Here is a 56,292-nt window from a genome sequence, read left to right as displayed (position 1 = left end):
ATGTCTGGTCGCACAAGCAACTGCTCAATGTCGTCAGCCACACGCCGGTCGAGACCGAAAACTTCGAAGCGATGCGGCTCGCCGGCAATTGGATCGACCTGATGCGGCTCAACATACCATCAGAACAGAAGCTCTACACCTGGTGGAGCTATCGCGCGCAGGACTGGGAAGCGTCGAACCGGGGCCGGCGGCTCGACCATGTCTGGTCGTCGCCGAACCTGGTGCCAAGTTTCACCGGCTACGAAATCCTACGCCTGGCGCGCGGTTGGGAACGCCCATCGGACCACGTGCCGGTGATTGCGCGGTTCGACCTGGAGTAGCTCACTCCGAAAAGCGTGGCGCCAGTTTCTCGATGCGGCGGATCATCGCCTGGAATTCCTCGGATATGCGCTCATGCAACTTCACCGCGACTTCCGGATATTCCTCCAGGATGCGGCGGAACATCTTGCGGCTGAGGCGGATCACTTCCGAGTCGATCTCGGCCGACGCGCTGGTCAGCCGGTTGGTGTCGGCGATCAATGCAAGTTCACTCAGGATGGTGCCGGGGCCGGCCGTACCGATCGGGATGCGCGCGCCATTCTGCTCGCGGTAGAGCACGATGCGCCCGCTGACCACGATATAGGCTGAATCGGCCTCGTCGTCCTCGCGGTAAAGCTTGTGGTTGGCTTGCAGCACGGTGTTCTCGGCGCCGAAGGCGAGCAGGCGCAACTGTTCCTGCGTGAAGCCCTCGAAGAGCCTCACGGCGGACAGGATGCGGATGTCGTCATCCAACGCCATCTCTAGCTGCGTCCCCGAACGGTCAGTCCAATCCCTCCTTCACGAGCCGACCTGAATCCCCTCCGACAGGATCGCACCCGAAAGCGGTCCCGCCCAGACCGCTCATTGGATAATGAAATGTTTAAGGAACCAGCTTGTAGCCACCGCTTTCTGTCACAAGAATTTCCGCATTGGAAGGATCGCGCTCGATCTTCTGGCGCAACCGGTAGACATGGGTTTCCAACGTGTGCGTGGTGACGCCGGAATTGTAGCCCCAGACCTCCTCGAGCAGCACGTCGCGCGTCACCACCTTCTGGTCGGCGCGATAGAGATATTTGATGATCGAGGCTTCCTTTTCCGTCAGCCGCACCTTGGCGCCGCGCGGGTCGATAAGCAGCTTCTGGCTGGGTTTGAAGGTGTAGGGGCCGACCGAGAAGGTGGCGTCCTCGCTCTGCTCATGCTGGCGCAGCTGCGCGCGGATGCGTGCCAGAAGCACCGCGAAGCGGAACGGCTTCGTCACATAGTCGTTGGCGCCGGCCTCGAGACCGAGAATCGTGTCCGAATCGGTGTCGTGGCCGGTCAGCATGATGATGGGCGCCTTGTAGCCGCCCTTGCGCAGGATCTTCACCGCCTCGCGGCCGTCCATGTCGGGGAGGCCGACATCCATGATGAGCAGATCGATGAGGCCGCCGCGCGCCGTGTTGACGCCTTTTGCCGCAGTCGCTTCCTGCAGCACGTCGAATTCCTCGTAGAGGGACAATTGCTCGACCAGTGTGCCGCGCAGGTCGTCATCGTCGTCGACGATCAGGATGGTGCGTGAAGTCATGGATCAATCCGTTGTTTTGAAAAGTGAATTCAGTTGACCGCTGCGTATTTATGCGGAAGCTGGCCGGCACAACAGCCGATCACAGTGATTTGTTCCGTGGCACGATCATACAAGAAAAAACGCGATCGCAATGCAGCCGGCGCAATTTTGGTAAAATGGCTGCGTGTGCTGACCGTGCGGGCGAGGCCCGGGCATCCAACCCAGGGCCTGCTGCAGGCCGGAAACACGGTGTTTGCCTGCGCGCTGGGGCGTAGCGGCATCTCGGCCGACAAGCGTGAGGGCGATGGCGCCACGCCGCTCGGCTCGATGCGGGTGCTGTCAGGCTATTTCCGGGGGGATCAGTTTGCCGGCGCGCGCCGCACCCGGCTGGCGATGACGCCGATCGGGCCCGATCTCGGCTGGTGCGAGGTGCCTGATGACCGCAACTACAACCGTCCGGTCAAGATTCCCTATGGCGCCAGCCACGAGCGCATGCGGCGCGACGACCGGCTCTATGACGCCTGCCTGGTGCTCGACTGGAACATCGCGCCGCGCCGCCGCGGGCGTGGCAGCGCGATCTTCTTCCACCTGGCGCGGCCAGGCTTCACGCCGACGCAAGGCTGCGTCGCGGTGACGGCGCGGACCATGGCGCGGCTTCTGCCACTGCTGTCGGACAGGACGGTGGTCAGGGTGGTGAGGTAGGCAGTAGGCAGTAGGCAGTAGGCAGTAGGCAGTAGGCAGTAGGCAGTAGGCAGTAGGCAGTAGGCAGTAGGCAGTAGGCAGTAGGGTTACGTGTCGATGCCGTCTAATTTCCCTACTCCCTACTCCCTACTCCCTACTCCCTACTCCCTACTCCCTACTCCCTTCGCCTAGGCTGTTGCCAGCCGATGTCGAGAAGGCCCAGCCGGCCCATCTCGCGGTCCATTGCCCGGGCGATGTCCTTGCGACCGGCGCCGATATCGCGCAGTTGGCGATCGGACAGGTCCTCGACGTTCTGGTGCGGAAGATTGATCGCGACCGTGGCTTGACGCAGCCAGGCACGGATCGCCGCCAGCCGGGCCGGGCGGCCGGCATATGCAGGATGAAAAGCGGTGTGAGACATGATGGCATCCGTTCGTCCGGACATCAAATCCGGTTTGATGGTGTTTCGATGTTCACATCATGCCCGATTGAAATCTTGGGAGGAAACGAGTAGTTTTTTCTCAATCATCAAGTTTTGTTTGAGGATTGAGAGCGCCATGGACCGCTTCGCCGAGATCCCACGCTGATGGCGACCCTGCTGCCGGGAACGCGGGCGCTGAGGACGCTGGAGGCGGCGGCCAGGCACCTCAATTTCACCCGTGCCGCCGACGAGCTTGGCCTGACGCCGGCCGCGGTCAGCCACCAGATCAAGGAAATCGAGGATCAGCTCGGCATCGTGCTTTTCACGCGCACCAGCCGCACGATCCGGCTGACGGAGGCGGGCACGGTGCTGTTCGAGGCTGCGACCGATGCGCTCGACCTGCTTGGCCGGGCCGCCATGCGGGCGCGCAAGATGGCGCGCGGGACGGAATTTCTGAAGGTGACGCTGGACGCCCAGTTCGCGACAAAATGGCTGATGCGGCGGGTCGAGGATTTTCGCAAGCAGCGGCCGGGCATCGAGCTTCGGTTCGACATCGCCTACGGGCTGCGCGATTTCGATCTCGACGATGTCGATGTCGGCATCCGTTTCGGCGCCGGCAAATATCCGGGTCTGTGCGCGCACCGCCTGTTCGACAACGTCATCATTCCAGTGTGCAGCCCGGGCCTTTTGGCGTCCGGGCCGCCCTTGCGCGAGCCGCGCGATCTCTTCCACCACACGCTTGCCCATATCGAGTGGGCGCGTCAGGGCGTGACATGGCCGAACTGGCGCATGTGGATGGCGGCGGCCGGTGTCGACGATTTCGACAACAGCCGGACAATCGTCTTCGTCAATTCCTCGGATGCCATCCAGGCGGCGATCGACGGCAACGCCGTCGCCCTCGCCGATTTCGCCATGGTGGCCAACGATCTGTCCGAGGGTCGGCTGGTGCGGCCTTTCGAGCTCGGCATCAAGGTCGCGCCCGAATTCGCCTATTTCCTGGTCTATCCCCAGGCCATGGCCGACGAGCCGCGCATCGTCGCCTTCCGCGACTGGATCCTGGAGGAAGTGGCCAGGACGCGCACGACGGACAGGGTATAGGCCGTCAACTCCCGCTCACGACCGGGCGTTGTGGCCGAAGATCATGCGGGTGTATTTCTTCCACTTCCATTTCACGCTTTTGTACAGGCGCGGATAGTTTTTCCCCGAAATGGACGTCTGAAAAGCTCCGTTCTCGCTGCCTTGTTCGACAATCGGCCGTTCGAACCACAGCATTTCAATGCCGAGTTGGTCATCCATCCGTTCGACCTGGTGATCGATCGACGTGGATATCTTGTTTTGGTTGATCCAGGCACAGCGGGCTTCGGCGACCGGGCGGGTGATGAGATAGGAATCGGTGCATCTGGCATGCAGCGCGGGGTAGAGCCTTCGGCCCTTCCGCAGGTTCCAGCTCGGTGTGTAGTAGTTGCTGCCATTGCCGAGATAGATGACGGCCTTGCGGTCGGGGCTGCCGAGTTCGGCCAGTCCCTGGCGGAACTTGGCGACAAAGTCGCGAGCGAGGAAAACGTCGTCCTCGAACACCAGGCAATAGGGCAGGTCGGTCTCGAGGAAATCGCGCCAGATGCCGACATGCTTCAGCGCCAGCGAGACGGCAGGCGGGTGGACAAAGCCGGGCGCGACCAATTCGGCGCGGATCTCCGGGGTGACGTCCGGGCGGTCCCATTCGGTGTAGAAGTAGACCGGCACGCCGCGCCGTTCGAACTCGCGCACGATGTGCCGGCGCCGGTCGTCATAGCCTTGCTTGACGTGACAGACGCGGGTGAACACCAGGTCGCGCGGAAATCCGGACTCATCCGCCATCGTCAACCCGCCGTCTCAGCTTGCCACGGCGCCGAACCAGCCGATCACCGCCCCGATGATCAGCAAGACACCCAGCCAATGGCCGCCGTCGATGAGGGTCAGGTCCCAGCCGAAATTCTCGTAGCGATGGTTGACCGAGAGTGTCGTCGCCACGAACCCCAGCCAAAGCACGAAGCCGAAGACAAGGCCGGCAAGCCATGTCGGCTCACCACCGGTCATCGCGCCGACGACCAGCGCCATGATGGTGGCCATGACCAGTTCGGCGATGAAGCTGACGACGAAGGGCAGCGGCGATTTCTTAATCGTCGCCGGATCGAGCTTGGCGGCTTTGAGCCACGGCTTGCTCAACGTCATGTACCATGCCGCGCCGAACAACCAGGCGACGATGGCGGCGACGATCACCGCCAGCCAGTTCACTGCTGAAAAATCCATCAGCTTCCCCCTCCAGGGCGTTTCACCGTTTCATGGAAACGGCGAACCGCTCCAACTCTCTACTTTGACGCAATTCCAGACGGAAAACCGCTCACACTTTTCCTGGAATTGCTCCAGATACAAATTTATGGAAACGCCTGTTCGGCGACGGCGTCAAGCAGTCGCCAGACAGTGGTGCGCTTTACCTCGGAATCCTCGAGTGCCCGTGTCACCGGGACCTCGTAGAACGCCAACGGCTCCAGCCCCGATCGCGGCAAATAGGAGCGGCCGGGATCGCCGATCAGGATATCGGCCCCGCGCCGTTTGAGAGCCGAGAACCAAGGCATCAGCCGGTCAGCGAAAGGCTTGTCGTAAAAGACATCGCCGGCCAGGACCACGTCCCAGCCCGCATCGGTGCCGACGCAATCCATGCCGAGGAATTGGACCTGGACATCATTGGCCTCGCTGTTGAGACGGATCGCCGTGGCGCAGAACGGATCGATGTCGGCGGCCATCACCTCGGCTGCGCCCGCTTTGGTGGCGGCGATGGCGACGAGGCCGGAGCCCGAGGCAAAGTCGAGCACGCGCTTGCCCCGCACGGTACCGGGATTGTCGATGACATGGCGGGCGAGGCCTTGGCCGCCGGCCCAGGCAAATGCCCAGAAGGGCGGCGGCAGGCCGATCTCGACCAGTTCGTCCTCGGTCCGCTGCCAGAGGTCGTGCGCCTCGTCGGCGAGGTGCAGAAGAACCTCCGGCACATGCGGCGGCGCCATCAGTGCCGTGTTGTCGAGGATGAATTTTTGCGCGCTGTTTGGCGTGAGTACCGTCACGGAGCAGGCGTCAGGCCGCCCATGCGGCAGACTTCCTTCCATTCCGCCGGGGTCACCGGCTGCACGGAAAGCCGTCCGAGCCGCACCAGCGCCATGTCGGCGAGTTTGGGATTGGCCTTGATCTCTCCCAGCGTCGGCGGGTTGGGCACCTCCTTGAAGGCGCGGATGTCGACGCACTCCCAGCGCGGGTCGTCGGTGGTGCTGTCGGGATGGGCGAGCGCGCAGACCTCGGCGATGCCGACCACGTTCAACCCCTCATTGGAGTGGTAGAAGAAGCCGAGATCGCCGATCTGCATGGCCTTCATGTTGTTGCGCGCGGCGTAGTTGCGCACGCCGTCCCATTGCGTGCCGGCCTTGCCCTTGGCCTTCAAGGCCTCGAAGGAGAAAACCGAGGGTTCGGATTTGAACAGCCAGTAGTTCATTCTTTTGCTCCCTCCTTGCGCACCAGCGAGCAGGATTAACTAACCGCCGGCTTGTTGAACGTCCAGTTCCACTGGCGGATTTCGACGCTTTCGAACAGGCCGGCCTTGGCGTAGGGATCGGCTGCCGACAAAGCCTGAGCGGCCGCGATATCCGGAGCCTCGATTACGGCGAGAGTGCCGTTCGGCTTGCCGTCGGCGTCAAGAAAAGGACCGGCGAAGGCGAGCTTCCCTGCACCGTTCAGGCCTTCGATGAAGACGACGTGGGCGGGCCGCGTGTCAAGGCGCACCTGCAGGCTGCCGGGCTTGTCCTTGCAAATCAACGCAAACAGCATGGTTTTCTCCTGGTTTCGGGATCAAGGTTGGGGATCAATCGTTGGTTTCGGTCTTTAGCGGCCGGGTCATCAGCGCCGTTACGGCTTGCCGCACGGTGATGGTGCCGTCCAGTATGGCGGCGACGGCGGCGATAATCGGCGCATCGATGTTGCGCTCGGCGGCGATGCGCGCGGCGATGGCCGCCGTAGGCACGCCCTCGGCCAGCGGCAGTCCGGAAAGTTCCTTGCCGTGCCCGAGCGCCAGCCCATAGGCGAAGTTGCGCGACTGGGCGGACGCGCAGGTGAGCAGCAGGTCGCCAAGGCCCGAAAGCCCCATCAAGGTCTCCGGCCGGGCGCCGAAGGCGGCACCGATGCGGCGCAGTTCGACAAAGCCGCGCGTCACCATGGCGGCCTGGGCGCTGGCGCCGAGCCCTGCCCCGGTAACGGCACCGGCGGCGATGGCAAAGACATTCTTCAAGGCGCCGCCGATCTCGACGCCAATCAGGTCATCGTTCGAATAGCAGCGCAGGTTCTCGGCCGAGAACCGGGCGGCAAGGTCGGCCGCCAGCGCTTCGTCGCGGGCCGCCACCACCACCGCCGTCGGCAGGCCGCGGGCAACGTCGGTGGCGAAGCTCGGGCCCGACAGAGCCGCGACGGGGTTTCCAGGGAGGATTTCCTCGACAATCGCCGACAGCAAGGCGCCGGTGTCGCGTTCGATGCCCTTGGCGCAGAGAACAAGCGGAATGCCGGCCGGCATGTGCGGCCTGGCGGCTGTCAGCATGGCACGAAGCGCTTGCGCTGGCGTCACCGCCAGCACGCAATCGGCACCGTCGAGCGCCGCTTGTATGTTGCTCGTCGCCACGATGCCGGGCTGGAGCGCGATGCCCGGCAGATAGCGTGGATTTTCGCCACGATCGATCGCGGCGACGGTCTCCGGGTCGCGTGCATAGAGGCGGACGAAATGGCCGGCGCGCAGCATGGCCAGCGCCAAAGCGGTGCCCCAGGCCCCGCCGCCGAGCACGGCAACGCGCCAGCCACTTGGCACAGGGTCGCCGCCGCTCACGCCCCTCTCGGTTAGGTCCGCCTCGATCATGCCCTCCTTGATCATGCTTTGGCTCCCCGCCGGCCGGAGCCGACCATCGGCGCCGAGATGCTGTCCAGCGGCCAGCGCGAACGGGGCACGAAATCGAAGCCGTTCTCCTGCGCCATGCCTTCGCGCAGCCGCTCGATACCGGCCCAGGCGATCATCGCCGCATTGTCGGTGCAAAGCTTCAGCGGCGGCGCGACGAAGGTGAAACCGGCCTGAGAGCACAGCCGTTCCAGCGTCGCCTTGATGGTGCGGTTGGCGGCGACGCCGCCGGCGACCACCAGCGCGGGCGTGTTCGTGCCCGGAAATGTCTCGCTGAACCGTGCCAGCGCGCGCGAAACGCGGTCGGCGAGCGCATCGGCGACCGCGGCCTGGAACGAGGCGCAGATGTCGGCCACGTCCTGGTCGCTCAGCGGCTCGATGGCGGTCGCCGCCTGGCGCACGGCGGTCTTGAGGCCGGAGAAGGAGAAATCAGGCTGCGCCGAGCCCTTCATCGGACGGGGAAAGGCAAAGCGGGCCGCATTGCCGGCCTGCGCCGCCTTCTCGACGTTCGGGCCGCCGGGATAGGGCAGGCCGAGCATCTTGGCGGTCTTGTCGAAGGCTTCGCCGAGCGCATCGTCGATGGTGGTCGCCCAACGCTGATAATCGCCAACGCCCCGCACGGCCAGGATCTGCGTATGTCCGCCGGAAACCAGCAGCAGCAGATAGGGAAAATCGAGCCCGTCTGTCAGCCGCGCCGTCAAGGCATGGCCTTCGAGGTGGTTGACGGCGATCAGCGGCTTGCCCGCCGCCGCGGCGATCGCCTTGGCCGTCATCAAGCCGACGATCAGGCCGCCGACGAGACCGGGACCGGCGGTGGCGGCGATGGCGTCGATATCGGCCAGCGCCACACCCGAATCGGCAAGGGCGGCCTCGACGATGCCGTCCAGCGCCTCGACATGGGCGCGCGCGGCGATCTCGGGCACGACACCGCCGAAGGCGGCATGCTCCTCGATCTGGCTGAGCACGATGTTGGACAGGATTTTCGGCGCGTCATAGCCTTCAAGCGCCACGACGCTGGCGGCGGTCTCATCGCAACTCGTCTCAATGCCCAGAACGCGGATCAATTCGTCGCTGTCTCCTAAGATTGTATCGTGAAGCTTTCCCCGTTAGGAGAAAGCCGAAAGGCCTCGGTTATTCCAACTGCATTTCCGCGATGCCAAGTGGCTCCACTTGGCTGCAAAATGCTCTGGCCGGGGGTTATCACGGACCGCGCGCCATGCAAACAACCTTGAAAATCGGAACACGCGGCAGCCCGCTGGCGCTGGCCCAGGCCCATGAAACGCAGGCGCGGCTGATGGCCGCGCATGGCTTGCCGGCGGAAGCGTTCGAGGTGGTTGTCATCTCGACCAGCGGCGACCGCATCCAGGACCGGCCGCTATCGGAGGCCGGCGGCAAGGGCCTGTTCACCAAGGAGATCGAGGAGGCGCTGCTGGCGGGCGCCATCGACATCGCCGTGCATTCGTCGAAGGACATGCCGACGCAACTGCCCGACGGCCTTGAACTCTCGGCCTTCCTGCCGCGCGAGGACGCGCGCGACGCCTATGTCGGCAAGGCGGCGAAGACGATCGCCGACCTGCCGCGCGGCGCAAAAGTCGGCTCGTCGTCGCTCAGGCGGCAGGCGCTGATCCGCCGCATGCGGCCGGATCTCGACGTGGTGATGTTCCGCGGCAATGTGCAGACGCGGCTGCGCAAGCTGGACGAAGGGGCCGCCGCCGGCACCATCCTTGCCTATGCCGGGCTGAAGCGGCTCGGGCTCGACCATGTCGTCACCGACCTGATCCCGCTCGACGTCTTTCCGCCGGCGCCGGGCCAGGGCGCGATCGGCATCGAGACCCGCATCGGCGATCGCGCTGTCGAAAAGATGCTGGTGGCGATCCATGACGTGCCGACCGGACAGGCGCTCGCCTGCGAGCGCGCCTTCCTGGCGGCGCTCGACGGTTCCTGCCGCACGCCGATCGCCGGCTACGCGGCGATCGAGGGTGGGACACTTAATTTCGCCGGCCTGATCATCTCGCCCGACGGCACGCAGTCGCACACGATCGAGCTGCAGGGGCCAGCGCAGGATGCCGCCCGCATCGGCAGGGAAGCCGCCGGGACGGTGCGGGCCAAGGCCGGTGAACAGTTCTTCGATGGCTGGCTCTGAAAATGCCGGGCGTCCTGGTGACCAGGCCGGAACCGGGGGCTTCGCGTACGGCGCGGCGGGTCCTGGAGGCGGGTTTCCAGCCGATTCTCCTGCCTTTGACCGAAACGGCGGCTTTGCCTACCGATGCCGGTCAGGTTCCGGCTGATGCTGTCGCCGTTGCCGTCACCAGCGCCAACGCCGTGCGCCATGCTTCGGAAGAAATCATCGCGGCGCTCGCGGCCTTGCCTTGCCATGCCGTTGGAAAGCGGACAGCCGAAGCCGCGCGCGACGCAGGGTTCCTGTCGGTGCGCCAGGGTCCGGGCGATGCCGAGGCGCTGGCCGAAAACATGGGCGATACCTTTTCCGGCAAGACGATCGTCTATCTCTGCGGACGCGTGCGGTTCCCGGTATTCGAACAGCGGCTGGAAGGCGCTGGCGTCCAGGTCCACCCCGTCGAGACCTACGACACTTCAGCGGTGCGTTGTTCCGACAAGGACGTTCTTGCGCTGACGTCGGGCCAACCGGTCGATGCGGTGCTGCTCTATTCGGCCAAGGCGGCTGCCGCGATGCAGGTTTTGGCCGCAAGGCCCGCCTTGAAATTACTCTTTGAAAAAACACGGTTTTTGGCACTTTCCCAGCGCATCGCCGCTGCTCTTGACTATGGCGCCGGCAAAGCAATCGAGATTGCCGCGACGCCCGACGAAGACGCGCTGCTGGCACTTTTGCCGGCGCCCCGCTGACCCGCGTCATCACACCGCCCCTTTTCACCGCTTGGTGATGTGCTAGACCCTTTCTGAACCATCACGCGCCGCCAGGCGTTGAGACGAAGCGAATTTTGCGGAGCCCAGGCATGGTCAAGACGCCGAAGATGCGACACTCGAAAGGCCGCCGCGACCCGGTGACCATCGATCTCGATCCGGGTGCGGTCTCGCGCATCGTCGACGAGGATGCTGGCAAGAATGCAGCAGCGGGGGACGCAGCAGCTGGGAATGCGGCCCAGACCGATGAGGCGAAGGCGGAGGAGGCCGCGAACGCCTCGCAGCCGGAGGCTCCCGAAGAGCCGGTGCATGCCGACCAGGTCGATCTCGAACCCTGGGAACATGCCGATGCCGCCGCGGGACAGTCCGGGGCGGATACGGCGGCAAGGGCCAAGGCCGCCGAGCCGGAAATGCCTTATCCTGGCTCGGACACGCCATCCGACCGCGCGAAGCCTTCTTCCGACTACAACTTTGAGGACGCAACCACCAAGACTGGTGAAACCAAGGCAGGTGAAACCAACGCAGGCGTGGGAAAAACCGACGCAAGGAGCGGACCGAGGGCAGCGCAGCCGAAGCGCGGCGGCCTCAACGGCCTCGCCGCCGGCATCATCGGCGGTGTCATCGCGCTGGTCGGCGCCGGCAGCCTGCAATTCGCCGGCCTGCTCGGCGCGCCGGGTTCCGGCGCCGGCGTCTCGCTCGATGGCGTCAACAGCGACATCGCCTCGCTGAAGAGCGAAATCACCCGCCTGAAGGAGGCCGGCGGCAACAACGATGCAGCGGCCAAGCTGGTTGGGCTTTCTTCGGGCCTGGAGCAGGTTAAGGCCGATGTCGCGGCGCTGAAATCGGCGGTTGAATCCGGCGGCGCCGGCGACAATGCCGGGCTCGCCGCACTCGGCGACAAGGTCAAGCAGATCGAAACCGCGGTCGCGGCTCTCGGCAAAGCCGGCAGCACGGCGCCGGTCGATCTCGGCCCGCTCAACGAAAAACTGGCGGATCTCGATGCGCTGGTGAAATCGACAGGCGAGGCGGCGAAGGCCCAGGACGGACGGCTCGCCGCGCTCGAACAGTCGGTGTCGCAGCTCTCCGGCAAGGTCGACGCCCAGGCTTCGCAGCCGAAGATCGCGCTCGCTATCGCCGCCTCGGCGCTGAAGGCGGCGCTCGACCGTGGCGCGCCGTTCTCGGCCGAACTCGATACGCTGGCCGCGATTTCGCCCAACGCGCCTGAACTCGCGACCTTGCGGCCCTATGCCGAAAAGGGCGTCCCAACCCGTGCCGAGATTGCATCGCAGATGGATGCCGCGGCCAATGCCATGGTCGCCGCCGCAACGCCGGTCGATCAGAATGCCGGCTTCCTCGACAATTTGATGTCGAGCGCCGAATCGCTGGTCAAGGTCCGGCCGATCGGCGCCGTGGAAGGGGCCGGCGCGCCGGAAACGGTCGCGCGCATGGAGGTGGCGGTCAACCAGGGCGACTACGCCAAGGCACTCAGCGAATACGACACGCTGCCGGCAGCGGTGAAGACCGCCGGCGCTGACTTTGCCGGCAAACTGAAGGCCCGCGTCGAGGTCGAAACCCAGGTCGACGCGCTGATCTCCAGCGCGATGAAGGCATGAGGGCAACACAATGATCCGCCTGCTCGCCTTCCTCGTCGTCGTCTTCGCGCTAGGGCTGGGCTTTGCCTGGCTGGCCGACCGGCCGGGCGACATGGTCATCACCTTCAACGGCTACCAGTACCAGGTCAGCCTGATGGTCGCGGCGGTGGCCGTCGTGGCGGTCGTGGCCGCGGTGATGATCGCGTGGTGGCTCGTCAAGTCGCTGTGGAACAGCCCCTACACCATCTCGCGCTATTTCCGCGTGCGCCGCCGCGACCGCGGCTATCAGGCACTGTCGACCGGCATGATCGCCGCCGGCGCCGGCGACGGTGCGCTGGCGCGCAAGAAGACCAAGGAAGCGGCCAAGCTGATCCGCTCCGACCAGGAACCGCTGATCCATCTCCTGGAGGCGCAAGCGTCGCTGCTCGAAGGCGACCATGAAGGCGCGCGGCAGAAATTCGAGAGCATGCTGGACGATCCCGAGATGCGGCTGCTTGGCCTGCGTGGCCTCTATCTGGAAGCCGAACGCCTGGGCGACCGCAACGCGGCGCGCCATTATGCCGGTCGTGCCGCGGTGATGGCGCCGCAGCTCGCCTGGGCTGCCGAATCGACGCTGGAGGAGTTGACCGCGCGCGGCGACTGGGACGGCGCCCTGAAGTTGGTCGATGCGCAGAAGTCGACACGGCAGATCGAACGCGACGCCGCCAACCGCCGCCGTGCCGTGCTGCTGACCGCCAAGGCGCAGTCGCTCGCCGACAGCGACCCCAACACGGCAAGGACAGCGGCGCTCGAGGCCAACAAGCTGCGGCCGGACTTTGCCCCCGCCGCCGTCGCCGCCGCCGCGGCGCTGTTCAAGCAGAACGACGTGCGCAAGGGCTCGAAGATCCTGGAGACGGCATGGAAGGCCGAGCCGCATCCGGAGGTCGCCGAGCTCTATACCCATGCAAGGCCGGGCGACGCCGTGCTCGACCGCCTCAACCGGGCGAAGAAGCTGCAGGAGATGAAGAAGAACCACGCCGAATCGTCGATGACGGTGGCGCGCGCCGCGCTCGACGCGCAGGATTTTTCGACCGCCCGCCGCGAGGCCGAGGCGGCGATCCGGATGGACCGCCGCGAGGGCGCGTATCTGCTGCTCGCCGACATCGAGGAGGCCGAGACCGGCGACCAGGGCAAGGTCAGGCAACTGCTCTCCAAGGCGGTACGGGCGCCGCGCGATCCGGTCTGGGTCGCCGACGGCGTGGTTTCGGAACGCTGGGCGCCGGTATCGCCGGTCACCGGCCGGCTCGATGCCTTCGAGTGGCGTGCGCCGATGGAGCGGCTTGGCCAGCTCATAGATAGCCGTGATGAGGCTCCGGACACCGTGCCGGTCATCGAGGCCCTGTCCAAGCCGGTCAGCGAAACGTCGGCCGGCGCGATCGAACATGCCACCACGGGCGGCGAGGCGACGGACAAGGCGGCCGAAAGCCGCGAAGACCACGTCACGCCGGTTACGGCCGCGGCGTTCGCGGCGGTGCCGGCCGATGCCGAGGGCGTGGAGCCGGCGGAAGAATTGACGCGCTTGCCGGACGATCCCGGCGTCGATCCGGACGACGAGGCGGAGAAGTCGCCGCGCCGCTTCCGGCTGTTTTGATTTGGCCATCGGGCGGTTGGGAATGAATTGATGTTCGAACGTGTTCTGTCGTTTCTCAGGGACTTGCCGGCCAGTTCCGGCACGCATGCCAGCACGGACGATCCGCGCGTCGCCGCCTCGGCGCTGCTCTACCATGTGATGAATGCCGACGGCGTGCGGCAGGATGTCGAATGGGAACGGTTCAAGGCGGTGCTGGCGCAGAGCTACTCGATCAGCGGCGCCGAACTCGAGGCGCTCGCCGCCGCCGGCGAGCGTGCCGACAACGAGGCGATCGACCTCTATGCCTTCACCAGCGTTCTCAAGCGCCACCTCGACGCGGACGGGCGCAAGGCCTTCATCGGCCTGATGTGGGAGATCGTCTATGCCGATGGCGAGCTGCATGAACTCGAGGACAACACGGTGTGGCGCGTCGCCGAACTGATCGGCGTCGAGCGCCACGACCGGGTCGAGGCGCGCCGCAAGGCGGCGGCGCAAGCGCCCGGCGCGCGCGGAACCTCCAGCGACGAATAGACGGGATCCCGCCTGCCGATGCCGCGCCAAACGAGCCCGAAGCCAAAAATCCTGATCGTCCTGCATCAGGAGAATTCGAGCCCCGGACGCGTCGGCCACATGCTCATCGAAGAGGGTTTCGATCTCGACATCCGCCGTCCGCCGCTTGGCGACGCGTTGCCGGAAACGCTCGATGGCCACGCCGGCGCCGTGGTGTTCGGCGGACCGATGAGCGCCAATGACGAGGACGAGTTCGTCCGCCGCGAGACCAGCTGGCTGGACATTCCGCTCAAGGAAAACCGGCCGCTGCTCGGCATCTGCCTTGGCGCGCAGATGCTGGTCAATCATCTCGGCGGCAAGGTCGAGGGTCACGGCGAAGGGCTGGTCGAGATCGGCTGGTATCCGCTCAAGGCGACCGAAGCCGGCAAGAAGCTGATGCACTGGCCCGAAATGGTCTACCAGTTTCATCGCGAAGGCTTTTCGCTGCCGAGCGACGCGATCTTGCTGGCGACGGCGGAGACCTATCCCAACCAGGCCTTCCGCTATGGCGATAATGCCTGGGGCATCCAGTTCCACGGCGAACTGACCAGGGTGATGATGCAGCGCTGGGTGGTGCGCGGCGCGCATCGCTTCGAGCTGCCCGGCGCGCAGCCGGGCCGCGATCATTTGGGGGGCCGGCTGATCTGGGATTTACATCTGAAGCGCTGGCTGGACGAGTTCCTGCGCATGGTGTTCGGCAGGCCAGCGGTACGGTAGCTCGGTTTTCTTGCAATTCCGGACGAGGACGGTTTTCGCGTTTTCCGAAACATCCACTTTTCTAGGCTTCGAGCACAGGCCGCATGAAGCTGCGCTCATAGCTGAGAATGCTGCGATTGCGTTTTTCCGTTTCGAACACTTCCTGGCATTCCGGGTCGGCAGCCATCCGTTTGCGGTAGTCCTCGTAGTCGGCAAGGCTCGGAAAGCTGAACATGGCATAGGCGATATTGCTCGCCCCTTCGCTTGGAAGGAAATAGCCGTGATGGTTTCCACCGAGACGATTGACCAGACCGATCCAGCGACGGCCATATTCTTCAAACTCGGCAAGCTTGTAAGGATCGATGACATATTTCAGGTAACAAGTGATCATGGGAGTTCCTGTGACAGGGTGACGAATCTTGCCGACGGTTAGCGCGCGTCAGTTTCGCCCGTTGAGGTGGCGAACCCTGCGCAATTGCGGGAACAGATACGCCCACAGGCCGGCAACGGCGATGGCGCCGACGCCGCCGATCACCACCGCCGGAACGGTGCCGATCAATGCCGCCATGGTGCCCGCACGGAATTCGCCGACCTCGTTGGAGGCGCCGACGAAGACCTGGTTGACGGCGTTGACGCGGCCGCGCACTTCGTCCGGCGTCCACAACTGGATCAGCGTTTCCCTGATGTAGACACTGAACATGTCGGTGGCGCCCAGCAAGGCAAGGGCGACGATGGACAGCCAGGTGATGGTCGACAGGCCGAACAGCACGGTGCAGGCGCCGAATGCGGCGACGAAGCCGAGCATGATCTTGCCGGCATTGTCGCGAAGCGGGTGCCCGGCCAGCCAGACCGCAACGCAGATGGCGCCGATGCCGGGCGCCGAGCGCAACAGGCCGAGGCCCCAGGGGCCGAGTTCAAGGATATCGCGCGCATAGACCGGCAGCAGCGCCGAGGCGCCGGACAGGAGCACGGCGAAGAGGTCGAGCGAGATGGCGCCGAGCACGATCTTCTCGCTCCAGATGTAGCGGAAGCCGGCAAACAGCGTTTCCATCGTCGGCTTGTCGGTTGCGGTCTGCTGGGCGGGCTTGGGAATGGTGAAGATCAGCAGGCCCGCCACCAGCATCAGCGCGGAGGCGACGGCGTAGGCGGCTTCCGGCGAGACGCCATAGAGCAGGCCGCCGGCGATCGGGCCGACGATCGTCGCCGTCTGCCAGGCGGACGAGTTCCACGCAATCGCGTTGCCGAAATCTTCCGGCGGCACCAGATTGGCGAACAGCGACGAGGAGGCCGGTCCGTAAAAGGCGCGCGCCATGCCGAACAGCGCCAGAACGACGAAGATCGGCAGCGGACTGACAAGGCCGCGCAGCGTGAAGTACAGGAGAACGAGCGCACAGCTTGCCTCGACCACCGTTGCCAAGGCCATGATCAGGCGGCGGCCGAAGCGATCCGCGACGACGCCGGTGACCAGCACCAAAAGCAGCGACGGCAGGAACTGGACGATACCGACAATGCCGAGATCGAAGGGATCGCGCGTCAAATCATAGATCTGCCAGCCGACGGCGACGGACACGATCATGGTGGCGAAGGTGGTGAGGAAGCGCGCCGTCCAATAGCTGAGGAAGGCTTTGTGCCGGAACGCGGCGTAACGCTGCTCCGGGGAAGTTTGTAGGGATGTCATCGAGTGAGGCCCCGTTGCTATGACATTGACCGGCGGGGCACTTCCCGGATGGGCGCTGTTCCGATCAATGAAACTTATCAAAGTTCGGCGGGCATATGCGTTAAAATCACGCCTGGATCAAGGGACTTTCACCTTGGTCGATCCATCGCACAAGGAAGTTACCGTCGCAGCGCGGCCGAAATGGCATCGAGTCCACCCCTCAACTCGGCCTCGGTCGGCCAGCCGAAACCGACCCGGAAGAAGCGCTTCGGCATCTCGAACCAGTGACCGGGTCCGACATAGGTGCCGTGGTTTTCCAGCAGGTTCACATAGAACCGGTCGAGGTCGAAGCCGGGTTCGACATTGAGGCGCGGGAAGCCGACGACACCGCCTTCGGGCCGCACCCAGTCGATCAGCGGCTCGTGGTCGATCCAGGCCTGGACGATGTCGCGTCGCCCTGCCATTTCGGGCAGCAGCGTCGCCAGGAAGGCGTCCCGGCGCTCCAGCATGCCGCGTGCGATACCTTCGTCGATGACGCTGCCGCAGATGCCGATCTGCTCCTTGGCGGCAAGGAACATCTCCTGAAGGGCCGCATCCCTGGTGATCAGCCAGCCGATACGGATGCCGGGAATGCCGAAGGCTTTCGACAGCGACGAGACACTGATGGCCTTCCGGCTCAGCGAGGCCGCCGACGGCAGCCGCCTGCCATAGGAGAGATCGCGATAGGTCTCGTCGACCAGCAAATGGCAGTTGCCGGCTTCGGCCAAAGCCACCAGTGCGTCGAGTTCGGCGCGGCTCATCATCGTGCCGGTCGGATTGTGCGGGCAGGTGACGCTGATCAGCTTCGTGTTTGGCCGCATCGCCGCCTTGACGGCCTCGACATCGATGGCAAAGCCGTCGTCGAAGGCGAGGTCGACAAAGCCGATGGCGCAGCCGATCGCCCTGGGGGTTTCGATGTTGGTGGCGTAATTTGGTCTGACGACGACGAGGTGATCGTCGGCCGACAGAAGCGCGGTCGAGATGATGAACAGCGCGCCGGCGGCGCCGGCGGTGACCAGCACATCATCGGGCGAAACGCCGGCATCCTGAGCCGCGATCAGCGCACGCAAGTCCCTATCGCCGCGATGCTCGCCATAGAAAAGCGTCAGGTCGGGCAGCGACAGGCCGATTTCGGAGAGCTTCTGGTCGGCGATCGAACTTTCGGAGAGATTATAGCGGATACGGTCGTAGCCGTACTCTTCCGGCGCCTCTTTCTCGATCACCATCCTAGTGTAGTTCATGGCATCCCCCAGATCACCCTGTCTGGCCTATCCAAGCCACAAAAACATGAAGCCTGCCAAGGCGAATTCGCCGGCAGGCTTCTGTTCCAGTCGTCCTAACGATTGGCTCAGCTTTGAATGGTCAGGCCGAAACCTTGGCCTTCCGGGCCTTGCCCTTGACGGGCGCCACTACGGCCGCCTTGCGGCCAAGGCCGATCGACTTCGCCAGCAGCGAACGCGAGGCGGCGTAGTTGGGGGCGACCATCGGGTAGTCCGACGGCAGACCCCATTTGGCGCGATAGGCGTCCGGGCTCAGGCCGAAATGCACGCCGAGATGGCGCTTCAGCGATTTGAACTTCTTGCCGTCCTCGAGGCAGATGATGAAATCCGGCATCACCGACTTCTTGGGGTTGACCGCGGGGACCAGGGGTGCCGCCACCGGAACGGCCGGCTTGCCGAGGCTGCTGATCGAGGTGGCGACGCTGGCAATGAGGTCGGCCAGGCCGGAGGCGGGCAAGCGGTTCTTCTCGACGTAGGCGGACACAATATGAGCGGTCAGCTCGAGAAGGTCGATGTCTTTGCGAGCGTCGTTGCTATCGTCGGTCAATCTTTCCTCCGTCTATGGCGCGCAGCCTCGAAAATCGGGCTCGTTTTCGAAAGGACAGTGCGCGAACCCTAAGTGCTGAAGCGACTTTCGTGGACCCTTCGGTCGCGCCGCAGTGTAGTTCGGCGAAACTCCTAGTCGGCAAATCTGCTTAATGCAATGACTGACGTGGCGTCACACGTGATTTTGAACAACTATACTAAAACGTAATAATATCAGACGATCAAGGCCTCGTCTCGCCACAGACGAAACCCGCCTTCGAAAGCGCGTGTGTTGTCGCCGCGCCTGCTGTCGGTGGGCAGCTCGTCGAGCTTGTCGACATTGCCGCCGCCGATGACGATATAGTCGGGCTGCAAGGCGGCGCGGAGCCGGCCGACGACGTCGAACACATATTTGCGCCACTTCTTCTTGCCGTGCATTTTCAGGCCGCGTTCGCCGACATAGTCCTCGAAGCTCCTGCCTTTCCTGTAAGGAAGATGGGCGAGTTCCATCGGCTGGCCGACATTGTCGAGGACCATCGCCGCGCCGAGGCCGGTGCCGAGGCCCAGGAAAAGCATGCGCCCGCCTTCATAGCTGCCGATGGCCTGCATGAGCGCATCATTGACCACCTTGACCGGCTTGCCGAACTGCGTGGCGAAATCGAAGCCGGCCCAACCCTTGCCGAGGTTCATGGGGTCGAGCACCGGCTTGTTGTGACGCACCGGGCCTGGATAGCCCATCGAGATGACGTCGTAGGACAGGCCCTCGGCGAGCTTTTTCACCACGTCGATCATCTGTCGTGGTGTCAGGTCCGGGCCCGAATCGGCCAGACGTTCCGCTCCGCCGGCGCTGGTCAGGATCTTGACGTGCGAGCCTCCGATATCGATCGAAAGCACGATCTTGCCGGTGTCCGCAGCCTTCTGCTTTGCCGCCTTGGCCATCGCTTCCCCTCCGCTCATGCTATCGGGTCGATCCAGCCATTTGGCGGACCGAAGTCGGCCATGGCGTCCGCCGGTCCCCATGTCCTGGGCTCGTAAAGGTGCGGCGGGGTGGTGTCGCCGAGCACCGGGCCGACGATGCGCCAGGCAAGCTCGGCCGCGTCCTGGCGCGTGAAGAGCTGGCCATTGCCGTTCATGGCGTCGCCGATCAGCCTTTCATAAGGCGGCATGTCGCCCTTGCTGTCGTCGAGCGCGGTGAGTTCCACCTGCTCGCCGACCATGTCGTCGCCGGGCGCCTTGCGCTGCGCGCCGATGGCGATCACCACCTGCGGGTCGATGCGGAAGCGCACGTAGTTCTGGTCGGCGGGCTTGATCGGGTCGAAGACGTCGAGCGGCGGCCGCTTCAGCCGCACCACCACCTCGGTGACATGCACCGGCATGTTCTTGCCGGCGCGGATGAAGAACGGCACGTCCTGCCAGCGCCATGTGTCGACGAAGAAACGCACTGCCGCGAAGGTCTCGACCGGCGAGTTCGGCGCCACGCCGGGCTCCGCCAGATAGCCGGTGAACTGGCCGCGCACGACATCGTCCTTCGTCAGCGTCCTGATCGCCCGCAGCACCTGCACCTTTTCGTCGATCAGGTCGTCGGCCGAGCGGCCGACGGGCGGCTCCATGGCCAGCAGCAAGAGAATGTTGAGCAGATGGTTCTCGATGACGTCCCTGATGCAGCCGACGTCGTCATAGAAGCGGCCGCGCCCTTCGACGCCGAAATCCTCGGCCATGGTGATCTGCACGCTTTCGACGTAGTTGCGGTTCCAGATCGGCTCGAGCAGCGAATTGGCGAAGCGGAAATAGAGCAGGTTCTGGATCGCTTCCTTGCCGAGATAGTGGTCGATGCGGAAGATCGACTGTTCGTCGAACACCAGGTGCAGCACCCGGTTCAGCCAGCGCGCCGACTGCAAATCGTGCCCGAAGGGCTTTTCCACCATCAGCCGCGCGCCGTGTGCCGTGCCCGACTGCTCCAGCCCTTGCACGACGGTCTCGAACATGGTCGGCGGCACCGCCATGTAGTGCAGCGGCCGCTGGGCGCTGCCGAGTGCGCTCTTCAGTTTTTCGAAGGTCGCGCCGTCGCGGTAGTCGCCGCTGACATAGCGCAGCAAATTGGCGAATTTGGCGAAGATCTTTTCGTCGATCTTGCCGAGCGCGTTGATGATGCCGTCGCGGACGCGGGCCTGCAACTGCTTCAAATCCCAAGCGTCGAAGGCCACGCCGATCACCGGTTCGGTGAGCGTGCCCTTGGCGACCATCTGGTAAAGCGCCGGAAATATCTTCTTGTGGGCGAGGTCGCCTGTCGCCCCGAAGAGCACCAGCGTGTCGGACCGTTCCTGGCTCATGCCTGCGTCTCCCCTGCCGCCGTCACTTGCCGGCCTTCGGCTTCTCGACATGGCCGCCGAAGGCATAGCGCATGGCGGACAACAGCTTGTCGGAGAACTCGGATTCGCCTTGCGAGGAGAAGCGGTCGAACAGCGCCGAGGACAGCACCGGCGCCGGCACGCCGGTGTCGATCGCCGCCTTCAGCGTCCAGCGGCCCTCGCCGGAATCCGAGACCCGGCCGCCGAACTGCGCCAGGCCCGGATCGCTCTTCAGCGCGCCGGCGGTGAGATCGAGCAGCCAGGAGCCGATGACGCTGCCATGGCGCCAGACCTCGGCGACCTGGGGAAGGTCGATGTCGAACTGGTAGTATTGCGGGTTTTCCAGCGGGCTGGTCTCGGCGTCGGCGGTGCGCTGCCGCTTGCCGGCATTGGCCGATTTCAGGATGTTCATGCCTTCGGCATAAGCGGCCATGACGCCATATTCGATGCCATTGTGCACCATCTTGACGAAGTGGCCCGCGCCGCTCGGCCCGCAATGCAGGTAACCGAACGGTGCCGTGCCGGCAGCCTTGTCGGGGGCAGGCGTGCCGGCATCGGCGCCCGGTGCCAGCGTGGCGAAGACCGAATCGAGGTGCTGCACCGCGACGTCGGGGCCGCCGATCATCAGGCAGTAGCCGCGCTCCAGGCCCCAGACACCGCCGCTGGTGCCGACATCGACGAGATGGATACCCTTGGCGGCCAGTTTGGCGGCCTGGTCGACGGCGTCGTGATAGTAGGAATTGCCGCCGTCGATGACGATGTCGCCGGGCTCCATCAGGGCCGCGACCTGATCGATGATCTTGCCGGTGATGACGGCCGGCAGCATCAGCCAGACGCAGCGCGGCTTGGCGAGCTTGCCGACGAATTCCGCCATCGAGGCGGCCCCAAGGGCGCCGTCGCCGACCAGGGCCGCGACGCTGGCGGGGTTGATGTCGTAGACGACGCATTCATGGCCGTCGCGCATCAGGCGGCGGACCATGTTGGCGCCCATCCGGCCCAGTCCCATCATTCCGATCTGCATGGTTTCGTCCCTGTTTGCTGGAGATTTGGGGTTTGTCGAGGAAGGATTTTAGCGACTATCCTGCTCGCCTGATGTGACGGAGAAGTCGACATTCTCCCAATCGCCGGTCCCGGGCCAGAAAAAAGTGAAGGTCAGCGTGCTTCCGCTGGGCAGGGCGACAGGCAGATCGACAACATGGATGCCGAAAGCATTCTCTTCGGTCTTGCTGTCCTGGGCGGTCGTCCAGTTGTCGATGCTCCAATGCACCGTGGCCGGAGCCAGCAGCTCGACACGCAACGTCTTGCCCCCAGGCAGCGTGCGGATCTTGTTGTTGAAGCGCCATGTCCTGAACGGCGATACGGTCCTGTCCTCGATGTAGCGCTTCACGCCTTGCGGCGGCATGTCGAAGACCGCGCCGCGGCATGGCGCTGCCCGATGGCCTGCCGCGCAGCAGTTCGCGCTCGGGCATGTCGGGGCCGTCCCAGACCTGTTCCGGCAACAGGCCACCCGTTCCGGCGGATCGTTCCAGCGTGTCGAGCAGGCCGGCGGCCTTGTCCTTGCGGCCCGCCGCCAGCTCGTAGTGAGCGCGCTCGCCGGCGAGCAGCGGCCACGGCCGGCCCTGGCCGGTGCCGTCGAAGGGCGAGCCATCTTCGTGCTCGCCATAGCCGTCGCCATTGTAGCGGTACCAGAGCGGCCCTTGCGGCAATGCGCAGCGCAATTGCGCGTCGATGACCTTGACGGTGTCGACGATGCGCGGATCGTCGGCTGCCCGGAGGCCAAAGCGGACCAGCGCCAGCGCATCCGGGCTGACGATCTCTTGCGCCGGCCGATCGGTATCGCCAGGTGGCCGGTTCTTGATCGGGACAAAGCCGTCCTTCGGCGAGCCGGCCTCGGCGCTGTCAGGTGGCGCGATGCGGACATAGTAGCCGTCGACGCCGGCCACCTCGCAGGTGGCCGTGGCGGTGACATAGGTCCAGCGCTCGACCTGGTCATTCCAGACGTCCGCGGTCTCGCGCAGATAGGTTGCCGCGTCCGCCTTGCCGCAGGCGTCAAGCAGATCGGCGGCGGCAAGCAATGCGGCGATCTCGACGGCGAGCGTGAACGGGCTGTAGCCGGCGTCTTCTTCCCAGCGGTCCTCGCCGGTGACGGGTCCGTTGCGCACGACATAGGTTGCGGCGCGCTCGATCATCGGCTGGAAGGCGGCGAGCCTGGTACGTGGCAGGTGCCCGGCACGGTGCAAGGCATCGGCCAGCAGCAGCGGAAAGGCGCATTCGTCCATCTGGATGCCGGGCCAATAGGCGGATCCGTCGAGCCAGGCGTTCTGCGGCCAATGACCGTCCGGCTGCTGGATGGAGCTGAGATAGTCGAGGATCTGCAGCGCCGAGGCGGCATCGCCTGCCGCGAGAAATCCGCCCGCCGTCTCGACCAGGTCGCGCGGCCAGACCAGATGGTAGCCGCCGAGGTCGTCGTCACCCTTGTCGAAGCCCCAGGGGATGGACAGGCTGGCGACCGTCGCGCCCGGCGCCGCGATCGAGCGGTGCGTCGCCAGGACAGCGGTGCTGGTTCGATAGCTGTTGACCCCGGACGCCGCTCGCCGGTCCAGAGGCAGCAGCCCGGCCTGCCATTTGCGCCAGTTCTGGACGCAGGACTTTGCTGCCGGCTCAAAACCTCGCTTCAGGCTGGCGAAGGCGTTTTCCGCGGCCTCATCCGGTGTCGCGCCAAAACCCAGCGCCAGCACGGCCTTTGTCCTGGCCGATGTGAAGCCGATCTCGCCGGTCAGCGCGACATTGCCGTTCTCGGCGCGCTGGCAGGCTGGATCGAGCTTGCCGGCATGGGTCAGTTGCTGCCAGCCGTCGGAGAAGCCGACATAGCCAGCCGAACAGTCTCGCCAGGGCAGCGACGAAGCCAATGCCAGACAAGAGCCGCGCCCCGAGGCGAACAGCATGGATTTTCCGTCGTGGGCGCCGATCCAGGCGGTGTTGCCCATGCCGGCATTGACCAGATGCGGCGCCAGCAAGGCGTAGATGCGGTAGTCGCCAGCCGAGCCCTTGAGCGGCGTGAAGGTAATTTCCTGTAGCAGTGCGGCGCGGGCCGGGTCGGCAAGGATGCGCTTTTCGATGCGGTAGGCGCCATCGTTGGCGGTGTTGACCAGCCTGTAGGCCGGCACGCCGTCCTCGAACGGCTCGATGGCGTGCGCGGCATCGCGCTTTTCCTCCGAGAAATAGCCGTCGGGACCGGTGACGAGCAGGCCGAGGTCGCGGGTGCAGGCGCTGTCGAGCCGCGGATAGTAGATTTCGTTGAGGGTGCCGTGGCTGATGGTGAACCAGATCTGGCCGGCCGGCGAAAGCGAAGTGCCGACGCCACTCTTGGCGCTTGACGTCCAGCGCGCCGGAATTCCCGGGGCGCCCTGGGCAATTTTTGGCGTCACTTGCATTCTGTTTCGGTCTCCTGACCCACTCCCTAGACAGGACCCGGAGCCATTTCAATCATTGCACCGCAAGTTGATCGGCACGCCCCGCTGATTGCAGTTGACAGCCCGCCGGCCTTCTGCACTTTTGTCTGACAATAGATAAAAAACAGGTACGCAAGCGCGATAGTCACCAACAGCCCTCAAGACCAGCAACTCTCGGGAGGAGTACGACATGAAGAAGCTATTTGTCCTCGGCACGCTCGCAGCGGTGCTCACCGTCGGCACGGCACTTGCCGACACCAGCGGCAAGAAGATCGCATTCTCCAACAATTACGCCGGCAATTCATGGCGGCAGGCGATGCTCGACAGCTATGGCATCGTCACCAAGAAGGCGGTCGACGACAAGGTCGTCGGCGCCGCCGACATCTTCACCACCGCCGACAAGGAAGTGCCGACGCAGGCAGCCCAGGTGCAGAACCTGATCCTGCAGGGCTACGACGCCATCGTCATCAACGCGGCTTCGCCCGACGCGCTCAACGGCGCCATCAAGCAGGCCTGCGACGCCGGCATCGTCGTCGTCTCCTTTGACGGCATCGTCACCGAGCCTTGCGCCTACCGCGTCGTGGTCGACTTCAAGGACATGGGCAAGCAGGAAGTCGAGCAGATGGCCAAGTTCCAGCCCAAGGGCGGGAACCTGCTGGAAATACGCGGCCTGGCCGGCACGTCGATCGACGATGCCATCCATGCCGGCATCCTCGAAGGCGTCGCCGCCCATCCCGAGTTCAAGATCGTCGGTTCGGTGACCGGCGACTGGGATCAGACCACTGCGCAGAAGGCGGTGGCGACCATCCTGCCGTCGCTGCCGGATGTCGTCGGCATCGTCGACCAGGGCGGTGACGGCTATGGCGCCGCGCAAGCCTTCGCCGCCGCCAACAAGCCGCGCCCGACCATCATCATGGGTAACCGGCAGGACGAGCTGAAGTGGTGGAAGGAACAGAAGGAGAAGGACGGCTACCAGACCTGGTCGGCCTCGATCGCGCCAGGTGTGTCGACGCTCGCTTTCTGGGTGGCGCAGCAGGTGCTCGACGGCCGCAAGGATATTCCGCACGATCTCCTGGTGCCCTATCTGGCCTTCACCCAGGACGATTTCGAGGCAGCCCTGCCGAAGATCAAGGAGGGCGGCGTCGCCACCCACGAATACACGCAGGAAGAAGCGGCGGCGGCCATCAAAGCCAACATCAAGTGAATGCGGCGTTGGCGTCCATACTGGCGAGCGGATATTGTTGAGCATGCCTGAAGGGAACGCCGACATCATCAGACTGAACGGCGCCGAAAAACAATTCGGCGCCGTTCGCGCGCTGGGCGGGGTGGATTTCCATGTCGGGCCCGGCGAGTGCGTCGGCCTGGTCGGCCACAATGGCGCCGGCAAATCGACGCTCATGCACATGGTGGCGGGCACGTTGACGCCCGACAGCGGCAAGATCGGCGTGCATGGCGCCGTCGAGGACAGCTACTCGGTGTCGCGCGCGCAGCAGCTCGGCATACGCTGCGTGTTCCAGGAACTGTCGCTGTGCCCCAATCTCAGCGTCGCCGAGAACACGCGCATCAACCACGCTTCGCTCACCGGCTTCGGCTGGCGGCGCAAGGCGGCCGAGCTGATCTCGGCCAAGCTCGACGAGATTTTTCCCGGCCACAGCATTTCGGCATCGGATATCGTTGCCGACCTGTCGATCGGCCGGCGCCAGATGGTCGAGGTCGCCCGTGCCTTCACGGTCACGCAAGACCGGCTCGACCTCGTCATCCTCGACGAACCGACATCCTCGCTCGACGCGCATACGGCCGGCCAGCTGCTCGCCTTCGTGCGCCGTTTCGTGGCGGGCGGCAAAAGCTGCATCCTGATCTCGCATGTTCTGGGCGAGGTGCTGCGCAATGCCGACCGCATCGTGGTGATGCGCGACGGCAAGGTGGTGGCGTCGGACGCGGCGGATGCCTTCGATCGCGACCGGCTGGTGACGGTGATGGGCGGGGCGGAGGCGCGCCGCAAGATCGCGGCGCAAGCCGCTGCCGCAAAGCCCGAAGCCAGTCCGCTGCGGGTGCAGGCGCGGCCCGCCGCGCAGAAGGACGGCACCGACCTTGTCGCCCGTGCCGGCGAAATCATCGGCCTTGCCGGGCTGGCCGGACACGGGCAGACCGACCTGCTGCTGTCGATCTTCAGTGCGGCCTCACGCGCCAAGAAGGGTATCGAAGTGACGGCGCCGGTGGCGCTGGTGGCCGGCGACCGCCAGTCGGACGGCATCTTTCCGCAATGGTCAATCGCTGAGAATATCGGCATCGGTTCGCTTGCACGCCTGCGCAACGGGCTTTTGATTTCGCCGCAACGCGAGGCCGAACTGGCGCGGTCCTGGCAAAAGAAGATCGGCATTCGTACGCCGGACATGAACAACAACATCTTTTCGCTGTCGGGCGGCAACCAGCAGAAGGCGCTGTTTGCCCGCGCCCTCGGCTCGGATGCACAGATCGTGCTGATGGACGACCCGATGCGCGGCGTCGACATCGGCACCAAGCTCGAAGTCTACGACCTCGTGCGCGAAGAGGCCGGCCGCGGCCGCACTTTCCTCTGGTACACGACCGAAACCGAAGAGCTCGACAATTGCGATCACATCTACGTCTTCAAGAACGGCCGCATCGTCGCCAATCTGCGCCGCGACGAGCTGACCGAAGAGAAGATCATCCAGTCCTCCTTCGGCGATGCGGCCTGAGATGACGGCGGCGACACTCGAAAACGGTCTCAAGGCGTCCGCGGCGCGCGGCAGCGCGGCACGCGCGCGCCTGCTGCGCGGGTTGCTGCCGGCGCTGTCGCTGGCGCTGGTGCTCATCGCCATCGCCTGGCTCAACCCGCGCGCCATCAGCTATTTCGGCTTCAGCCTGATGCTGAACCTGGCGATCCCGATCGCGCTGGCGACGATCGCGCAGATGTTCGTCATCGCGGGCAACGAGCTCGACCTGTCGATCGGCACCTTCGTCGGTTTCGTCGGCTGCGTCACCGCGACCTGGCTGAAGGATGCTCCGCTGATCGGCGTCGCCATACTGCTCGGCTCGATCGGCATCTATGCGCTGCTCGGGGCGCTGATCCATCTGCGCAATTTGCCGTCGATCGTGGTGACGCTCGGCATGAGCTTCGTCTGGCAGGGGCTGGCCATTCTCGTGCTGCCCAAGCCGGGCGGCAAGGCGCCGGACTGGCTGCTGGCGATCATGTCCTTCAAGCCGCCCTTCGTGCCGTTTCCGATCATCGCGGCACTGCTGATCGGGCTCATCGTCCATTTCGGCCTGATGCGGACCTCCTATGGCGTGATCCTGCGCGGCTCCGGCGGCAATCCGGCTGCGCTCAAGCGCGCCGGCTGGTCGCTGCTCAAGACCAAGATCGTGCTGTTCGCGCTGGCCGGCCTGTTCGGCGTGCTGTCCGGCATGGCGCTGATCGGCATCGCCACCTCGGCCGATGCCAATATCGGCAATGGCTACACGCTGCTGGCGATCGCCGGCGTCATCCTCGGCGGCGGCGAGTTCGTCGGCGGCCGGGTGTCGCCGATCGGCGCGGTGATCGGCGCGCTGACGCTGGCGCTGGCCGCTTCGCCGCTGCTCACCTTCATGCACATTCCGCCCGACTGGCAGGTGGCCGCCAACGGCGCCATCCTGATCATCGTGCTGGCGGCGCGGGTGCTGATCAGCCGCAGGGAGAGGTAAGCGATGGCATTGGTGAAATCGCTGGCCGGCAAACCCTGGATCTGGTCGTTCGTCGGCGCGCTCGTGGTGTGGCTGGCGACGATCGCCTTCACCGGCGGCTATGGCGGTGGCGGCATGGTCACGGCGGCGCTGTCGCTCGCCGTGTTCACGGTCATCGTCGGTGTCGGCCAGATGTTCGTCATCACGCTCGGCCCGGGCAATGTCGACCTGTCGCTGCCGGCCAATATCGGTCTTGCCAGCGCGGTCGCCATGAAGGTGATGGGCGGCAGCGATTCCATGATCGTGGTCGGCCTGCTGGCGGCGCTCGCCTGCGGGGCGGCGATCGGCGCGGCCAACTATCTGCTGATCTGGGCGCTGCGCATCCCACCGATCATCGCCACGCTGTCGGCAAGCTTTATCATCCAGTCGATCGACATCAGCTATGGGCGCGGGCTGCAGATCAAGCCGCCGCCGGGCTTCGCCAATTTCGCCAACTGGCAGATCCTGGGCGTTCCGGTGCTGGCGATCCTCACCGTGCTGTTCACCATCGGTGCGGCCATTGCGCTGCAGCGCATGATCTATGGCCGCTCGGTGCTGGCGATCGGCCAGAACATCCGCGCCGCCTGGCTCGCCGGCGTCAATGTCGGCCGCATCCGTTTCCTCACCTACACGCTGTCGGGCACGCTCGGCGGCATCGACGGCGCGCTGCTCGCCGGCTATTTCCGCGGCGCCAATGTCGATATCGGCAACGAATATCTGCTGGCCTCGATTGCCGTGGTGGTCATCGGCGGCACGTCGGTCGCCGGCGGCAAGGCCAATGTGCCGGGCGTCTGGGGCGCGGCGCTGTTTTTGGTACTTCTGCTGACCATGCTCAACACCTTTGGGGTCAGTGCCGGCGTGCGGCTGCTGCTGACGGGGCTGATTATCGTTGGCGTGATCACGGCGGCGGGTGGGGAGAGGGCGGTTCGGTAGTATTTCGCGCCTTCGCCGCCCTACAGCCCTTCCGTACAAGCATTGTGCCAGTGCGACGCGCGGTTCCCATTCGCGGCGCGGCCTAGTAAACCCTCCCGATCGCAGCCGGTCTCGGGAGGTTCAGCTTGTCCAGTTTTGTCAGCGTCACCAGGGACAATGATGTCGCCGTCGTCACCATCGACAATCCACCGGTCAACGCGCTGAGTTTTCACGTCCGCGAACCGCTGATGCAGGCGCTGGTTGCCCTGCGCGACGATGTTTCGGTCGCGGCAATCGTCATCGCCTGCGCCGGCCGGACGTTCGTCGCCGGCGCCGACATCACGGAGTTCGGCAAGCCGATGCAGCCGCCGGAGTTGCGCGCTATCGTCGCCATGCTGGAAACCATCGCCAAGCCGACCGTTGCCGCCATCCACGGCACCGCGCTCGGCGGTGGCCTGGAACTGGCGCTCGGCTGCCATTTCCGTGTGGCCGATGCGCACGCCAGGCTTGGCCTTCCCGAAGTGAAGCTAGGCCTCTTGCCGGGTGGCGGTGGCACAGTGCGGCTGCCGCGCCTGGTCGGCCCGGTGAAGGCATTGAAGATGATCGTCTCGGGCACGCCGATCGGCGCGGAGGAGNGGAGGAGGCGCATGCTGCCGGTCTCGTCGATGCCGTCTTCGAAGGCGATCTAGCTACACATGCCGTGAACTTTGCCCGGGAGTTGGCCCGCAAGGGTGGTCCCTTCACGCCGGTGCGTGATCGCGATGACCGCCTCAAGGAAACCGACCTGGCGGCCTTCGATGCCGAAGTGGCCGATCTTGCCAGGAAGGCGCGGGGCCTCGAGGCGCCGATCGCCTGCGCGCAAGCGGTGCGCAATGCCGTCACGCTGCCCTTCGACGAAGCGCTGGCGGCGGAACGGGCGCTGTTCGCTGGACTGGTCGCCAGCGATCAGTCGCGCGCGCAGCGGCACCTGTTCTTCGCCGAACGTGAGGCGGCAAAGGTTCCCGGCAAGGACATCGTTAAGCGCAGGATCGCGCGTGTCGGCGTCATCGGCGCCGGCACGATGGGCGGCGGCATCGCCATGGCCTTCGCCAATGGCGGTTTTTCGGTCACCTTGCTGGAGACCAGCGAGGAAGCGCTGCAACGCGGGCTGGGCACGATCGAGAAGAACTATGCCGTCTCCGTTTCGCGCGGTTCCCTTACCGAGGACGCCAAGCGTCAGCGGCTCGCCCAGTTCAAGGGCTCCACCGACTATGCCGACCTCGCAGGCTGCGACCTGATCGTCGAGGCGGTGTTCGAGGACATGGCGGTGAAGAAGGAGGTGTTCGGCAAGCTCGATGCGGTGGCCAGGCCGGGCGCGATACTCGCCACCAACACCTCCTATCTTGATATCGACGAAATCGCCGCCTCGGTCTCGCGGCCGCAGGACATGGTCGGCCTGCATTTCTTTTCGCCGGCCAATGTCATGAAGCTGCTGGAAATCGTGCGGGCCGACAAGACCGCGCCGGATGCGCTGGCGACCGTCGTCGACCTGGCGCGGCGGATCGGCAAGGTGGCCGTCGTCGTCGGCGTTTGCCACGGCTTCGTCGGCAACCGCATGCTGGCGGCACGGGGTTCGGAGTCGGAAGCGCTTCTCCTGGAGGGTGCGACACCCAGCCAGATCGACAAGGCCTTCACCGATTTCGGCTGGCCGATGGGGCCGTTCCAGATGGGCGATCTCGCCGGCCTCGACATTGGCTGGCGCAACCGCAAGGCGCGCGGCCAGACGGCCGTCATCGCCGACACGCTGTGCGAGCAAGGGCGCTTCGGCCAGAAGACCGGCCGAGGCTTCTATCTCTATGAGACCGGCGCGCGGTCAGGCATTCCCGATCCCGAGGTGGAGGCGCTAATCCGCGACAAGGCGGCCGAGCGCGGCATCGAACCGCGCGCGATCGGTGCGGACGAAATCATCGAGCGCACGCTTTATCCGTTGGTCAACGAGGGCGCGAAGATTCTCGAGGAAGGCATAGCTGCCCGTGCATCCGACATCGATGTCGTCTGGGTCAATGGCTACGGTTTTCCAATCGGCAAGGGCGGCCCGATGTTCTGGGCGGGCCTCGAAGGCGCGGCCAGGATCGTCGAGCGGCTCGAGCATTGGCACCAGCGGACCGGCAAGGATGTGTTCAAGCCGGCCCCGCGGCTTAAAGCGATGGCTGAGACCGGCTCCTGGGAGGCCGGCGCGACGGGCTGATCACACGGCGGTCGATGAGCGGTTTCGTCCGCGCGCCTGCCCTGGTCTCACGGGTATTGGTCGAAGCGATCGAGACGTACATGGGCCTGGCGCGCCCTTGCCACGCCGTAGCTCTCACACGTGCTTGCGGCCGCCGGCCTCGCGGAACCAACTGTCGGGGTAGGGGTACCACCATTCCTGGATCACGGGCTTGTGGTCGATGATGACCATCTTGGAGCGGCGGAAGGCATCGAGCCCCTGGCGTCCGAGCTCGCGGCCGAGGCCGGAAGCCTTCCAGCCGCCGAAGGGCAGGGCGTCGTTGTCGATCAGCGGATTGTTGACCCAGACCATGCCGGCCTCGAGCCGTTCGGCGGCCTCATGTGCTTCGGCGAGATCGGTGGTGAAGACGGAAGCGCCAAGCCCAAACGGGCTGTCGTTGGCGAGCCGGATCGCCTCGTCGAAATCTTTCACCCGGCAGATCGCGGCGACCGGGCCAAAGCATTCTTCGCGCACGATCGCCATCTCCGGGGTGACGCCGGTCAGGATCGTCGGTTCGTAGAACCAGCCGGTGTTGTGCGCCGGCGGGATGCGCCCGCCGGTGACTGCGGTGGCGCCGTTGCGGATGGCATCGTCGACCAGCCGCATGACCTTGGTGCGAGCGGCCTCGCTGACCAGCGGGCCGATCTCGGTCTTGTCCATGCCGTTGCCGATGCGCAGCGCGCGCGTCCGTTCGGCGAAAAGCGCGACGAAGCGATCATGAACGGCGTCGACGACGAAGAAGCGCTCTGCCGAGGTGCAGACCTGGCCGGTGAGGTGGAAGGCCGCAGTGACGCTGCCGGCTGCCGCGACCTCCAGCGGGGCGTGTTCGCTGATGATCAGCGGGTCACTGCCGCCCGCCTCGATGACACAAGGCTTCATGCGCTCGGCGCAGGCGACCGCGACGGCCTTGCCGGCGGCGACCGAGCCGGTGAAGGCAACGGCATGGGTGCGGTCGGAGGCAATCAGCGCCTGCGCCGTGGCCGCTCCGCCGGGCAGGCAGGAGACCAGGCCTTCGGGCAGCGCGCGGAACACGGTCATGTAGTCCAGCGTCGACAGCGTCGTCGCCTCGGCCGGCTTGATGATGCAGGCGTTGCCGGCGGCGAGCGAAGCCGCCACCGTCCAGCACATCAGCAGGATCGGGAAATTGTAGGGCATGATGTGGACGGACACGCCGTAAGGTTCGTAGCGCGCATATTGGAACGAACCGGCCTGCGTCGTGCCGGCGATCTTGCCGGCATCGTCGCGCGCCATCTCGGCATAGTAGCGGAAGATCGGCGCGCAATTGGCTATCTCGCCGATGGCTTCCGGATAGGGCTTGCCCATCTCGCGCACCATCAGCTCGGCGCAGCGGGTGAAGTCGGCCGCCTCGATGGCATTGGCGACGGCGTGCAGGTGCTTGGCCCTGCTTTTGGAGTCGAGCTTCTTCCAGGCGGCCTGCGCCGTGGTCACGGCGGTGAGCACGGCGTCGATCTCGCCATCGCTGGCCGCAGCGATCGCGCCGACGGTTTCCAGCGTCGCGGGGTCGATCACCGGTTTTGACGCGCCGGCCATCGGCCGGTAGTCCGGATTGACGAAGAAGGTCGGCCGGTCAGGGGAGAAGTTCATGGACATCCTCTCGGATCCGATCAGCGGATCATGTAGACCTTCTTGATCGTCTCATGGACGGTGCAGACGCCCTTCCAGTCCTGCGGGAAGAAGGCCGCCGTGTCCGGCTCGATCTCGATGACCTCGCCGGATTCATGCACATAGGTGCAGCTTCCTTCGAGGAAGTGGCAGAATTCGTCGCGGGTCACATGGCAGTGCCATTTGCCTGGTGTGCAGACCCATAGACCGCATTCGGAGCGGCCTTCCGGCCCTTTGTAGAGCAGCTTGCCCGAGGTGTGGGATTGCCCCTCGATCATGGTCGGGATGACGCCCCAGTCGACGAGGTCGGTGACGGCGAGCGGCGATTGCATGATTGGCGTGGTCATAGGGATGTCCTCGAAAGAGTGCTCAGCGGCACATGAAAGCCTTGGTCAACGTTTGGGTGATGATGGAAATGCCGGCCCAGCCGGCGGGAAAGAACACCAGCGTGCCGGCCTCGATCGGAATCTGTTCTCCGTTATCATGGACATAGCTGCCGTGCCCCGACAGGAAGTGGCAGAACTCGTCCGACGCAAAGGTCACCTTGCGGGTGCCCGGCGTGCAGGACCACAAGCCGCATTCGCTCGATCCGTCCGGGTTTTGCGACAGGATCCTGCCCGACGCGCGCGGCGCGCCAGCGAGCGTGTTGGCGCCCGCGCCCCAATCCTCCAGTTCCACGGTCGAGGCCTTCGGCCAATGCGGTGTCGGCATGTCTTGCTCCTGTGCAGCGGATTCTTGCTTGAGCATGATCTTGTCCGAAAACCGGTTCCCACTTTTCGCTGTCGCGGTCCTTCGGTTCGGGATCATGCTTTCACGCCAGCATGTAGACGTTGCGCATGGTCTCATGCACCGTGCATTCGCCCGTCCAGCCGGCGGGGAACATGACCACGGTCCCGGCCGAGACTTCTATCATTTCGCCGACATCCGAGCGGTAGGTCGCGTGGCCGGCGACGAAATGGCACAATTCGTCGCGCGGGATCGAGAGCCGCCAGCGGCCAGGCGTGCACACCCAGATGCCGGATTCCGGCTGGTTGTTGGGCCCCTTGTGCAGGAGTTTGCCGGTGGAGTGCGAAGTGCCTGCCAGCGCATCCGACTGAATGCCCCAGTCGACGAGGTCGGTCCGGGTGGAGGCTTGGTGGAGGTGCGGGGCGGAGGAGGTCATGGCTGTGCTCCATAATCAAACGCGATCCGTTGCCGCTCTACGAGGCCCCCCTCTGTCCTGCCGGACATCTCCCCCTCAAGGGGGGAGATTGGCAGTTTCTGCGGCGGCGCATTCCTTACGACCTTCGTGATTGGCGAAACCAATGGTGACAGCCGATCTCCCCCCTTGAGGGGGAGATGGCCGGCAGGCCAGAGGGGGGCGCCTTGGCTCGGCATATCAATCATCTCGATCACAGCAGCGCCTCCAGCAACCCCGCCGCCTTCTCAGGCCCGTTCTGCGCGTGCATCTGCGTGGATGTTTTCGCCAGCTTCGCTTTCATGGCCGGATCGGTCAGGCAAGCCTCGATCTTTGCGACCAGCTCCGCATGGGTCCAGTCGTAGCGCGGCATGCCGAAGCCGTGGCCGGTTTCCTCGACGCGGGTGGCGTTGTCGTGGCCGTCCCAGACATAAGGCATGATGATCGCCGGTCTGCCGAAATAGAGGCACTCGGTGAACGAGTTGTTGCCGCCATGGTGAATAACGGCATCGACCTGCGGGATGACCGAGGGCTGCGGAAACCAGCTGTCGACGATGACGTTGCCGGGCACGTCCGTGTACTGGTCCTTGTAGCCGCCGACATTGACCAGCGCGCGGTAGCGTGTGTTGCCCAGCGTCGCGATGATGCGCTTCAACAGCTCGACATCGCCGGCGCCGAGGCTGCCGAAGGAGACGTAGAGCAGCGGCCCGTCATTGTTCTTCGCGAAGGTCGGCACCGTATAGGGCTTCTCCTGGCGCACGCAGCCTTCGAGATACTGGAATTTCACCGGGTCGAGCGGATGGCGGCGCCTGAACTTGGCCGCCTCGGGATAAAGCAGCAGGTTCAGATGGGGCGAGGCCTCGAAGAACTGGCCGATCGGATAGGGCGCCTCGTTGTTGGCGGTGAGGAAGGCGTTGAAGTCGTCATGGATCGGCTTGATCACTGCGTTGAAATGATCGCGGTAGCGCTGGTGTCCGGCATGGTCGTTCTCGCCGCAGCCTGAGAGATGGGGCGGGATGTCCTCGTCCTCGATCTCGTTTTCCGAACAGGAGATGACCCGCACCCACGGCCTGCCGTACTGCTTGATCGCCGGGAACAGGATGACGTTGTCGACGCAGATGACATCAGGCTTGATCTCAGCCAGGACGCGCGGCAGGTCCTTCTGCGCCCATTTAGCGCTGTCGACGATCGCGGTCCAGCAATCCTTGACGTAATTGTCGACCTGGTCGTAGGGCGATTTGCGGAAATTCGGGATGTGGCCGTTGATGAAATCCTCCCAGAATTTCGCCATCTGCTCTGGCGGCATCGGCTCGGACAGGTTCACCGGATGCGCCTCGAAGCCGTAGACCTTGTAGACGTCGACGAAGCCGGGATCGGACAGGAACACGGCTCTGTGGCCGCGCGCCTCGACGGCTTGCGCGATGCCGACGGAATTGAGCGCCGGGCCGTAGGCGGCTTCTGGAAAAAACGCGATCGTCTTCTGCGCCATCAGGCTTCTCCTGTTATTCTGCAAAAATTCTGACGTCGGCGGCGTCCCAGCCGAGTTCGACCTGGTCGCCTGACGAAACCGGCCGGCGATCGGCGGCGTCTGCGGTGACACGCACCAGGAACGGTTTGGACGACAGCGGCGTGCGGACATGCAGCTGCAAGTCGAGCCCTTGATAGGCCAGCGCCTCGACCGTTCCGGTGGTGCGGTTGGCGGTGTCTGCTGACGGGAACAGTCGGATGCGTTCGGGCCGCACCGAGGCCACCGCCGATGCACCGGTCGAAAGCGCTGCCGGAAGTTTGCCGGCGATGCGCGAACCATTCGCGGCCATCACGCCGTCGGCGGCGGCCTTGCCCGGCACGAAATTCATCACGCCGATGAAATCGGCGACGAAGCGATCCGCCGGATGCTCGTAGATCGTATGCGGCGTGTCGCATTGCAGCAGCTTGCCGTCCTTCAGCACCGCCATGCGGTCGGCCATGACAAGCGATTCCTCCTGGTCGTGGGTGACGATGACGAAAGTGATGCCGACCTCGTGCTGCAGGCGCTTCAATTCCAATTGCATGGCGCCGCGCAGCTTCTTGTCGAGCGCGCCGAGCGGCTCGTCGAGCAGCAGCAGCCTTGGCCGCTTGACCAGGGCACGGGCGAGCGCGACGCGCTGCTTCTGGCCGCCGGACAATTGCTCCGGCTTGCGGTCGGCGAAGGGGACGAGTTCGGTGGTTGCCAGAATGGCGTCGACCCGGGAGCGGATTTCTCCAGCCGGCAAACGCTCCATCTCCAGGCCATAGGACACATTGGCCCGAACACTCATGTGCGGGAACAGCGCGTAGGACTGGAACATCAGGTTGACCGGCCGCTTGTTGGGTGGGGTGCGGGCAATGTCGCGGCCGTCGAGCAGGATACGGCCGCCATTTGGCGTCTCGAAGCCGGCCAGCATGCGTAGCAGCGTGGTCTTGCCGCACCCGGAGGGCCCGAGCAGCGCGAAGAACTCGTTCTCGCGGATATCGAGCGAGATGCCATCGACGGCGGTGACGCGGCCAAAATTCTTCGACACATGATCGATGGCCAGCAGCGTGCGCGGTTCGCTCATTGGCCGATAATCCCACGGTTGAGCCGCTGCGACAGGGTGAGCGCGGTGATCGAGACCGCCATGACGATGGTGGCCAGCGCGTTGATCTCCGGCGTGATGCCGAAGCGAATCATGGCGTAGATCTGCATTGGCAATGTCGTCGAGGCGCGTCCGGCGCCGGCGGTGAAGAAGGCGATGATGAACTCGTCGACCGACAGCGTGAAGGCAAGCAGGGCTCCGGCGACCACCGCTGGCAGGATGACCGGCAAGGTCACGCGCCGGAAGGTGGTGAGCGCGGAGGCGCCGAGGTCGGCTGAGGCTTCGACGATCGACCAGTCGAAACTCTTCAGTCTTGCCCGTACCACGGAGCAGACGAAGGCGAGGTTGAAGACGACATGGGCGAGGATGATGGTGTGCAGGCCCATGGTCAGGTTGAGCATGGAAAAGAACGACAGCAGCGCGATCGCCAGCACGATGTCGGGGATGATCATCGGTGCGAAGATCAGCGCTTCGAGCCCCTTGCCATATTGCCGGCGCATCTCGACGCCGATCGCCAGCAGCGTGCCGAGCAAGGTGGCGATGGCTGTCGAGACCAGCGCCACGATCAGCGTGTTGAGCGCGGCGGACAGGATCGCGGAATTGCCGGACAGCGAGACATACCATTTCAGCGAAAAGCCCGACCATGCCGTCGGCAGACCGCCCTCGTTGAAGGACAGCGCTACCAGGACGGCGATCGGGATGTAGAGGAAGGCGAAGACGAGAACGAGGACCGTCCGCATGCCGAGAGTGCGGGTAAAGGATTGATTCATCTCGTACCTCCGGTTGCTTGGAGTCGAGTGAACGAGCTGCGTCCTTCTCCCCGTTCACGGGGAGAAGATGCCGGCAGGCAGATGAGGGGCAGCGCGAACTTACGAAGGCATGGCGCCGCNGTTCACGGGGAGAAGATGCCGGCAGGCAGATGAGGGGCAGCGCTGAGCATGGCAAAGACTGGCGCCGCCCCTCATCCGCCCCTTCGGGGCACCTTCTCCCCGTGAACGGGGAGAAGGCAAGGATTGCGCCGCGCTCAGCCATCGGAATTGCCTTTCGCCTCAGCCGCACGCCCCGAGGCGCGGTCGGCGGCGAGCGCCTGTGCCATCAGCACGAGAAGCATGATGGCGATCAGCGCCATGGCCAACGCCGCGCCGAAGGGCCAGTCATTGGCGGTGAGGAACTGGTCGTAGACGAGGTTGCCGATCATCTGGAAGCGGCCACCGCCGAGCAGAGCCGGGGTGACGAAATTGCCGATCGACAGCACGAAGACGAAGACCGCGCCGGCGGCGATGCCGGGCACGGTCAGCGGCAGGATGATACGACGAAACGTGGTCATGGCCGAGGCGCCAAGATCGCGCGAGGCCTCGGCGAGTTCCGGGTTGAGGCGCGACAGCGGCGCGTAGCAGGCGAGGATCACGAAGGGCAAATAATTGTAGACCAGGCCGGCGATGACGGCGCCTTCGGTATAGAGCATCGATGGCGGCTCGCCGGTGTAACCGAACCAGCGCAAGAGCTGCGTGATCAGCCCTTCGCGGTTGAGCAGGACGATCCAGGCATAGGTGCGGATCAGATAGTTGGACCAGAACGGCAGCACGGCGAAGAACAGGAACACTGGCTGCCACCGGCGCGGCGCGGCCGCGATCGCGTAGGCGGCGGCATAGCCGATCACCACCGCGATGAGGGTCGCGGTCCCGGCGATGCGCGCCGATTTGAGGAAGATGCCGGCATAGAGCGGGTCGAAGACCAGCCCGAAATTCTCCAGCGTGAAAGTGTAGTCGATGCCGCCATAGATACCGCGCCGGAAGAAGGCGAGCGCCAGCACCAGCGCGCAGGGAATCACCATCAGCGCGGTCAACCAGACCAGCGCCGGCGTCATCAGGAGGGCGGAGCGGGAGGGGAGGTGTTTCACGAAACGCCCCCCTCTGCCCTGCCGGGCATCTCCCCCTCAAGGGGGGAGATTGGCTGTGGCATCGCCTTCGTCAATCTCCAATGCTTAAGGGCGAGCGGAACATCAGAACTGCTGATCTCCCCCCTTGAGGGGGAGATGGCCGGCAGGCCAGAGGGGGGCGCCACGGAACGCAAGCTTGATTCCAGTAACCGAAATGTCGGCCGCCTACTGCGCGGCCTTGATCTCGCTGACGATCTTGGAATAGTCGCGCTGGGCTTCGCCGACGTCACGCAGCTGCTCGAACTTGACGAGGTCGGCCACCGGCATCGCCATGTTGGGGAATTTGGCCAGGAAGTCGGCCGGCAGGCTCTCCATCGCCGGCTTGTTCGGCACCTTGTAGTCGATGTTCTGCGCCGCCCAGGCGTGGTTCTTGGCATCGAGCATGAAGTTGATGAACTGGAAGGCGGCGTCCTTGTTGGCGGAAGCCTTCATCACCACCATCGTGTCGACCCAGAGGTCCGAACCCTCCTTGGGAATGACGTATTTGATCTCGGGCTTGTCGGCGATGCCGTAGTTGCACCAGCCGTCCCAGGCCTGCACCATCAGCGCCTCGCCCGAGACCAGCTTGGAATAGAAGGTGGTGTCGTCATAGGCGAGCAGGGTCTTCTTGGCCGAGATCAGGAGGTCCTTGACCTCGGCCATCTTGGCCGGGTCGGTCTCATTGACGGAAAACCCCTTGTCGAGCTGGCCGGCGGCGAGCAGCCAGCGATCGGTCGCCAGCATGGTGGTCTTGCCCTTCAACGCATCGGAGGGCGCCAACAGGTCGCTCCAGCTCGTGGGCGCGGTCTTCACCAGGTCGGAGCGGTAGCAAAGGCCCGTCGTGCCCCAGGTGTAAGGCACGGAGAAAGTGTTGCCGACATCGTGCGGCAGCTTGGTCGCTTCCGGGTAGAGGTTCGCGAGGTTCGGGATCTTGGCGTGGTCCATCGGCTCGGTCAGGCCAAGCTTGTTCAGCACCTCGGCAAAGGGCGAGGAGACGAAGACCACGTCATAGCCCTTGCCGCCGGCGGCGATGAGCTTGCCCATGATTTCTTCATTGGTGGCGTGCACCACCACTTCGCCGGAAACGCCGGTCGCGGCCTTGAAGGCGGCCATGGCATCGGGCGCCATGTAGCCGTCCCAGTTGGAAATGACGAGGTCGGCGGCGACAGCCGGCGCCGACAGCGCCATGGCGAGGCCGAGAGCGATTGAAGAGACCTTGAGCGCACGGCGCCGCGGGCTGGTAGCGGTCATGGCAGACTCCCATTCGGGTTGATCGTCGAATTCTGTGCTGGACCCGGCGCGATCTGTCTCGCGGCTCCGATCCTGTTCCCTCGGTCTTTTCCTGCCGATTGTCCGCACCGTACTATTGCAGAAAAAAGTACGTCAATCCATAATTTGACGAGTGACCGAGGAATCTGCGCGACCGAGCAATCCAGCCGATTGCGTCCGGGAAGCCGATCGGTCAAATCATGCAAGTCACGTCCGCCCACCGAGAACTGTCATGCAAGCCGCAGCCCGACGACCTCGCACCAACCATCTCGACCTGGCGCAGCGCATCCTGGATGTGGCGCGCCAGCGCGGCTTTGGGCCGGGCGCCCGCCTGCCCGAGCAGCAGATCGCCTCGCTGTGCAATGTCTCGCGCACGCCGGTAAGGGCGGCGCTCAGCCTGCTCGCGGAGCGGGGTGTCGTGCGCTGGGAGGCGGATACAGGCTATCATCTGGCCGTAGACCTCGCCGCGCAGCCGGCCATATCGGCCGAACTGCCCATTACCGAGGAAGACGAACTCGCCGAAGCGATCCTGCGCGACCGGTCAGCGCGCAGGCTGGACCAGACGGTAACCGTCGCCGGTCTGATGCGACGGTACAGTGCTCAGCGTAAAACGGTACTAAAATCACTTAACAGACTGACGGAAGAGAATCTGCTCGATCGTGCGCCGGGCCAGTCCTGGCTTTTCCGCCGCACGCCTGATGATCCGGAGGCGCAAGGCGAAAGCTACGAGTTCCGCTTGCTGCTGGAGCCCGCGGCGATCCTGACACCCGGCTTCCGGCTGGATGGCGCGCGGGCGGCGGCGTTACGCCAGGGCATGGACGCGCTGTCGGCGCTGCCGGATGCCACGTTCGATACGCGCGAGTTCCAGCGGCTGGACATCGATTTCCATGGCATGATCGCCGAGGGCAGCGCCAACCGCTTCGTCGCCGATGCACTGGCTGATCATCTCAGGCTGCGCCGGCTGCCCGGCATCTATGCCGGCGTCAACGTGTTCAGGCTGCGGCAATCGTTGCTGGAACATTTGAACATACTCGACCATCTCGAAAGCCGGCAGTATGAGGTGGCTGCCGATCTGCTTCGCATTCACCTGCGGCTTTCCCGCAACCAGCGACCGCAAGCGGCCAGCCGCGGGGCGCCCGCGCTGTTCGGCATGATCAGCCGGCCGTAATGACGAGGATTAATTGACGCGCAAAGCCAGCCCGACCATCGCGCTGTTTCCCGAAGCAAGCTTCGGCGCGGCATTGAATTGCGTCGGCATCGCGCAGGCGTTGCGCGCCAAGGGTGCCCGGCCCGTCTTCATCTGCCATGCCGGTTTTTCCGGCGTCTTTGCCGACTATGGTTTCCAGGAATACCAGCTACCGACGGACGAGCCGCTGAGCGACAGCGAGCGCCAGAGCTACTGGCAGGCTTTCGTGCGCCGGCACCTGCCGCATTTCCGGCTGAGCCCGATCGACCAGCTCGAAACCTATGTCGCGCCGACATGGCAGGCGATCGTCGACACCGCTGTCAACGCCGAGGCGCCTTTGCGCCAACTGCTGGGGCGGCTGAAGCCGGACGTGATCGTGCTCGACAATGTCATCATGTTCCCGGCCATCGCCGCCGCCGGTTGTCCATGGGTGCGTGTCGTCTCCTGCGCCGAGACGGAACTGCCGGACGCCGAAGTGCCGCCCTACCTTTCGGGAATGGATGCCGATGACCCGCAACGCGCGGCGTTCGAGGCTCGCTATCTCGCCGCCTCGGCGCCGGCGCATGATCGGTTCAACCGTTTTCGCGTGGATGCCGGCCTGGCGCCGCTGCCGAAAGGCCTGTTCCTGGAGACGTCGCCCGACCTCAATCTGCTGCTGACACCGGCAATCGTGCGCCGCGAGCGCGCCGCGCCGCTCGATCCGGAGCGCTTCGTCTATCTCGAAGGTTGCGTGCGGTCGGAAGGGCCGTTCGAGGTGCCGGTATTCCCGCGCAATGGCGGGCCGCTGGTCTATGTCAGCTTTGGCAGCCTCGGCGCCATGGATGTCGGGCTGATCGAGCGGATGCTGGCCGTCTTCGACAGGCTGCCGGCGCGCTTCATCGTCAATGTCGGCGGGTTGCGCGACGCCTACCGCGCGGTGCCGGATAATGTCTATCTCGACGCCTGGTTTCCGCAGCCCTCGGTGGTGGCGAAGTCCGACCTGTTCATCCACCACGGCGGCAACAACAGCTTTTGCGAAGCGCTGCGCTTCGGCGTGCCGTCGCTGATCATGCCCTATTGCTGGGACGGACACGACAATGCGCGCCGCGCCGAGGAGACCGGCACCGGCGACCATATCGGCCGTGACGGCTGGACCGAAGGAGTATTGGAGAAAGCCATTCTCGGCCTGCTGGCCGACGACGCCATGCGCGCCCGCCTGAAGGGAAATGCAGCCCAGATGGCGCTGAAACCCGGAACGGACGTGGCCGCGCAAGCCATACTCTCCCTGATACGGACATGAACGAAATGCCTGACAAGAACACGAATACCGCGACCTACGATCCGAAGGCCTGGCTGGCCCAGCACCGCATCAATGAGGTTGAATGCCTGGTGCCCGACATGAACGGCGTGCTGCGCGGCAAGGCCCTGCCGACTGCGAAGTTCCTCAAGGCGTTGGAAGACCGCGCTCTCTATCTGCCGAGCAGCGCCTTTCTGGTCAGCATCGACGGCCGCTATTCCGGCTCGATCGACGAAGGTTTTGCCTATTCGGACCCGGACATGCGCATGGTGCCCGACGTCTCGACGCTCAGCCTGGCGCCCGGCGCCGCCGCGGGAAAGGCCTATGTTTTCGCCGATGCCTTCCACATGGACGGCAGGCCATGGATGGCCTCGCCACGCCATGTGCTGCGCGCCGTGCTCGACCTCTACCGCCAGCGCGGCTGGCGCGCGGTGGTGGCGCCGGAGCTTGAATTCTATCTCACCGCGCCCAACCCCGATCCGGACAAGCCGCTGACCGCCCCGATCGGCGGCAATGGCCGCGCGGAGGGCGTGCAGCATCCCTATGACATGGCCGCGCTCGAAGAGTTCGAGCCGGTGATCCGCCGCATCTACGATTATGCGGCGGCCGCCGGCCTGCCGCTCGACACGCTGATCCATGAATCGGGCACGGCACAGCTGGAGATCAACTTCCTGCATGGCGACGCACTGCCGCTGGCCGACAAGGTGCTTTTGTTCAAGCGGCTGACGCGCCAGGCGGCGCAGCAATGCGGCATGCACGCCACCTTCATGGCCAAGCCGATCGCGGCGCAGGCGGGCAGCTCGATGCATCTGCACATGTCCGTCATCGACGAGGCCGGCAACACGCTGTTTGCCGGCAATGACGATGCCGATACCGAGATGTTCGGCCATTTCATCGGCGGCCTGCAGAGATACGTGCCGGAGATCATGCCGCTGTTCGCGCCCAACGTGAATTCGTTCCGCCGCATAAGGCCGAACCACAGTGCGCCGGCCAACATCGAGTGGTCGCACGACAACCGCTCCTGCGGCCTACGCGTGCCGGCCGGCGGGCGCGCCGCGCGGCGGGTGGAGAACCGCTTGCCGGGTGCCGATTCCAATCCCTATCTCGCGATCGCCGGTTCGCTGCTTGCCGGCTATCTCGGCATCGAACAGAAACTCGCGCGCTCGGTCGAGGCGTCGGGCAATGCCTACAAGATCAAAAGCACCCTGCCGAAGACCATGGAGGAGGCGCTGGATCGTTTCGAGGCCTGTGAGCCGGTGCGGAAATTGCTCGGCGAGGATTTCTTCCAGACCTACCTGCGCGTCAAGAGCGTCGAGCTCGACCTGTTCCAGGGCGTGGTGACGAGCTGGGAACGCGACCACCTGCTGCTCAAGGTGTGATCATGGCATCTTCAACGGGTTTCAATTCCGGCCTCGATATCGGCCAATCCTATTATGTCGCCACCGCCAACCCGGCGCCGGACCATCCGGCTCTGGTCGGCGATGTCGAAGCCGATCTGGTGGTCGTCGGCGGCGGCTGCACGGGCCTGTCGGCGGCCCTTCACGCCGCCGAGCGCGGCCTGAAGGTGGTGCTGCTCGAAGGCGGCAAGATCGGCTGGGGCGCATCTGGCCGCAATGGCGGCCAGATGATCCCCGGCCTGCGCAAAGGCGCAAAAGGCCTAGTCAAGCTCTATGGCCCCGAACGGGCGAAAGTGCTGTTCGACCTCGCCTTCGAGGCGCGGGGCCTGGTGCTCGACATCATCGAGCGCCATGCCATCGATTGCGATCTAAGGCTGACCGGCCATCTGGTCGGCGCGGTCAACGGCTCCGATCTCAGGGATCTGGAAGAAGAAGCCAAGTGCCTCGAAAGCGCGATGAAGTTCCGCGATGTCGAGATCCTGTCGGCGGCGGAGGCCAGGGCCAAGGTCGACACACCCTATCACGGCGCGATGTACGAGCCGCTCGGCGGCCATATGCATCCGCTGAACTACACGCTCGGCCTTGCCCGCGCAGCCGTGGCCGCCGGCGTCGTCATCCATGAGAATTCGGTGGCGGTGAAGCTGGAGCGCGAACCTTCGATCCGGGTCTCGACATCGAAGGGGTCGGTGCGGGCCAAGCATGTCGTGCTGGCGGGCGATGCGCTGCTCAATGGACTGGAACCGCGCGTCAACAGCCGCATCATGCCGGTCGGAAACTACATCGTCGCCACCGAGCCATTGGCAGGCGCGCGCAACGTCATCCCGGCCAATGTCGCGGTGTCCGACACGCGCTTCGTCGTCAACTATTACCGCATGTCGGCGGACGGCCGGCTGCTGTTCGGCGGCGGCGAGCGCTACACACCATCGCCACCGGCCGACATCGCCGGCTTCGTGCGGCCGCACATGGAAGCCACCTTCCCGCAGCTCAAGGGCTGCCGCATCGACCATGCCTGGGGCGGGCTGGTGTCGGTGACCACATCGCGACTGCCGCATGTCGGGCATTATGGCGAGGTCTATTTCGCGCACGGCTATTCCGGCAAGGGCGTCATCCTGTCGACGTTGTCGGGCAAGCTTTTGGCCGAAGCGATCACCGGCGATGCATCACGGCTCGATTTGTTCTCGACACTGACTCCGATGCCGTTCCCCGGCGGTACCGCGCTGCGCGGGCCACTCTATGTGCTGGGCATGCTGTGGTACGCGATGCGGGATCGTATCAAGCATTGAGGGTTGTGAGATGTCGGCGGGCCAGCACCCCCCTCTGTCCTGCCGGACATCTCCCCCGCGAGGGCAGGGGAATCGCACATGAGTACAAACGTACTCTTGTGCGAGGTGTGGAAATCGATTCTGAGGGGACCTCTNCAGGCGCGCATCGATGCGCCGAAAGGCCAGGTCGCCGTCGACGGCAAGAGCCTCAGGCGCGCCTATGCCAAGGGCCGCTCGCATATGCCGCCGCTGGTGGTGACCGTCTTTGGCTGCGACACCTTCATGAGCTTGGCCCAGACCGTGGCGCAGGAAGGCGGCGAGGTGCAGGCCGCGATTGCGGCGCTCGAATTGTTGTCGCTCAAAGGTTTGACCGTCACCGCCGACGCCTTGCACTGCCATCGCCGCATGACCAAGACCGTGCGCGACGGCGGTGGCCATTACGTGATCGCCATCAAAGGCAACCAGTCGAAGCTGGCGGCCGAAGCCAACACCGCCCTCGACAAGGCGGCGGCGGGCAAAGCAACCAAGTTCCATCAGACCGAGGAGGACGCGCATGGCCGTCACGAGGTGCGGCGTGCCTTCGTCATTCCCTTCGCGCAGACGCCGGGCAAGAATGCACTCGTCGACCTTTGCGCCATCGGCCGTGTCGAAAGCTGGCGCACCGTCGAGGGCAAGACCACACACAAGGTCCGCTGCTATGCGCTGTCGCGCAAAATGCCGGCACACGAACTGCTGGCCACAGTACGCCGTCACTGGAGCATCGAGAATGACCTGCACTGGCAANTCGAAAGCTGGCGCACCGTCGATGGCAAGACCACGCACAAGGTCCGCTGCTATGCGCTGTCGCGCAAAATGCCGGCACACGAACTGCTGGCCACAGTACGCCGTCACTGGAGCATCGAGAATGACCTGCACTGGCAACTCGACGTCCTGCTCGGCGAAGATCACATCAGAGGCCGCAAGAACAACACAGCCGCCAACCATGCCATACTTCGGCGCCTCACCCTCAATGTTCTCAGAGCCGACCCCGAAAAAATCCCGCTCAGCCACAAACGACTCAAAGCACGATGGGCCGATCAAGACCTGCTCAGCCTCTTTACTCATATGCGATAGCCCTACCCTCAAGGGGGGAGATTGGACGTTTCGGCGCCGGCTCGTCTTCTTGCAATGTTGAAAATTGCCGAAAGCGGTCACGGCAGCCGATCTCCCCCCTCGTGGGGAGATGCCCGGCAGGGCAGAGGGGGGCGTCGTAGAGTGGCGGCCTACCCAATCGTCTCCAGCCGCCTCGGCAGCCGGTTCATCGGCCTCGGCCCATCCGGCGTGATCAGGAACTGGTCTTCCAGGTTGAAGCTGGCGAGGCCGTCTATATAGAGCGGGATTTCGAAGGCCAGCACCATGCCGGCCTCGATCTCGACATCGCTGTCGGCGGCAATGAACGGCCATTGTTCGGAGAAGACCGATTGACCAACGCTGTGACCGAAATGGCCGCGGCGATAGGAGCGCAGCCCTTGCCGCGCCAGGCTTTCGGTGGTCACGCGGTGCACATGGGTGAGCGTGTTTCCCGGCGCGAGCGCGGCCAGCCCGTCCTCGAAGGCGCGCTCGGCGATGGCGTGCAGTTCCACCTGGTCGGCGGAAGGCGGCCCGAAGATAAAATTGCGCGACATGTCCGAGGCATAGAACCCGACAGTACAGACCATGTCGCACTTCAAGGGATCGCCGGCGGTGGCTTTGGCGTCGGCGCCCTTGGCGCTGGCGCCCAGCGTCACATATTCCGCCGTCGCCACCGCATGGGACAGCCCGGCCGCCGCGTCGGCGACGCCTTGCCGGTAGAGCGCGACGAGATCGGCCTGGCGCATGCCGGCCATCGCATCCACCTGCAGCCGCTCCAGCCCGGCCTCCGAGAGAAAAATACCTTGCTGCAGGAGATCGATCTCGCGCTGCGATTTGACGGCCCGCAGCCTGTCCAGCACCGGCGAGCCGTCGACCATCAGACAATCCGGCAGCAGCGCCTGGAAGGCGGCGAAATCGGCGGCGGGGATAAAGTCGAGGTCGACGCCGAGCGTCGCGCGCTCCAGTCCGAATTCGGCGAGCAAGGCCTGCAGCTGGCGCACCGAGCCGGCGAGGTCGAAGGTGGCGGGACGGCAGAAATCCGGGCCGCGGCCGAGCGAGGCGAGGCCCGCCTCGATGCGCGCGGCCAGCGGGAGGCCATGAGATCCTGTCCCGACCGGTGCGGATTCGATCCAGATCGGGTGCGAGCGGACCACCGCCTCGGGCGCGGCGGTCCGCAGCTGCGCCGCGTTGAAGTCGGCGACCACGACGCCGATCGGCAGGTCCTGCCGGGCCGGGATGACGACGAAGCCGCCGCCGGCACGCCGGAACAGGCCCGCCGGGCCGATCCACGCGCCAGTCGCATAATGGAACGCCTCGGGCGCTGAGAGCACCAGCGCCGCGATGCCGGCCCGTTGCATCAAATGCGTGGCGCGCTGGCGATCGACAAAGCCGGTCATGTTCTTTCTCCGCAAGCTTGAAGCGGCAACGGAGCATTGCGGGTGCGGACAATCAAGCCGGTTGCCCGAACTTCATCATCCCTGAGCGGAGCAGCCGCATGGCGGCGTCGTGGAAAGCTCGACCGAGACAAGAATGGCATTCCATGTCAAACTTGCGCAGGGGGGAGATTTCATGAGGATCGACAAAGCCGGTGCCCTGAAAAAGACAGCCATGGGCTTGTTGGGACTGGTCGTCGCCATGGCGGCGGGGTGCGGTTCAATCGACTATCAGAAACTCAGCACGGGTCAGCTGTCGGGAAGCCTTTTCGTCATGTGGGTCGGTGAGGGCAACAGTTCGGGCGACGGAAACTTCCTGTTCGTGCCCGACCCACGAGATCCATTGATCTTCCATCGATCGGATCCGTCTGCTCCGGGCAGCACGATCCAGCCGGGTCTCATGTACACGGATGGCGGTTCGATCCCGAAAATCGCGCAGGTCTTCAAGGGGCTGTCGCCGTGGGGCTACGCGCCGGCCTACATGATCCATGATTGGGTCTTTATCGCCCACCATTGCATAGTGGACGGCAGCAGCGAGAAGCGGTTCGACCAGGTTCGCGACGTAGAATTCGACGATTCGGCCGCGATTCTCGGCGAAGCGATCAAGGCGCTGATCAAGGCTCGACAAGTTGCCCCCAACGACGTGGCGCCAAACGCCATAACGGCTGCCGTCGGAAGCGTGATTGCCAGGAACCTTTGGGATGAGAAAGGCGCTTGCAAGTCCCTGCAGGTCAGCGCGAAGGACGTCGCCGCCGCGGAGGCAGCCATACCGGGATCGACCAGCAAGGCACGGAATTTGAGGGCTTTCCAGGTTCCAGAGACGATCGCGCCCGCAATTCCCCAGGCAAAGCCGGCGAAGATCGTGGCTCGCGTGACATTTTGAGCTGATCCGTGCAAATGCCGGCCGCTGCTGGTCACCCTGGCTTTGGTCCGCCCAAAGGCTCCGCTTTTCCGGTTTCCGGTAAACGAAAAGGCCGGACAACAGCCCGGCCTTTTTCGTAGATGCTTGATCCCCTTTAAGGAAATTGGAGCGGGTGAAGCGATTCGAACGCTCGACCCCAACCTTGGCAAGGTTGTGCTCTACCCCTGAGCTACACCCGCTCACACGGCGTCTTGGCCGCAAGCCGGGCCTATATGGCTGAAGAGCGCGGCGATTGCAACAGGGAATCGCGAGCCTTTTTACAAGCTCCGGGGTGATGCGGGCAAACCGCCGGCGCCGGGCGGATTTCACCGTCGCCTTGCGCGATGGTCTTGTGTCTGCCGCCTCATTGGCCGTAAACGGCAAGGCAAGCAAACGGACGAAGAAGAAGATCGATGCCGAAAACCGAAGCCGAACTTTTTGCATTCCTGGCCGAACTCGGGATCGCTGTTTCAACGATACGCCATCCGCCGCTCTACACGGTCGCCGATTCGCAGGCGCTGCGCGGCGAAATCGCCGGCGGGCACACCAAAAACCTGTTCCTGAAGGACAAGAAAGACAATTTCTTCCTGGTCACCGTCGGCGAGGACGCCGTCGTCGATCTCAAGCAGATCCACCAACTGATCGGCGCCGCCGGCCGGGTTTCGTTCGGCAAACCGGAGATGCTGATGGAGCTTCTCGGCGTCGCGCCGGGCGCGGTTACCGTCTTTGGCGTCATCAACGACAGGCAGCACCGGGTCAAGCTGGTGCTCGACAAGGATTTGATGGAGCATGCCGTCATCAACGCGCATCCGCTGACCAATGAGGCGACGACATCGATCGCGGCGGCCGACCTGATCAGATTCGTCGAGGCAACCGGGCATGATGCTGCTATCTTGAAAGTCTCGGCGTGATCGCCACATGGATGGCGAAACCGACTTCCAATGAAGACTTTGCGCCGACCCGCGGGCCGGCGGCGCAACCGAAAGGGTGACGAGATGAGCGACAACAATCCGTTTGGCGGGTCATTCGGCAGCAATGGCGGCCAGTATTCGACCTCGGTCCAGTATGGCGGAACCGAGCCCGCGCGCGCGAAAGTCGCGCTTGGCGATGCGCCCGCCGGACCTGTTGCTGCTGGGGATGTCATCAAGGACACCACGACCGCCGCCTTCGCCGCCGACGTCATCCAGGAATCGCGCCGCCAGCCGGTGCTGGTCGATTTCTGGGCGCCGTGGTGCGGGCCTTGCAAGCAGCTCACCCCGCAGCTGGAAAAGGCGGTCAGGGCCGCCGGCGGCAGGGTCAAGCTGGTCAAGATGAACATCGACGATCATCCCTCGATCGCCGGCCAGCTCGGCATCCAGTCCATTCCGGCGGTCATCGCCTTCAAGGATGGCCAGCCGGTCGACGGCTTCATGGGCGCCATCCCCGAGAGCCAGATCGCCGAATTCATCACCAAGGTCGGCGGCAAGGGCAATGGCGCGCAGGCCGTGGCCGAGGCGCTGGCGGCGGCGACCGAGGCGCGCGACGCCGGCGAGATGCAGACCGCCGCCGACATCTATGACGCCGTGCTGGCGCAGGCGCCGGATACGATCGAGGCGATCGCCGGGCTGGGCGAGTTGCTGTTCGAGGCCGGCGACACGGACGGCGCCGAAGCGTTGCTGGCGACGGCACCGGAGGCCAAGAAGGATGCGCCGGCGCTTGCCGCCGTGCGCGCCAAGATCGCGATGGCGGCGCAAGCCGCTTCGCTTGGCAATCCGGCCGAGTTCGAGCGCCGGCTGGCCGACAATCCCAACGACCATCAGGCGCGTTTCGATCTGGCCATGATCCAGAACGCGAGGGGCGAGCGCACGGCAGCGGCCGACAATCTGCTCGCCATCATCAAGGCCGACCGCGCGTGGAACGAAGACGGCGCCAAGACGCAATTGCTGCAGTTCTTCGAGGCCTGGGGCATGACCGACGAGGCGACGCTGGCCGCGAGGCGCAAATTGTCGTCGCTGCTGTTTTCCTGAGCCGGTTATCGGCTGTTTTGTCGCACAGGCTTGCGAGATCAGGCCAAAGCGCCAGATAGGTCAGGCTGGAACTTGCAGGCTGGAACCAGGCAGAGTTGACGCGCTTCCTTGTGGAAGCGATCGGAGGAACGAGGTGCAAGCGGGAAACGCGCATTACCGGCTCGCCAAGGATTTGCCGTCAGCGATCCCGATCTTTCCGCTTGAGGGGGCGCTTCTGCTGCCGGGCGGCCGCATGCCGCTCAATATCTTCGAGCCGCGCTACCTGCAGATGGTGGACGAGGCGGTTGCCGGTTCGCGGCTCATCGGCGTTATCCAGCCCCGCCTCGACGGCGCGCTGCGCGACGATGGCGAGCCGGAGCTCTGCAATGTCGGCTGCGCCGGGCGCATCATCGCCTTTTCCGAGACCGGCGACGGCCGCTACCTGATTTCGCTGCAAGGCGTGTGCCGGTTCCGCATCGCCCACGAACTGACGGTCAAGACGCCGTTTCGCCAGGCAAAGCCGGCGCCCTTCCTCGCCGACCTCGATGAGGACCAGGCGGCGGACGAGATCGACCGGCCCGCGCTTTTGAGAGCATTTCGCGCCTATCTGCAGGCCAACGACCTGGAGGCCGACTGGGAAAGCGTCAGCCGCGCCGAGAACGCCATGCTGGTCAACGCGCTTTCGATGATGGCGCCCTACGGACCGGCCGAAAAGCAGGCGCTGCTCGAAGCGGCGGACCTGAAGACGCGGGCCGAAACGCTGATCGCCATCACGGAGATGGCGCTGGCGCGCGAGAACGAGGATTTTGGCTCGAGCTTGCAGTAAGATGCGTCAATATCCGGGTGATGCCGGCCGCAAATGGCGGTTTGCTGCGCTCCGGTGCTCACGTACGAAAGTACGCTCCGCTCCGGTTCTCGCAAGCCTCCATTTTCGACTCGGCCTGACCCGGATCTCAACACATCTTCTGCGTGAAGCTGGAGGAGAGCGCGATGGCGGATGGGCGTGACGGAAGGAAGACCACTGTCGACCCCAAGCTGCTGGAACTCCTGGCCTGCCCGCTGACCAAGGGACCGCTGGCCTGGGATCCGGAGCGGGGCGAGCTGATCTCGCGGGTCGCCAAGCTCGCCTATCCGGTGCGCGACGGCATCCCGATCATGCTGCCTTCCGAGGCGCGGACGATTTCGGCGGAGGATGTGCTGTCGCCGCCGAAATTGGGTGGGCCGTCGTAAATTCGAACATATGCGACGAGAAGATTGCCAGAGGCTAGCGGGACAGCGCCCCCCCTCTGTCCTGCCGGACATCTCCCCCACAAGGAGGGAGATTATGCGCTCAGCGGCTTTCGCCAATCTCCAGCGTTGCAGGAGCTGCCGATCTCCCCCTGTTCGCCAACCTTGGCACCCTTCCTCTCCCTCCGGAGGGGGGAGAGGTGGCGCTGCGCAGCAGCGACGGAGTGGGGGAAGGCATTCGCCAAACGCGCGGTCGCCGCAAGGCAGGAACACCCTGGCGAGCAAGGCAAGCAGCGATCAGTCGGAAACATTGCTTCAACGAAAGGTCGACCCCCACTCCGTCGAGCTTCGCTCGACACCTCTCCCCCGATCGACGGGGGAGAGGAAAGGCGCAAACTCGCCAACCCTTGTGCCCTGCCCAAGTGGGGGAGAGGTGCGCGGGGGGTCGCGGCGCTTTTCGGATGGCCGGCACTGTGGAGCCGCTACTGAAAATTGCGCCCCTTGGGCATGACCTGTTCCGCTTCTCCGGATAACGCCGCGAGATCCTGATTGATCGGCGCGTTGCGCAGCGCGGGGCGGCCATCGCGATCCGCACCATCCCTGGAGACGTGCCCCTGAGAAGCAGCGTCCGGCGCTCCCGCTTGGCTGACCTTCTCCAGCAGCACGGTCAGCCAGGGTGTCAGGTCCTCGATCTTCTCGGCGACGATGTGGACGACACCGGATTCCGACTGCAATTTCCCGCTGACCTTCACGAACCGCGCGCCCATGACGATGGGGCGGAAGCGGGTAAAGGTTCTCTCCCAGAAGATGACGTTGGCGACGGCCTTGTCGTCCTCCAGCGTCAGGAAGATCGCATTGCCCTTGCCGGGGCGCTGGCGCACCAGCACGAGGCCGGCGACGGAGACCCGCCTGCCGTCGCGCACGGAAGAAAGGTTGGCATTGGGCGTGATGCCGGCGCGGTCGAGCCGTTCGCGCAGGAAGGCCACCGGATGTGCCTTCAGCGACAGGCCGAGCGAGCGGTAGTCGTGGATGACATGCTCGCCGAGCGGCATTTTCGGCAGCTTGGTCTCGGGTTCCAGTTCGCGCAGGCGCAGGGCCGGCTGGTCGAACAGCGGCAGCTTCTCGGCGGCACTCTTGCCGTCCAGCGCGCGCACCGCCCACAGCGCGTCGCGTCGGTCGAGGCCGAGCGAGCGGAAGGCATCGGCCTGCGCCAGCCGCTCGATCTCGTCGACATCGAGGCCGGAGCGCAGCCAGACGTCACGGACGGACAAGTAACCGTCGCCACGCCTTGTGACGAACTGCTCCATGCGTTCCTTGGACAGTCCCTTGATCTGCCTGAAGCCAAGCCGCACGGCATGGGCCGTCTCGATGACACCGCGCATTTCGGCATGGCGCGGCAGGATACGGGCCGGGTCGAAAGGCGTTTCCTCAAGGGTGCAGTCCCAGACGGAGAAATTGACGTCGACCTCGCGGATATCGACGCCATGGTCGCGTGCGTCGCGGACAAGCTGGGCCGGCTGGTAGAAGCCCATCGGCTGCGAATTCAGGATCGCGGCGCAGAACACATCCGGATAGAAGGTCTTGAACCAGCAAGAGGCATAGACGAGCAAGGCGAAGGAGGCGGCGTGGCTTTCGGGAAAGCCATATTCGCCAAAACCCTCGATCTGCTTGAAGCAGCGTTCGGCGAAGTCTTTCGTGTAGCCCTTGCCCATCATGCCGTCGATCATGCGCTGGCGGTAATTGCCGATTGTGCCGGTGCGTTTGAAGGTGGCCATGGCGCGGCGCAATTCGTCTGCCTCGCCCGGCCTGAAGCCGCCGGCGACGATGGCGATCTTCATCGCCTGTTCCTGGAACAACGGCACGCCCAGCGTCTTGCCGAGGATCTCTTTCAGCTCCGGCTTGGGATACTCGGCCTCCTCCTTGCCTTGGCGGCGGCGCAGATAGGGGTGGACCATGTCGCCCTGGATCGGGCCGGGCCGCACGATCGCCACCTCGATGACGAGGTCGTAGAAATTTTGTGGCCTGAGCCTGGGCAGCATCGACATCTGGGCGCGCGATTCGATCTGGAAGACGCCGATCGTGTCGGCGCGGCAGATCATTTTGTAGACCTGCCTGTCCTCCGGCGGCAGCGTGGCCAGCACATAGGGCTGCCCATACGGATCCCGCGCCTTCGGATAGTGCTCCGTAAGCAAGGTGAAGGCGCGCTGCAGGCAGGTCAGCATGCCGAGCGCCAGGATGTCCACCTTGAGGATCTTCACCGCGTCGAGATCGTCCTTGTCCCATTCGACCATCTTGCGCTCGTCCATCGCCGTCTTGACGATCGGCACGATCTCATCGAGCCGGTCCCGGGTGATGACGAAACCGCCGACATGCTGGGAGAGGTGACGGGGAAAGCCCATGATCTCGTTGGCGCGTTCCATCACGTGCCTCGATACGGGGTCGGTCTGGTCAAGGCCGCCAGCGCGGGCTTCCTTCTCGCCAAGCTCGGAGGTCGACCAGCCCCAGATCGAGCCGGACAGAGACGCCCTGACATCCTCGGACAGGCCCATCGCCTTCGACACTTCGCGCAGCGCCGAGCGGCCGCGATAGCTGATGACGGCTGCGGCCAGCGCGGTGCGCTTGGAGCTGTATTTCTCGTAGATGTACTGGATGACGGTCTCGCGCTTTTCATGCTCGAAATCGACGTCGATGTCGGGCGGCTCGTTCCTCTCCTCGGAAATGAAGCGTTCGAACAGCGTATCGATCTTGTCCGGCCCGACTTCGGTGATGCCGATGCAGAAGCAGACGATCGAATTGGCGGCCGAACCACGGCCCTGGCACAGTATGTCCTGGCTGCGGGCGTATTTGACGATGTCGTGGACGGTGAGGAAATAGCGGGCGTAGTTGAGGCGCTCGATGAGAGCGAGTTCTTCCCCGATACGCTTGATCACGGAGGCAGGCACTCCCGCCGGGTAGCGCCTGGCGGCTCCCTCCCGCGCCAGCCTTTCCAGCTCGGCTTGCGGCCCGAGGCCGGATTCCGTCGGCTCGTCGGGGTAGTTGTATTGGAGATCGCTCAGCGAGAAGGTCAGCTCTTCCGCGAACCGCAAGGTCTCGGCCAGCGCCTGCGGATGCCGGCGGAACAAGCGGGCCATCTCCATCGGTGGCTTCAGATGGCGCTCGGCATTGGCGGTGAGCTGCAGCCCAACCTCGGCGACCGGCGTGTTGAGGCGGATCGCGGTCAGCACGTCCTGAAGCGGCCGCCGCTCGGCGGTGTGGTAGAGAACGTCGTTGGTCGCCATCAGCGGGATGCCGGCACTCTCTGCAAGCGCGGCTGCCTGCTCGATGCGGAAACGGTCATTGCCGGCATAATCGGGCGAGACGCCCAGTCGCAGGGCTTTACCGAAACGGTCCTTGAACTGGCGGATGAGGGCGAGACTGTTTTCAGCGCCCGCCACCGGATCAGGCAGCACCGCCAGCGACATCAGGTCTCCCCATTCGAGCAGGTCGCCGCGCTGAAGCAACGTTGCGCCTTTTTCGGTTTCGTCACGCAGGTTGGCTTGCGTCAGCATGCGGCAAAGATGCCCCCAGCCCGCGCGGTCCCTGGGATAGGCAAGGATGTCCGGTGTGCCGTCGCCAAAAACCAGCCGGCAGCCGGGATGATAGGAAAGCTTCTCGACCTTGGCCTGCTGCCAGGCACGCACCACGCCCGCCACCGTGTTGCGGTCGGCAAGCCCGATCGCGGAGAAGCCCAGCAGCTTGGCCGCGACCACCAGCTCTTCCGGCTTGGAAGCGCCGCGCAGGAAGGAGAAATTCGACTGGATGCCGAACTCGGCATAGGGGATGACGGTCAGCGCGTTCATGCGAAGATCCCGTGCATGAACCAGCGCGGCGGGATCTGCGAGGCGCCGCCGTAAAGCCCTTGCCGGTAGAGCCAGTAGCGGCGGCCGTCGGCATCCTCGATGCGGAAATAGTCGCGTGTCGATGCCGCGGCGTCGCTTGGCGCCTCGCGCCACCATTCGGCGGCGATGCGTTCGGGCCCCTCGGCACGCGTGACCCGGTAGAGCGCGCGCCGCCAGCGGAAATTCAGCGGCGGTCCCTCGGGCATTTCGGTGGCCGGCACCTCGATCGGCTCGGGCGCGCGGAACAGCCGGATCGGCCGCTCCGGCGGGAAGATGGTCATCGGCGCCTGCAACCGGTCCGGTTTCCTTGGCGGCGTGGTTCGGCGCGGGGCCTCGGTGAAGGGGATGGTCGCGACAGCGCGTTCCGGCAGATGGCTTTCGACGGCTACCGGCTGCAGGACAGCACCCTCGCCGAGCCGGGCGCGGATGCGGTCGGCAAACAGCGCGATGTCGGCGCCGTCGTCGTTCACCTCGCCGATCAGATCGGCCTGTTGCATGTCGAAGGTGGCGGCCGCCAGCACGGAAAGCCGCACCAGGTCGAAACCATAGCCGGCATCGATATGCTGTTCGAGCGCGGCCAGCCTTTCATGGAAGAGTTTCTGGATCAGCCGGGGATCGCGCATCGGCCGCGAGGTGCCGAGCGCAATGCGGCTGACGGCGCCGTCGACGCGAAAGAGCAGCAGTGCCAGCGTCCGGGCACCCTCGCCGCGGCGCTCGAGATCGGCCTTCAAGGTCGTCGCCAGCATGCCCACCAGCCGCTCGATCTCCTCGGTCAGGGTGACGGGCTCGGCGAGGTGGCGCTCGACCGAAAGCGGCGCGACGGGAAGGCGCGGCGAGACCGCTTCGTCGAGGCGGCCAAGCGCCTGGTCGAGGCGCAGAAGCAGCGAGCCGCCGAAGCGGCGGGCAAGCGGGGCGCGCGGTGCCGCCATGAG

52 protein-coding genes, 1 tRNA gene and 2 pseudogenes (1 of these 55 only partly in view) are annotated in these 56,292 nt (G+C 64.8%); 24 read left to right on the top strand and 31 right to left on the bottom strand.

Annotation, left to right across the window (positions count from 1 at the left end; translation table 11 throughout):
- Positions 1–320: the 3' portion of an exodeoxyribonuclease III gene (locus X741_RS147845; protein ID WP_023778862.1), read on the top strand. Its footprint begins 487 nt before the window's first position; the window shows 320 of its 807 coding nt (coding positions 488–807); the start codon falls outside the window, past its left edge; it ends in the stop codon at positions 318–320.
- Between the two features lies 1 nt (position 321).
- Here X741_RS147845 and X741_RS147850 read toward each other — a convergent pair whose 3' ends face one another.
- Together X741_RS147850 and X741_RS147855 are read right to left on the bottom strand one after the other, a co-directional pair.
- A complete protein-coding gene (locus tag X741_RS147850; RefSeq protein WP_023765931.1) occupies positions 322–777 on the bottom strand; it encodes a Crp/Fnr family transcriptional regulator in 456 nt (151 codons plus the stop codon).
- A 121-nt stretch (positions 778–898) separates the two neighbouring features.
- Positions 899–1,582 carry a response regulator transcription factor gene (locus X741_RS147855; protein WP_023765932.1) on the bottom strand — a complete coding sequence of 228 codons (684 nt, stop codon included), beginning with the start codon at positions 1,580–1,582 and terminating at the stop codon, positions 899–901.
- 144 nt (positions 1,583–1,726) lie between these two features.
- Between X741_RS147855 and X741_RS147860 the strand changes: the two genes are divergently transcribed.
- On the top strand, positions 1,727–2,263 hold the full coding sequence (locus tag X741_RS147860; protein ID WP_198023979.1) for a L,D-transpeptidase: 537 nt from the start codon (positions 1,727–1,729) through the stop codon (positions 2,261–2,263).
- A 154-nt stretch (positions 2,264–2,417) separates the two neighbouring features.
- Here the strand turns inward: X741_RS147860 and X741_RS147865 are convergent, their stop codons facing one another.
- A complete protein-coding gene (locus tag X741_RS147865; RefSeq protein WP_023778860.1) occupies positions 2,418–2,663 on the bottom strand; it encodes a hypothetical protein in 246 nt (81 codons plus the stop codon).
- A 165-nt stretch (positions 2,664–2,828) separates the two neighbouring features.
- Between X741_RS147865 and gcvA the strand changes: the two genes are divergently transcribed.
- Positions 2,829–3,761 carry a transcriptional regulator GcvA gene (gene gcvA, locus X741_RS147870; RefSeq protein ID WP_023778859.1) on the top strand — a complete coding sequence of 311 codons (933 nt, stop codon included), beginning with the start codon at positions 2,829–2,831 and terminating at the stop codon, positions 3,759–3,761.
- A 15-nt stretch (positions 3,762–3,776) separates the two neighbouring features.
- Here gcvA and X741_RS147875 read toward each other — a convergent pair whose 3' ends face one another.
- The 7 genes from X741_RS147875 to tsaD form a co-directional block, all read right to left on the bottom strand.
- Positions 3,777–4,520, bottom strand: coding sequence for a glycosyltransferase family 25 protein (locus X741_RS147875; RefSeq protein WP_023778858.1), 744 nt, complete (start codon positions 4,518–4,520; stop codon positions 3,777–3,779).
- 15 nt (positions 4,521–4,535) lie between these two features.
- A complete protein-coding gene (locus tag X741_RS147880; RefSeq protein WP_023765937.1) occupies positions 4,536–4,952 on the bottom strand; it encodes a DUF1761 domain-containing protein in 417 nt (138 codons plus the stop codon).
- A gap of 125 nt (positions 4,953–5,077) precedes the next feature.
- Positions 5,078–5,761 carry a methyltransferase gene (locus tag X741_RS147885; protein WP_023778857.1) on the bottom strand — a complete coding sequence of 228 codons (684 nt, stop codon included), beginning with the start codon at positions 5,759–5,761 and terminating at the stop codon, positions 5,078–5,080.
- Entirely contained in the window at positions 5,758–6,183 is a 426-nt protein-coding gene (locus tag X741_RS147890; RefSeq protein WP_023765939.1) for an EVE domain-containing protein, read from the bottom strand. The genes X741_RS147885 and X741_RS147890 overlap by 4 nt, the downstream gene beginning before the upstream one ends.
- A gap of 35 nt (positions 6,184–6,218) precedes the next feature.
- Positions 6,219–6,515, bottom strand: coding sequence for a YciI-like protein (locus X741_RS147895; protein WP_023778856.1), 297 nt, complete (start codon positions 6,513–6,515; stop codon positions 6,219–6,221).
- Positions 6,516–6,549: 34 nt separating this feature from the next.
- Positions 6,550–7,587 carry an NAD(P)H-dependent glycerol-3-phosphate dehydrogenase gene (locus tag X741_RS147900; RefSeq protein ID WP_051410480.1) on the bottom strand — a complete coding sequence of 346 codons (1,038 nt, stop codon included), beginning with the start codon at positions 7,585–7,587 and terminating at the stop codon, positions 6,550–6,552.
- Positions 7,588–7,598: 11 nt separating this feature from the next.
- Positions 7,599–8,684, bottom strand: a complete 1,086-nt coding sequence (gene tsaD, locus X741_RS147905; RefSeq protein WP_198023978.1) for a tRNA (adenosine(37)-N6)-threonylcarbamoyltransferase complex transferase subunit TsaD — start codon at positions 8,682–8,684, stop codon at positions 7,599–7,601.
- Positions 8,685–8,839: 155 nt separating this feature from the next.
- On the opposite strand from tsaD, the gene hemC reads away from it, so the two are divergent.
- The 6 genes from hemC (at position 8,840) to X741_RS147935 (ending at position 14,970) form a co-directional block, all read left to right on the top strand.
- A complete protein-coding gene (hemC, locus tag X741_RS147910) occupies positions 8,840–9,766 on the top strand; it encodes a hydroxymethylbilane synthase (protein WP_023778853.1) in 927 nt (308 codons plus the stop codon).
- Positions 9,767–9,768: 2 nt separating this feature from the next.
- Complete coding sequence (locus X741_RS147915; RefSeq protein WP_023778852.1) at positions 9,769–10,485, top strand: uroporphyrinogen-III synthase; 717 nt, start codon at positions 9,769–9,771, stop codon at positions 10,483–10,485.
- Positions 10,486–10,595: 110 nt separating this feature from the next.
- On the top strand, positions 10,596–12,116 hold the full coding sequence (locus tag X741_RS147920) for a COG4223 family protein (RefSeq protein ID WP_023778851.1): 1,521 nt from the start codon (positions 10,596–10,598) through the stop codon (positions 12,114–12,116).
- 10 nt (positions 12,117–12,126) lie between these two features.
- The gene (locus X741_RS147925; protein WP_023778850.1) at positions 12,127–13,725 is read left to right on the top strand and encodes a heme biosynthesis protein HemY; all 1,599 of its coding nucleotides are present in this window, start codon (positions 12,127–12,129) and stop codon (positions 13,723–13,725) included.
- A 30-nt stretch (positions 13,726–13,755) separates the two neighbouring features.
- Positions 13,756–14,235: a TerB family tellurite resistance protein gene (locus X741_RS147930; protein ID WP_023765947.1), complete on the top strand. Its 480-nt coding sequence runs from the start codon at positions 13,756–13,758 to the stop codon at positions 14,233–14,235.
- Between the two features lie 18 nt (positions 14,236–14,253).
- Complete coding sequence (locus X741_RS147935) at positions 14,254–14,970, top strand: glutamine amidotransferase (RefSeq protein ID WP_023765948.1); 717 nt, start codon at positions 14,254–14,256, stop codon at positions 14,968–14,970.
- A gap of 61 nt (positions 14,971–15,031) precedes the next feature.
- Here the strand turns inward: X741_RS147935 and X741_RS147940 are convergent, their stop codons facing one another.
- From X741_RS147940 to X741_RS01000000166930, 8 genes are all read right to left on the bottom strand, one after another.
- Positions 15,032–15,340 (bottom strand): NIPSNAP family protein, encoded by a 309-nt coding sequence (locus X741_RS147940; protein WP_023765949.1) that lies wholly within the window; start codon positions 15,338–15,340, stop codon positions 15,032–15,034.
- 48 nt (positions 15,341–15,388) lie between these two features.
- The gene (locus X741_RS147945) at positions 15,389–16,627 is read right to left on the bottom strand and encodes an MFS transporter (RefSeq protein ID WP_023778849.1); all 1,239 of its coding nucleotides are present in this window, start codon (positions 16,625–16,627) and stop codon (positions 15,389–15,391) included.
- 158 nt (positions 16,628–16,785) lie between these two features.
- Positions 16,786–17,886, bottom strand: coding sequence for an aminotransferase class I/II-fold pyridoxal phosphate-dependent enzyme (locus X741_RS147950; protein ID WP_023778848.1), 1,101 nt, complete (start codon positions 17,884–17,886; stop codon positions 16,786–16,788).
- A gap of 121 nt (positions 17,887–18,007) precedes the next feature.
- Complete coding sequence (locus X741_RS147955) at positions 18,008–18,472, bottom strand: MucR family transcriptional regulator (RefSeq protein ID WP_013892322.1); 465 nt, start codon at positions 18,470–18,472, stop codon at positions 18,008–18,010.
- 212 nt (positions 18,473–18,684) lie between these two features.
- Entirely contained in the window at positions 18,685–19,389 is a 705-nt protein-coding gene (locus tag X741_RS147960; RefSeq protein WP_023778847.1) for an ROK family protein, read from the bottom strand.
- A 14-nt stretch (positions 19,390–19,403) separates the two neighbouring features.
- Positions 19,404–20,780, bottom strand: a complete 1,377-nt coding sequence (gene zwf / locus X741_RS147965) for a glucose-6-phosphate dehydrogenase (protein ID WP_023778846.1) — start codon at positions 20,778–20,780, stop codon at positions 19,404–19,406.
- Positions 20,781–20,802: 22 nt separating this feature from the next.
- Positions 20,803–21,819: a phosphogluconate dehydrogenase (NAD(+)-dependent, decarboxylating) gene (gnd, locus tag X741_RS147970; RefSeq protein WP_023778845.1), complete on the bottom strand. Its 1,017-nt coding sequence runs from the start codon at positions 21,817–21,819 to the stop codon at positions 20,803–20,805.
- Between the two features lie 55 nt (positions 21,820–21,874).
- Positions 21,875–24,232, bottom strand: coding sequence for a glucan 1,4-alpha-glucosidase (locus X741_RS01000000166930; protein WP_245272745.1), 2,358 nt, complete (start codon positions 24,230–24,232; stop codon positions 21,875–21,877).
- Between the two features lie 208 nt (positions 24,233–24,440).
- Between X741_RS01000000166930 and X741_RS147975 the strand changes: the two genes are divergently transcribed.
- The 5 genes and pseudogenes from X741_RS147975 to X741_RS01000000166925 all read left to right on the top strand — a co-directional run bounded on the left by X741_RS147975 (position 24,441) and on the right by X741_RS01000000166925 (position 31,106).
- The gene (locus X741_RS147975) at positions 24,441–25,454 is read left to right on the top strand and encodes an ABC transporter substrate-binding protein (protein WP_023778844.1); all 1,014 of its coding nucleotides are present in this window, start codon (positions 24,441–24,443) and stop codon (positions 25,452–25,454) included.
- 43 nt (positions 25,455–25,497) lie between these two features.
- The gene (locus X741_RS147980; RefSeq protein WP_023778843.1) at positions 25,498–26,967 is read left to right on the top strand and encodes a sugar ABC transporter ATP-binding protein; all 1,470 of its coding nucleotides are present in this window, start codon (positions 25,498–25,500) and stop codon (positions 26,965–26,967) included.
- Between the two features lies 1 nt (position 26,968).
- Positions 26,969–27,949, top strand: a complete 981-nt coding sequence (locus tag X741_RS147985; RefSeq protein WP_023778842.1) for an ABC transporter permease — start codon at positions 26,969–26,971, stop codon at positions 27,947–27,949.
- Between the two features lie 3 nt (positions 27,950–27,952).
- Positions 27,953–28,900, top strand: a complete 948-nt coding sequence (locus X741_RS147990; RefSeq protein WP_023778841.1) for an ABC transporter permease — start codon at positions 27,953–27,955, stop codon at positions 28,898–28,900.
- A 125-nt stretch (positions 28,901–29,025) separates the two neighbouring features.
- Positions 29,026–31,106 (top strand): annotated as a pseudogene (locus X741_RS01000000166925) (3-hydroxyacyl-CoA dehydrogenase NAD-binding domain-containing protein).
- Positions 31,107–31,220: 114 nt separating this feature from the next.
- Here the strand turns inward: X741_RS01000000166925 and X741_RS147995 are convergent.
- From X741_RS147995 to X741_RS148035, 9 genes are all read right to left on the bottom strand, one after another.
- Positions 31,221–32,729: an aldehyde dehydrogenase family protein gene (locus X741_RS147995; protein ID WP_023778840.1), complete on the bottom strand. Its 1,509-nt coding sequence runs from the start codon at positions 32,727–32,729 to the stop codon at positions 31,221–31,223.
- A gap of 20 nt (positions 32,730–32,749) precedes the next feature.
- Positions 32,750–33,094, bottom strand: a complete 345-nt coding sequence (locus tag X741_RS148000) for a cupin domain-containing protein (protein WP_013892333.1) — start codon at positions 33,092–33,094, stop codon at positions 32,750–32,752.
- 22 nt (positions 33,095–33,116) lie between these two features.
- On the bottom strand, positions 33,117–33,458 hold the full coding sequence (locus tag X741_RS148005; protein ID WP_023778839.1) for a cupin domain-containing protein: 342 nt from the start codon (positions 33,456–33,458) through the stop codon (positions 33,117–33,119).
- A gap of 100 nt (positions 33,459–33,558) precedes the next feature.
- The gene (locus tag X741_RS148010; protein ID WP_023765963.1) at positions 33,559–33,909 is read right to left on the bottom strand and encodes a cupin domain-containing protein; all 351 of its coding nucleotides are present in this window, start codon (positions 33,907–33,909) and stop codon (positions 33,559–33,561) included.
- A gap of 229 nt (positions 33,910–34,138) precedes the next feature.
- Positions 34,139–35,413 (bottom strand): glycosyltransferase, encoded by a 1,275-nt coding sequence (locus X741_RS148015; RefSeq protein ID WP_023778838.1) that lies wholly within the window; start codon positions 35,411–35,413, stop codon positions 34,139–34,141.
- Positions 35,414–35,426: 13 nt separating this feature from the next.
- A complete protein-coding gene (locus tag X741_RS148020) occupies positions 35,427–36,500 on the bottom strand; it encodes an ABC transporter ATP-binding protein (RefSeq protein WP_023778837.1) in 1,074 nt (357 codons plus the stop codon).
- Complete coding sequence (locus X741_RS148025; protein ID WP_023778836.1) at positions 36,497–37,288, bottom strand: ABC transporter permease; 792 nt, start codon at positions 37,286–37,288, stop codon at positions 36,497–36,499. Before X741_RS148025 ends, X741_RS148020 begins: the two co-directional genes overlap by 4 nt.
- A 254-nt stretch (positions 37,289–37,542) precedes the next feature.
- Positions 37,543–38,385: an ABC transporter permease gene (locus X741_RS148030; protein WP_031250220.1), complete on the bottom strand. Its 843-nt coding sequence runs from the start codon at positions 38,383–38,385 to the stop codon at positions 37,543–37,545.
- Positions 38,386–38,622: 237 nt separating this feature from the next.
- The gene (locus tag X741_RS148035; RefSeq protein ID WP_023778834.1) at positions 38,623–39,687 is read right to left on the bottom strand and encodes a spermidine/putrescine ABC transporter substrate-binding protein; all 1,065 of its coding nucleotides are present in this window, start codon (positions 39,685–39,687) and stop codon (positions 38,623–38,625) included.
- A 250-nt stretch (positions 39,688–39,937) separates the two neighbouring features.
- Between X741_RS148035 and X741_RS148040 the strand changes: the two genes are divergently transcribed.
- The 5 genes and pseudogenes from X741_RS148040 to X741_RS1000000167605 all read left to right on the top strand — a co-directional run.
- The gene (locus X741_RS148040) at positions 39,938–40,873 is read left to right on the top strand and encodes a GntR family transcriptional regulator (RefSeq protein WP_023778833.1); all 936 of its coding nucleotides are present in this window, start codon (positions 39,938–39,940) and stop codon (positions 40,871–40,873) included.
- 13 nt (positions 40,874–40,886) lie between these two features.
- On the top strand, positions 40,887–42,170 hold the full coding sequence (locus X741_RS148045; RefSeq protein ID WP_023778832.1) for a glycosyltransferase: 1,284 nt from the start codon (positions 40,887–40,889) through the stop codon (positions 42,168–42,170).
- A 5-nt stretch (positions 42,171–42,175) separates the two neighbouring features.
- Positions 42,176–43,546 carry a glutamine synthetase family protein gene (locus tag X741_RS148050; RefSeq protein WP_023778831.1) on the top strand — a complete coding sequence of 457 codons (1,371 nt, stop codon included), beginning with the start codon at positions 42,176–42,178 and terminating at the stop codon, positions 43,544–43,546.
- 2 nt (positions 43,547–43,548) lie between these two features.
- On the top strand, positions 43,549–44,847 hold the full coding sequence (locus X741_RS148055) for an FAD-binding oxidoreductase (RefSeq protein WP_023778830.1): 1,299 nt from the start codon (positions 43,549–43,551) through the stop codon (positions 44,845–44,847).
- Between the two features lie 135 nt (positions 44,848–44,982).
- Positions 44,983–45,849: pseudogene (locus X741_RS1000000167605) on the top strand (ISAs1 family transposase); the annotation flags it as partial.
- Between the two features lie 239 nt (positions 45,850–46,088).
- On the opposite strand, the gene X741_RS148060 reads toward X741_RS1000000167605, so the two are convergent.
- Entirely contained in the window at positions 46,089–47,333 is a 1,245-nt protein-coding gene (locus X741_RS148060) for a Xaa-Pro peptidase family protein (RefSeq protein WP_023778828.1), read from the bottom strand.
- A 133-nt stretch (positions 47,334–47,466) separates the two neighbouring features.
- Between X741_RS148060 and X741_RS0135300 the strand changes: the two genes are divergently transcribed.
- Positions 47,467–48,252: a hypothetical protein gene (locus X741_RS0135300; protein ID WP_023778827.1), complete on the top strand. Its 786-nt coding sequence runs from the start codon at positions 47,467–47,469 to the stop codon at positions 48,250–48,252.
- Positions 48,253–48,395: 143 nt separating this feature from the next.
- Here the strand turns inward: X741_RS0135300 and X741_RS148065 are convergent.
- Positions 48,396–48,470: transfer RNA gene (locus X741_RS148065), tRNA-Gly, on the bottom strand.
- 213 nt (positions 48,471–48,683) lie between these two features.
- Between X741_RS148065 and X741_RS148070 the strand changes: the two genes are divergently transcribed.
- From X741_RS148070 to X741_RS148085, 4 genes are all read left to right on the top strand, one after another.
- On the top strand, positions 48,684–49,181 hold the full coding sequence (locus X741_RS148070) for a prolyl-tRNA synthetase associated domain-containing protein (protein ID WP_023778826.1): 498 nt from the start codon (positions 48,684–48,686) through the stop codon (positions 49,179–49,181).
- Between the two features lie 84 nt (positions 49,182–49,265).
- Positions 49,266–50,276: a thioredoxin gene (gene trxA / locus X741_RS148075; RefSeq protein ID WP_023778825.1), complete on the top strand. Its 1,011-nt coding sequence runs from the start codon at positions 49,266–49,268 to the stop codon at positions 50,274–50,276.
- Between the two features lie 133 nt (positions 50,277–50,409).
- Positions 50,410–51,081, top strand: a complete 672-nt coding sequence (locus tag X741_RS148080; protein ID WP_023769036.1) for an LON peptidase substrate-binding domain-containing protein — start codon at positions 50,410–50,412, stop codon at positions 51,079–51,081.
- A 164-nt stretch (positions 51,082–51,245) separates the two neighbouring features.
- A complete protein-coding gene (locus X741_RS148085) occupies positions 51,246–51,485 on the top strand; it encodes a Trm112 family protein (protein WP_023769037.1) in 240 nt (79 codons plus the stop codon).
- 479 nt (positions 51,486–51,964) lie between these two features.
- Here the strand turns inward: X741_RS148085 and X741_RS148090 are convergent, their stop codons facing one another.
- Together X741_RS148090 and X741_RS148095 are read right to left on the bottom strand one after the other, a co-directional pair.
- Entirely contained in the window at positions 51,965–55,321 is a 3,357-nt protein-coding gene (locus X741_RS148090) for an error-prone DNA polymerase (protein WP_023778824.1), read from the bottom strand.
- Positions 55,318–56,292, bottom strand: a 975-nt coding sequence (locus tag X741_RS148095; RefSeq protein WP_023778823.1) for a DUF6504 family protein, incomplete at its 5' end; no start/stop codon positions are given. The genes X741_RS148090 and X741_RS148095, both read right to left, overlap by 4 nt.

The organism is Mesorhizobium sp. LNHC221B00, from assembly GCF_000502935.1.
Taxonomy (GTDB): Bacteria; Pseudomonadota; Alphaproteobacteria; order Rhizobiales; family Rhizobiaceae; genus Mesorhizobium; species Mesorhizobium opportunistum.
This window is presented reverse-complemented; position numbering and strand designations above follow the sequence as displayed.

Bases quoted from the DNA above. Each gene is read 5' to 3' on its own strand.
- X741_RS147850 (WP_023765931.1), bottom strand. From the start codon at position 777: ATGGCGTTGGATGACGACATCCGCATCCTGTCCGCCGTGAGGCTCTTC.
- X741_RS147855 (WP_023765932.1), bottom strand. From the start codon at position 1,582: ATGACTTCACGCACCATCCTGATCGTCGACGACGATGACGACCTGCGC.
- X741_RS147865 (WP_023778860.1), bottom strand. From the start codon at position 2,663: ATGTCTCACACCGCTTTTCATCCTGCATATGCCGGCCGCCCGGCCCGG.
- gcvA (WP_023778859.1), top strand. From the start codon at position 2,829: ATGGCGACCCTGCTGCCGGGAACGCGGGCGCTGAGGACGCTGGAGGCG.
- X741_RS147875 (WP_023778858.1), bottom strand. From the start codon at position 4,520: ATGGCGGATGAGTCCGGATTTCCGCGCGACCTGGTGTTCACCCGCGTC.
- X741_RS147880 (WP_023765937.1), bottom strand. From the start codon at position 4,952: ATGGATTTTTCAGCAGTGAACTGGCTGGCGGTGATCGTCGCCGCCATC.
- X741_RS147890 (WP_023765939.1), bottom strand. From the start codon at position 6,183: ATGAACTACTGGCTGTTCAAATCCGAACCCTCGGTTTTCTCCTTCGAG.
- X741_RS147895 (WP_023778856.1), bottom strand. From the start codon at position 6,515: ATGCTGTTTGCGTTGATTTGCAAGGACAAGCCCGGCAGCCTGCAGGTG.
- X741_RS147900 (WP_051410480.1), bottom strand. From the start codon at position 7,587: ATGATCGAGGCGGACCTAACCGAGAGGGGCGTGAGCGGCGGCGACCCT.
- hemC (WP_023778853.1), top strand. From the start codon at position 8,840: ATGCAAACAACCTTGAAAATCGGAACACGCGGCAGCCCGCTGGCGCTG.
- X741_RS147915 (WP_023778852.1), top strand. From the start codon at position 9,769: ATGCCGGGCGTCCTGGTGACCAGGCCGGAACCGGGGGCTTCGCGTACG.
- X741_RS147920 (WP_023778851.1), top strand. From the start codon at position 10,596: ATGGTCAAGACGCCGAAGATGCGACACTCGAAAGGCCGCCGCGACCCG.
- X741_RS147925 (WP_023778850.1), top strand. From the start codon at position 12,127: ATGATCCGCCTGCTCGCCTTCCTCGTCGTCGTCTTCGCGCTAGGGCTG.
- X741_RS147930 (WP_023765947.1), top strand. From the start codon at position 13,756: ATGTTCGAACGTGTTCTGTCGTTTCTCAGGGACTTGCCGGCCAGTTCC.
- X741_RS147935 (WP_023765948.1), top strand. From the start codon at position 14,254: ATGCCGCGCCAAACGAGCCCGAAGCCAAAAATCCTGATCGTCCTGCAT.
- X741_RS147940 (WP_023765949.1), bottom strand. From the start codon at position 15,340: ATGATCACTTGTTACCTGAAATATGTCATCGATCCTTACAAGCTTGCC.
- X741_RS147945 (WP_023778849.1), bottom strand. From the start codon at position 16,627: ATGACATCCCTACAAACTTCCCCGGAGCAGCGTTACGCCGCGTTCCGG.
- X741_RS147950 (WP_023778848.1), bottom strand. From the start codon at position 17,886: ATGAACTACACTAGGATGGTGATCGAGAAAGAGGCGCCGGAAGAGTAC.
- X741_RS147960 (WP_023778847.1), bottom strand. From the start codon at position 19,389: ATGGCCAAGGCGGCAAAGCAGAAGGCTGCGGACACCGGCAAGATCGTG.
- zwf (WP_023778846.1), bottom strand. From the start codon at position 20,780: ATGAGCCAGGAACGGTCCGACACGCTGGTGCTCTTCGGGGCGACAGGC.
- gnd (WP_023778845.1), bottom strand. From the start codon at position 21,819: ATGCAGATCGGAATGATGGGACTGGGCCGGATGGGCGCCAACATGGTC.
- X741_RS01000000166930 (WP_245272745.1), bottom strand. From the start codon at position 24,232: ATGCAAGTGACGCCAAAAATTGCCCAGGGCGCCCCGGGAATTCCGGCG.
- X741_RS147975 (WP_023778844.1), top strand. From the start codon at position 24,441: ATGAAGAAGCTATTTGTCCTCGGCACGCTCGCAGCGGTGCTCACCGTC.
- X741_RS147980 (WP_023778843.1), top strand. From the start codon at position 25,498: ATGCCTGAAGGGAACGCCGACATCATCAGACTGAACGGCGCCGAAAAA.
- X741_RS147985 (WP_023778842.1), top strand. From the start codon at position 26,969: ATGACGGCGGCGACACTCGAAAACGGTCTCAAGGCGTCCGCGGCGCGC.
- X741_RS147990 (WP_023778841.1), top strand. From the start codon at position 27,953: ATGGCATTGGTGAAATCGCTGGCCGGCAAACCCTGGATCTGGTCGTTC.
- X741_RS147995 (WP_023778840.1), bottom strand. From the start codon at position 32,729: ATGAACTTCTCCCCTGACCGGCCGACCTTCTTCGTCAATCCGGACTAC.
- X741_RS148000 (WP_013892333.1), bottom strand. From the start codon at position 33,094: ATGACCACGCCAATCATGCAATCGCCGCTCGCCGTCACCGACCTCGTC.
- X741_RS148005 (WP_023778839.1), bottom strand. From the start codon at position 33,458: ATGCCGACACCGCATTGGCCGAAGGCCTCGACCGTGGAACTGGAGGAT.
- X741_RS148010 (WP_023765963.1), bottom strand. From the start codon at position 33,909: ATGACCTCCTCCGCCCCGCACCTCCACCAAGCCTCCACCCGGACCGAC.
- X741_RS148015 (WP_023778838.1), bottom strand. From the start codon at position 35,413: ATGGCGCAGAAGACGATCGCGTTTTTTCCAGAAGCCGCCTACGGCCCG.
- X741_RS148020 (WP_023778837.1), bottom strand. From the start codon at position 36,500: ATGAGCGAACCGCGCACGCTGCTGGCCATCGATCATGTGTCGAAGAAT.
- X741_RS148025 (WP_023778836.1), bottom strand. From the start codon at position 37,288: ATGAATCAATCCTTTACCCGCACTCTCGGCATGCGGACGGTCCTCGTT.
- X741_RS148030 (WP_031250220.1), bottom strand. From the start codon at position 38,385: ATGACGCCGGCGCTGGTCTGGTTGACCGCGCTGATGGTGATTCCCTGC.
- X741_RS148035 (WP_023778834.1), bottom strand. From the start codon at position 39,687: ATGACCGCTACCAGCCCGCGGCGCCGTGCGCTCAAGGTCTCTTCAATC.
- X741_RS148040 (WP_023778833.1), top strand. From the start codon at position 39,938: ATGCAAGCCGCAGCCCGACGACCTCGCACCAACCATCTCGACCTGGCG.
- X741_RS148050 (WP_023778831.1), top strand. From the start codon at position 42,176: ATGCCTGACAAGAACACGAATACCGCGACCTACGATCCGAAGGCCTGG.
- X741_RS148055 (WP_023778830.1), top strand. From the start codon at position 43,549: ATGGCATCTTCAACGGGTTTCAATTCCGGCCTCGATATCGGCCAATCC.
- X741_RS148060 (WP_023778828.1), bottom strand. From the start codon at position 47,333: ATGACCGGCTTTGTCGATCGCCAGCGCGCCACGCATTTGATGCAACGG.
- X741_RS0135300 (WP_023778827.1), top strand. From the start codon at position 47,467: ATGGCATTCCATGTCAAACTTGCGCAGGGGGGAGATTTCATGAGGATC.
- X741_RS148070 (WP_023778826.1), top strand. From the start codon at position 48,684: ATGCCGAAAACCGAAGCCGAACTTTTTGCATTCCTGGCCGAACTCGGG.
- trxA (WP_023778825.1), top strand. From the start codon at position 49,266: ATGAGCGACAACAATCCGTTTGGCGGGTCATTCGGCAGCAATGGCGGC.
- X741_RS148085 (WP_023769037.1), top strand. From the start codon at position 51,246: ATGGCGGATGGGCGTGACGGAAGGAAGACCACTGTCGACCCCAAGCTG.
- X741_RS148090 (WP_023778824.1), bottom strand. From the start codon at position 55,321: ATGAACGCGCTGACCGTCATCCCCTATGCCGAGTTCGGCATCCAGTCG.